Below are 54873 nucleotides of genomic sequence, written 5' to 3'. Positions count from 1 at the left end.
TGTTGATCCAGACCTTTCCACCACGCTTGATGTGACGGGTCATCGCGATACGAGCGGACTCGATCTGACGGTTCGTCACGTAAGCGGGGGTGAGAGCCTGGATGCCGAACTCGCCGAAGGAGACCTTCGTGCCGCCGGTGGCCTGGCCATCACGCTTGGGGTGGTGCTGCTTGCGGTACTTGACCTTGCGGGGAATAAGCATCAGGCAGACGCTCCTTCTGCGACGGGAGCCTCGTTGCGCGGGCCGCGGCGACGGTCGCCACGGTCATCACGACGGGACTTCGGTGCGTTCGCCTGCTCGCGAGCAAGCTCCTTGTTGGTCAGGTCGCCCTTGTAGATCCAGACCTTCACGCCGATGCGGCCGAAGGTGGTCTTGGCCTCGTAGAAGCCGTAGTCGATGTTCGCGCGCAGCGTGTGCAGCGGCACACGACCCTCGCGGTAGAACTCCGACCGGCTCATCTCGGCGCCGCCGAGGCGGCCGGAGACCTGGATGCGGATGCCCTTGGCGCCGGCGCGCTGAGCGCCCTGCAGACCCTTGCGCATCGCGCGACGGAACGCCACACGAGCAGACAGCTGCTCGGCGATGCCCTGGGCGACGAGCTGAGCGTCGGCCTCGGGGTTCTTGACCTCGAGGATGTTCAGCTGGATCTGCTTGCCGGTGAGCTTCTCGAGGTCGCCGCGGATGCGCTCGGCCTCGGCGCCACGACGACCGATGACGATACCCGGGCGCGCGGTGTGGATGTCCACACGCACGCGGTCACGGGTGCGCTCGATCTCGATGTTGCTGACGCCGGCGCGGTCCAGCTGCGTCTGCAGCAGGCGACGGATCTTGATGTCCTCGGCGACGTAGTCCGCGTAGCGCTGACCCGGCTTCGTCGAGTCGGAGAACCAGCGCGAGACGTGGTCGGTGGTGATGCCGAGGCGGAAGCCGTACGGGTTTACCTTCTGTCCCATTACTTGCTCGCCTTCTTGTTGCTGTCACCCTCGGCCGCGGCAGCGACCTCCGGCGTCGAGAGCACGACCGTGATGTGGCTCGTGCGCTTCTTGATCTGGAAAGCGCGACCCTGAGCGCGGGGCTGGAAACGCTTGAGCGTCGTGCCCTCGTCGACGTACGCGTTCTTCACGTACAGGTCCTGCTCGTCGAGGTACTCGCCGTCGCGATCCGCCTTCACCTGCGCGTTGGCCATGGCCGACGCGACAAGCTTGTAGATCGGCTCACTGGCGCTCTGCTGTGCGAACTTCAGGATCGCGAGAGCTTCCTGGGCCTGCTTGCCCTTGATGAGCGCGACGACACGACGAGCCTTCTGAGGGGTCACGCGGATGTGTCGCACGCGTGCGATGGACTCCACCATTTCTCTCTCCTCTATCGCCCCCGCGTCAGCGGCGGCGGCCCTTCTTGTCGTCCTTCTCGTGGCCGCGGAAGGTGCGGGTGGGCGCGAACTCGCCCAGCTTGTGACCGACCATGGTCTCGGTCACGAACACGGGGATGTGCTTGCGACCGTCGTGGACGGCGATGGTGTGACCCAGCATGGCCGGGATGATCATCGAGCGTCGCGACCAGGTCTTGATGACGTTCTTCGTGCCGGCTTCGTTCTGACCGACCACCTTGCGAAGCAGGTGCTCGTCGACGAAGGGGCCCTTCTTGAGACTGCGAGGCATCTTCTCTTACTCCTACTTGCGCTTCTTGCCGGCGTTGCGACGACGCACGATGTACTTGTCGCTTTCCTTGTTCGCGTGACGGGTGCGGCCTTCGGCCTGACCCCACGGCGTGACCGGGTGACGACCACCGGAGGTCTTGCCCTCACCACCACCGTGCGGGTGGTCGACCGGGTTCATGGCGACACCGCGCACGGTCGGGCGGACGCCCTTCCAGCGCTTGCGGCCGGCCTTGCCCCAGTTGATGTTGGACTGCTCGGCGTTGCCGACCTCGCCGATCGTGGCGCGGCAGCGGGCGTCGACGTTGCGGATCTCGCCCGACGGCAGACGGAGCTGCGCGTAGGGACCGTCCTTGGCGACCAGACGCACCGAGGTGCCCGCCGAGCGAGCCAGCTTCGCGCCTCCGCCGGGGCGGAGCTCGATCGCGTGGATCACGGTACCGGTGGGGATGTTCTTCAGCGGCAGGTTGTTGCCCGGCTTGATGTCGGCCGACGCGCCCGACTCGACGATGTCGCCCTGGCTCAGCTTGTTCGGCGCGAGGATGTAGCGCTTCTCGCCGTCGAAGTAGTGCAGCAGCGCGATGCGTGCGGTGCGGTTGGGGTCGTACTCGATGTGAGCGACCTTGGCGTTGACGCCGTCCTTGTCATTGCGACGGAAGTCGATGACGCGGTACTGGCGCTTGTGGCCACCACCGATGTGACGGGTCGTGATGCGGCCCTGGTTGTTGCGGCCACCGGTCTTCGACAGGGGGCGCAGCAGCGACTTCTCCGGCGTCGATCGGGTGATCTCGGCGAAGTCGGCCACCGACGAACCGCGACGACCCGGGGTCGTGGGCTTGTACTTGCGAATAGCCATGATTGTCCTTTATCCCCCGGATCAGCCGATTGCCGTGAAGATGTCGATGGTGCCCGACTTCAGGGTCACGATGGCGCGCTTGGTGTCCTTGCGCTTGCCGGTGCCGAAGCGGGTGCGGCGGGCCTTGCCGACGCGGTTGATCGTGTTGACCGCCGCGACCTTGACGCCGAAGATCTTCTCGATGGCGAGCTTGATCTCGGTCTTCGAGGCGCGCGGGTCCACGAGGAACGTGTACTTGCCCTCGTCGATGAGCGAGTAGCTCTTCTCGGACACGACCGGCTTCAGGATGATGTCGCGCGGGTCCTTGTTGAGAGCGGTCGCCAGGACGGATGCCTGCTCGGTCATGCCGAGACCTCCTCGGTTGCGCCGGTCTTCGAGGCGATGAACGCCTCGAGCGCGGCCTTGGTGAAGACGATGTCGTCGGAGACGAGCACGTCGTAGGCGTTCAGCTGGTCGAAGGTGAGCCAGTGCACGTTCGACAGGTTGCGAACGCTCTTGACGGTCACTTCGTCGTCACGCTGGGTGACGACCAGGATGTTCTTCGACGGGGCGACCTGGGCGAGCAGGCTCGCGGCGGTCTTCGTCGAAGGCGTGGAGTCGATGCCGAAGGTCTCGACGGCGTGCAGACGCTCACCGCGGAAGCGGTCGCTCAGCGCGCCCAGCAGGGCGGCGGCGATCATCTTCTTGGGGGTGCGCTGCGCGTAGTCGCGCGGCTTCGGGCCGTGGACGATGCCACCACCGGTCATGTGCGGCGCACGGATGGAACCCTGACGGGCGTTACCCGTGCCCTTCTGCTTGAAGGGCTTGCGACCGGCACCGGAGACCTCACCGCGACGCTTGGTCGAGTGGGTGCCCTGACGCGCAGCGGCGAGCTGGGCGACGACGACCTGGTGGATGAGCGGGATGTTCGTCTTGACGTCGAAGAGTTCGGCGGGCAGCTCGATGGAGCCGGCCTTCTTGCCGTCGGCCTTCAGGACGTCGAGCGCGAGAGTCGAGTCAGCCATGATCAGGCACCCTTCACTGCGTTGCGGACGTAGACGACGCGGCCACGCGCACCGGGGACGGCGCCCTTGACGAGCATGAGTCCCTTCTCGGCGTCGATGGCGTGCACCGTGAGGTTCAGGACGGTCACGCGCTCGCCACCCATACGGCCGGCCATGCGCATGCCCTTGAAGACGCGGCTCGGGGTCGACGATGCGCCGATGGAGCCGGGCTTGCGGTGGTTGCGGTGTGCACCGTGGGAAGCCGAGACGCCCTTGAAGTTGTGGCGCTTCATGACACCCGCGGTGCCCTTGCCCTTGCTCGTGCCGACGACGTCGACCAGCTGGCCCGCCTCGAACAGGCCGTCCACCGTGAGCTCCTGACCGAGTGAGTAGTCAGCAGCGTCCGCCGTGCGGATCTCGGTGACGTGACGGCGCGGCGTGACGCCGGCGGCCTCGAAGTGAGCCGTGAGGGGCTTGTTCACCTTGCGGGGGTCGATCTGACCCGCGGCGATCTGGACGGCGTTGTAGCCGTCCTTCTCGGGCGTGCGGATCTGCGTGACCACGTTGGGGGCGAGTTCGATGACGGTGACGGGAACGAGCTTGCCGTTCTCGTTCCACACCTGGGTCATGCCGAGCTTGGTGCCCAGCAGTCCCTTGGAAACCTTTGCGTTGATGTCAGCCATGTCGATCCTCAGAGCTTGATCTCGATGTTGACGTCAGCCGGCAGGTCGAGACGCATCAGCGAGTCGACGGCCTTGGGCGTCGGGTCGACGATGTCGATCAGACGCTTGTGGGTGCGCATCTCGAAGTGCTCGCGGCTGTCCTTGTACTTGTGGGGCGACCGGATGACGCACACGACGTTCTTCTCGGTCGGAAGCGGCACGGGGCCGACGACAGTCGCGCCCGCACGGGTCACGGTGTCGACGATCTTGCGCGCCGACGTGTCGATGACCTCGTGGTCGTACGACTTCAGGCGAATGCGGATCTTCTGTCCCGCCATTGTCTGCTCACTCTCTATAAGGCGTCTTACCGTCCTGGGCCGGGTGACCCAGGGGCATTGGACGCACGTCGGCGCTGTTCACGCCTCGGCACTCGACCGGCTCCGGAGAGCAGGTCTGCGCACCACTGTTCTTCTGTCAGCCCGCGCGCCTCTCAGCGCACGGCAGAACCTCTCAGCAGAGGTGTCGGGGATGTTCTCCTACCCGCGGCCTAGAACCCTGCTGCCTCACGAAGAGACGCCGTCTATGCACTGCCCTGGTAGTGATCCGGTCGGCACGCACAGCGCACCCCCGGAATGTGGAACCTATCTATTGTGCCATGGGGGATTTCGGTTGTGCAAACCCGGGCGTGTCGCGCTTCGCGACGGGCCTCTCCGACCGAGTTGAATGGCGCGGCATCCGCCGGGAGATCGCGGGGCGAGGCATCCCCATGCCTCGCCCCGCGTGGGGATGCGTTCAGTGCGAGGGGGCACACCGAACGCGAGGATCCGGGCGTGAAGGGACACCCCGATCCTCGTCGGAGGCATGGCGGATCGGCCGCAGCAGCGGTGTCGCAGGCCGGCGCGCGAAGGGCGCCGTCGACGCATCGATCCCCACAGTCAGTTCCCCAGTCAGGTGCGCGGCGAACCGCGCGATTCGGGAGGGCGAACCCCTTCGCACTCCCCGCCGCAAGATCCCCAGGCGGCAGAAGCGATCGTATCGGAAAAGGGGCCCCTCCGTGAAGAGGAACCCCTTTTCCGTGTCACGCGTGTCTACTCGTTGCCGACCGCCTTGTCCGCGCTGTCGCGGATCTCGTCGATCTTGTCCGCCGCGCCCGGAGCGATCTTCTTGGCGAAGTCCGCGACGCCGTCGAGGACCTTGTCGCTGACGTCCTCGGCCTGCTCGCTCTTGACGGCCTCGGCGATCTTGTCCTTGTTCTGCTCGTAGAGGTCCTTGCCCTTGTTCACGGCGTCGTTGATCGACTCTTCGATACCCATTGCATCCCCTTCTCGGTCGCCGACGAGGAAGCGCGTCGGCCTTCTCATTCTGTCCGTCGACGGCGGTCAGCGGAAGCCTCCGCCATGACTGTGCTGGAAAACGACGACGGGGCCGGACCCGAAGGTCCGACCCCGTCGTGGCTGAGGTTTCGACTCGCGCTCTGCTTCGCAGCGCTCGCTCAACCTGACTCGATGCCGCGTCAACGCGGGCTACGCTCGCATTGACCCGGCCCGAATCACTTGATGATCTTCGTGACCGTACCGGCGCCCACGGTGCGTCCACCCTCACGGATGGCGAAGCCGAGGCCCTCCTCCATGGCGATCGGCTGGATCAGCTCGACCGTCATGTCGGTGGTGTCGCCGGGCATGACCATCTCGGTGCCCTCGGGCAGCGAGATGACGCCGGTGACGTCGGTGGTGCGGAAGTAGAACTGCGGACGGTAGTTCGTGTAGAAGGGGTTGTGGCGGCCACCCTCGTCCTTGGACAGGATGTACGCGGTGCCCTCGAAGTCGGTGTGCGGCGTGACCGATCCCGGCTTCACGATGACCTGACCGCGCTCGACCTCTTCGCGCTTGGTGCCACGGAGAAGAAGACCGCAGTTCTCGCCGGCCCATGCCTCGTCGAGCTGCTTGTGGAACATCTCGATACCGGTGACGGTCGTCTTCTGCGTCGGGCGCAGACCCACGATCTCGACCTCGGAGTTGATGGCCAGCGTGCCGCGCTCGGCGCGACCCGTGACGACGGTGCCACGACCGGTGATCGTGAAGACGTCCTCGACGGGCATCAGGAACGGCTTGTCCTTGTCGCGCACCGGGTCCGGGATGGACTCGTCGACGGCCTCCATGAGCTCGAGGATCGCGTTGACCCACTTCTCGTCGCCCTCGAGAGCCTTCAGGCCCGAGACGCGGACGACCGGAGCGTTGTCACCGTCGAAGTCCTGGCTGGAGAGCAGCTCGCGGACCTCGAGCTCGACGAGCTCCAGGATCTCCTCGTCGTCGACCATGTCGCTCTTGTTCAGCGCGACCAGCAGGTACGGAACGCCGACCTGCTTGGCGAGCAGGACGTGCTCGCGCGTCTGAGCCATCGGGCCGTCGGTGGCGGCGACCACGAGGATCGCGCCGTCCATCTGAGCGGCACCGGTGATCATGTTCTTGATGTAGTCGGCGTGACCCGGGGCGTCGACGTGCGCGTAGTGGCGCTTCGGCGTCTCGTACTCGACGTGCGAGATGTTGATCGTGATACCGCGCTGGCGCTCCTCGGGAGCGGAGTCGATCGACGCGAAGTCGCGCTGAACGTTGGTCGCCGACGGGTACTTGTCGGCAAGAACCTTCGAGATCGCTGCGGTGAGCGTGGTCTTGCCGTGGTCGACGTGACCGATCGTTCCGATGTTCACGTGCGGCTTGGTCCGCTCGAACTTGGCCTTGGCCACTGGGTCCTCCTCAGGACGTTCGTGTAGAGATTCCCGGGCACTGGATTGTGACCGGTTCTCTACGGTGTTTGATTCTCAGTTTAGTAGAGAGAGCTTTATGAAGTTGTGCGTTGTCCGGTCGGCTCCGAGCGGGGCCCGGAGCCGACCGGGCAAGGGCTTACTCGCCCTTGGTCTTCTGGACGATCTCGTCCGCCACGGCCCGCGGGACCTCGGCGTAGGAGTCGAACTCCATCGAGTACACGGCACGACCGGACGTCTTCGAACGCAGGTCGCCGATGTAGCCGAACATCTCGGACAGCGGGACCTGGGCACGGACGACCTTCACGCCCGCGGCATCCTCCATCGACTGGATCTGGCCACGACGCGAGTTCAGGTCGCCGATGACGTCGCCCATGTACTCCTCGGGCGTGCGGACCTCGACGGCCATCAGCGGCTCGAGCAGCACCGGGTTGGCGCGGCGCACGGCCTCCTTGAATCCCATGGAGCCGGCGATCTTGAACGCCATCTCCGAGGAGTCGACGTCGTGCGAGGCGCCGTCGAGCAGGATGGCCTTCACGCCCACCATCGGGTAGCCCGCCAGAGCACCGGCCGCCATGGCGTCCTGGAAGCCCTGGTTGGTCGGCTCGATGTACTCGCGCGGGATGCGGCCACCGGTGACCTTGTTCTCGAACTCGTACGTCTTCTCGGCGTCGAGCTCGAGGGGCTCGATGGTGAACTGGATCTTGGCGAACTGGCCCGATCCACCCGTCTGCTTCTTGTGGGTGTAGTCGTGCTTCTCGACGGCCTTCTTGATCGTCTCGCGGTAGGCCACCTGGGGCTTTCCGACGTTCGCCTCGACGCGGAACTCGCGCTTCATGCGATCCACGAGGATGTCGAGGTGCAGCTCGCCCATGCCCTTGATGGTCGTCTGACCGGTCTCGGGGTTGAGCTCCGTGCGGAAGGTCGGGTCCTCCTCGGCGAGCTTCTGGATCGCGAGACCCAGCTTCTCCTGGTCGGCCTTCGTCTTCGGCTCGATCGCGACCTCGATGACGGGCTCGGGGAACGTCATCGACTCGAGGACGACCGGCTGAGCCATGTCGGCCAGGGTGTCACCGGTGGTGGTGTCCTTCAGGCCGATGACGGCGTAGATGTTGCCGGCGGTCAGCTTGTCGACCGGGTTCTCCTTGTTGGCGTGCATCTGGAAGATCTTTCCGATGCGCTCCTTCTTGCCCTTGGTCGAGTTGATGACCTGGGCGCCGGACTCGAGCTCGCCCGAGTACACGCGCACGTAGGTCAGACGACCGAAGAACGGGTGGACGGCGACCTTGAACGCCAGCGCCGCGAAGGGGTCCTTCGCGTCGGGGTGACGCTCGATGATCTTCTCCTCGTCCTTGGGGTCGTGCGCCTCGATGGCGGGCACGTCCAGCGGCGAGGGGAGGTAGTCGACGACCGCGTCCAGCATGGGCTGCACACCGCGGTTCTTGAACGCCGAGCCGCAGAGGACCGGGTAGATCTCGCTCGCGATGACCAGCTTGCGGATCGCGCCCTTGATCTCGGCGACGGTGAGCTCCTCGCCGCCGAAGAACTTCTCCAGAAGCTCCTCGTCGGTCTCGGCGACCGTCTCCAGCAGCTGCTGGCGGTACTCCTCGGCCTTGTCCTTGAGGTCGGCGGGGATCTCCTGCACCTCGTAGGAGGCGCCCATCGTCACGTCGCCCTTGGCGTCGCCCGGCCAGACCAGCGCGCGCATCTCGATGAGGTCGACGACGCCGACGAAGTCGTTCTCGGCACCGATCGGCAACTGCAGCACGAGGGGCTTGGCGCCGAGGCGGTTGATGATGGTGTCGACGGTGAAGTAGAAGTCGGCGCCCAGCTTGTCCATCTTGTTGACGAAGCAGATGCGCGGGACGTTGTACTTGTCGGCCTGACGCCACACGGTCTCGGACTGGGGCTCGACGCCCTCCTTGCCGTCGAACACGGCGACCGCACCGTCGAGGACGCGGAGCGAGCGCTCCACCTCGACCGTGAAGTCCACGTGACCGGGGGTGTCGATGATGTTGATCTGGTTCTTGTTCCAGAAGCAGGTCACGGCGGCAGACGTGATCGTGATGCCGCGCTCCTTCTCCTGCTCCATCCAGTCGGTGGTCGAGGCGCCGTCGTGCGTCTCGCCCAGCTTGTGGTTGACGCCCGTGTAGAACAGGATGCGCTCGGTGGTGGTGGTCTTGCCGGCATCGATGTGCGCCATGATGCCGATGTTGCGGACCTTGCTCAGGTCGGTGAGCACGTCTTGTGCCACAGGAGTGTCCTTATCTTTCTTGCAGGGATGCTGCGAGGAGAGGGAGGGTGCCCGCCCCCGGCGCGAGTCCGGGGACGGGCGAAGCTGTTACCAGCGGTAGTGAGCGAACGCGCGGTTCGACTCGGCCATCTTGTGCGTGTCCTCACGGCGCTTGACCGCGGCACCGAGACCGTTCGAGGCGTCCAGGATCTCGTTCTGCAGACGCTCGGTCATCGTCTTCTCACGACGACCCTTGGCGTAGCTGACGAGCCAGCGCAGCGCGAGCGTGTTCGCGCGGTGCGGCTTGACCTCGACCGGAACCTGGTAGGTCGAACCGCCGACGCGGCGGCTGCGGACCTCGAGGGTGGGGCGCACGTTGTCGAGCGCCTTCTTGAGCGTCGCGACGGCGTCCTGGCCGCTCTTGGCCTCGACACCGGCGAGGGCGCCGTAGACGATCGACTCGGCGAGCGACTTCTTGCCGTCGACGAGGATCTTGTTCACGAGCGACGTGACGATCGGAGCGCCGTAGACCGGGTCGTTGACGACGGGGCGCTTGGGGGCGGGACCCTTACGAGGCATCTAACTCAACCCTTCTTCGCGCCGTAGCGGGAACGAGCCTGCTTACGGTTCTTGACGGCCTGGGTGTCCAGGGCGCCACGGACGATCTTGTAGCGCACACCGGGGAGGTCCTTCACACGACCGCCGCGGACGAGCACCAGGGAGTGCTCCTGCAGGTTGTGGCCCTCGCCGGGAATGTAGGCGGTGACCTCGGTGCCGTTGCGCAGCTTCACACGGGCGACCTTGCGCATCGCCGAGTTCGGCTTCTTCGGGGTGGTGGTGTAGACGCGGGTGCAGACCCCGGCCTGCTGCGGGTTCGACTTCAGGGCGGGCGCCTTGGTCTTCGAGACCTTGGGCGAACGACCCTTGCGAACCAACTGCTGAATGGTTGGCACGTTCTCTCCTTGTTGTGCTGCACGGTGACAGCGCGATGGATTTCACATCATGACCCACCGGCACGTCGGATCCGACGAGCCTTTGGTGTGGTGGGTATGCCGTGGGGGCGGACCGGTATCGGACCGGCGCCCTGCATGCGGGCACGCCGAGACGTGCACACACCTGATCAAGTGTAATGCCGCGTCACATACCCGGTCAAATGAGTCCGCGCCCAGCATCGCGGTACTCTGAGAACGTGGAGCGCTCGCTGGAGACGCAGGTCGACCAGGCCGTCGAGGCCTGGCTGCGCTGGGTGCCGCGCTGGGAGCCGGCCACCCACCGCGGGCGGGTCGCGCCCTGCCGTCGTTGCCTGGGCTCCCCCGTGCTCTCCGCCGTCGGCATCGGCGGCAACGTCCCCCACGGCGTCCAGCACGGGCTGTCCACCCGCATCAAGACGATCGTCGACCACGCGGTCGCCGACTACACGGCGCAGAACCTTCCGATGCTGCAGCGCGAACTGGACCAGCAGGCAGCGCGCAATCGCGCGCGCAGCTACCGCCCGGGAGAGGATCTCGCTCCCGAGTTCGAGGGCATGCCGCTGGACCCGGATCCGATCCCCGGAGCGCCGTTCCTCTTCACGATCGCGGGTCTGGCCGATCAGGAGGCCGCCGAGCTCCCCCCGCTTCCGCCGCTGACGGACGAGGCCAAGGCCGCGCTCCGCCAGGAGGTCACGCTCGCCGACGAATACGCGAATCTCGTCGGACGCGAGATCTGCGGAATCCTGCTGCGGCACCGTCTGGCCGTGCAGGCAGCGATCTCGCAGTACGTGGAGCCGCAGATCGAGGCGATGCTCGAGGAGCTGACCCGGTCGCTCGACGCCCCCTTCGACCCCGACGCCCTCTAGCCTGCGGGATCTCCGGTCTACTCGTCGTGCTCCCACGGCCAGGTCGGATGCTGAGCGCGCGTCCGTCGCAGGGCCACGCCGCCCCAGGCCGCGACGGATGCGGCAGCGAGGATGACGAGGCTCGGCCCCGTGGTGACCAGGCCACCCGCCACGGCGAGCGCAACGACGACATCGCCCGCGGCGAGCAGGACCCCCGCCGAGACGACCATCAGGTGCACGAGGACCGTCGCCAGCGCCGTCACCCACACCGAGCGGTAGACGGGACGGGAGATCCGCACGGCCAGCCACTCGACACCCGCGAACGCCGCGACGGCCGCGGCCATCCCGATCGCACCGGGCGCCGGGCCGAGATCGGGAACCGCGATGACGTCAGTATCCGTCGCGAAGCTCAGCGCACCGAGGCCGACGATCGCGAGCGCGAAGAAGCTGATCGTCGACAGCACCAGCGCCAGGACAGCCGAAACCCCCGCGGGCTCGGGCCCGCGGGGGTTCGGCGTGGAGGCGTCCGTGGTCACCTCGGCAGTGTCGGACCGGCCTCGAGCGTGCGCTCGTACTCGCGCTGCGCCTCGGCGTTCAGCTCGGTCTTGCGTGCGCCGCTGCGGGCGACCCATGCGCCGAACCAGATCGTGAGCTCACGGCCCAGCACGAAGGCGGCGATCGCGAGCGGGGAGAAGAGCTGCTCGTTGACCAGCTCGGCGCCCTGAGAAGCGGTGATCATCCAGAACGGCGCCTCGAAGAGCTGGCCGAGGATGAACCCGAAGTACGAGGCCACTCCGACGAGCAGTCCGAACACCACCCACAGGCCCCAGCGGCCGCGGTTGATGATCGCGCCCAGCAGCCAGAACGACAGGAAGAACACGACGACCGGCGTCCAGAAGCCCCAGGTCGTCAACGGTGCGAGTGCCGCCTCGCCGATGTTCGCTCCGGTGACGTCCCCCTGGATCGCACCGAGCGCGAGCACGACGCCCAGGAACAGCGCCGCGAACACGGCGGTCGCCAGCAGGCCGATGGCTCCGGCGGTGCCGCGGTTGCCCCGGTCGCGGGGCGGCTCCGGCGCCTGGACGAAGATCGGCTGCAGCGCGGCGGGCGCCGCGGCGGCGGCCACGACGGGCTCGGACGGCAGAACGTGGGTCTCGGCATCCGACGGCTGGTCGTAGACGGAGGTGACCGAATACGGCTCCTCGGCCACGATGTTCGCGCGCTCGTTCAGCGCGTCGGTCGTGGTGGCGGCGACGGCCACCTCGGTGACCTCGTCGTCGGATGCGGCCGGCACCGGGGTGTCGACCGACGGGGACTCGCCGCCCGCGATGCCGTCACGCGCGGCGGGGATGCCGTCCGGCAGTGCGCCGAACGTGCCGGGGTGCTCGCGCTCGGCCGCTTCGAACGCGGCCAGATCGGGGTCGACGGGTGCATCCGCCGTCTCGGCGGGGACATCGGCACCGGCGGCGGCGGCCTCTTCGAGACCGGCCTTGGCGCTGTCGACGACGTCGTTCACGTCGGCCGGCTTCTCGGGCTGGGGAACCTCGGGGTCACTCATGGGGGCGCCTCTCGTCGGATATGTGCACTGCGAGGGTATCGCCGCGCGAGCAGGCGCCCGCGGAGGCGTGCCGACGTGTCCGCGTGTCGGTCGCGTCACGGAGTGAGCTGGCGGAGGCCGTTGCCCACCACCTCGAGCACAGCCGGTCCGGCCGGCACCGCGAGCCACAGCAGTGCGCCGACGACACCGGCGCACAGCATGCCGACGATCCAGCTGATCACCGGATTGCGCCCTCCCACGCGAGCCATGTCCTCACCGTACGACGGCGGGAGCGGACCGACCGGAAGCAACGCCGCGCCGCCGCGCTTCGCGCGGGTTCTGCGCCACTTCTCGACGAATGCGCCGGTTGTTTCGTGACGCATTCGTCGAAAGGTGTGGCAGACGCGTAGGTAGGGCGGGGCCGGCTGAGCGAGGACAGGACGGCTGGGCGGATCGACGCGCGTCAGCGCTCGGTGCGGCCGCGCAGGCGCCAGAGCAGCCACAGTCCCGACGCCGGGACGAGCAGGATGCCGATGAGCAGCGCACCGGACCAGACGACGTCGTACCAGGCCGGCACGAGCGGGTTGACCGTCTCGGTGATCCCGCTGCCGGATTCCTCGACGGTGGCCGCCACGCTGAACGAGCTCCACACGAGGATCGAGAACGCCGCGGTCACGAACGGGATCAGGACCGCGACGACCTTCTCCCACACCCGCCACAGCGTGCTGAAGCACACCAGCACGACCCCGACGATCCACCCCGCGAAGGGCAGCACGATGCCGCCGAAGCTCAGCGTGAGGGCGGCGGCGATGGCGAAACCGCGGGTGCCTGTCGCCGGCGGTCTGCCTCCCGCCGGGGCGGCGACCGGCGGAGCGACCATCACGACCGGCGGGACCGGGACCTCGTCCTGCGCTTCGCGGGCGATGTCCGCCGGGTCGCCGAGCGCGGCGATCCGGGCGGCGATGGCCTCGGCATCCCGTCCTTCGAGCTCCTCGGCGATTCCCGCCCTGATCTCGCTCGCGACGCCGTGCGGCAGATCGCGCATCGCAACGTCCAAGCGCGTCAGGTACTCGGTGCGCAGCCGGTCGGCATCCGTCTCGATCATGAGGGCTCCTCTCCCACGATGCCCGTGACGACACGGGCGAAGGGCGTCCATTGCACGCGGAACTGCGCGAGCTGGGCGGTTCCGGCATCCGTCAGCCGGTAGTACTTGCGGACGGGACCGGTCTCGGAGGGCTGATCGAAGGTCGTCACCCAGCCGTTGTCCCGCAGCCGTCCGAGCAGCGGGTACAGGGTGCCGATGCTCGCGATCAGTCCCGCGCCCGTCAGTGCGTCGGACAGCTCCCACCCGTACATCGGCTGCCGCGAGAGCAGGCCGAGCACGCAGTACTCGACCACCCCCTTGCGCATCTGCGCCCCGACATCCGCTGCCATGCATGACAAGATAGCATGCGTCGCACGATACCGGTCCCGCCCGTCAGCTCCAGCCGAGGCGTCGGGCTACCGCGTCCGCCGCTGCTGCGGGGAACTCCGCCCAGCCCGGTTCGAGCTCGCGCAGCAGCGCGAACAGGGCGCGCGCCGCGCGTTCCGGCTCCTGCGCCACGGCCTCGGCGATCCGCGAGGCCCAGTCCGGATAGTCCTGTTCGAACCGGCGCACCGGGTCGATCGTGTCGCGGGAGGCCGACGTTGCGCCGGCGCAGCGTCCGCGCACGGCCCGGACCAGATGCACCACGGCCCACTGCCGGATGAACGCCCCGCCATTGAGCACTTCCCCGCGTCGGACGCGCCCGGTGCCGATCAGCAGCTTCACCAGGACGAGTCGAACGTCGTTCGCGGGATCGAGCCGATCGCTGCCGGCGGCGCGCTCACGCGCCTCGGCGATCAGCGTCGCCGTGGTGCCTGCGGCGTCATCGACGAGCACAGTCGCCTCGCGGGCCTGCGCCCCGGCGAGCTCCGCGGCTTCCGCGAACGCGAACTCGAACACGTGCCCGTCGTCGTAGAGGGCCACGAACCCGATCTCGCCCTCGCGAGCCGTCAGCACGATCCGATCCCTCTCGGGGAGCCAGCTCAGATCCGACCGCAACATGGTCCCACGGCCCGGCTCGACGACGGCGAAGAAGTCATGATCGGACCATTCGTCGCGCCGAAAGCGCGCGTCGTCCGAGGCCGAACCGAGCAGCACGAGGCCGAGCATTCCCGGGGTTGCGGCAACACCCTCGGCCAGGCCGCGACTGAGGGCGTCGTACCGCCGCGGATCGGTCATCCTCGGGGAGCCGTCACGCCGGGCAGGCTCCACGCCGCGAACGCGGGCCCGCTCGCGGCGAGCGCGGTCGCTCCGTCGGATGCCGGGACCAGCGTCGCGTCGCCCACGAGCGCGTCCGCGCGATCGGCGCCGCTCAGCGCGCCGGGTGCGAGCGCGACATCCGCCCCGCCTCGCGTGGCCAGCACGAGCACGCACTCCTCGACACTCTCCCGGACGAACACGACGGTCTCGTCGTCGACGTGCAGCCAGCGCAACCCGCCGGTGCCGAGCACGGCGTGCTGCCGGCGCAGGCCGATCAGCGTCCGGTACAGCGCGAGATTCTCCGCCGTCTCGGGTTCCGTCTCGCTCCCCCACGGCATCGGCGTCCGGCTCGCCTCGCCGTCGGCGCCGGTCAGCCCGAACTCGTCGCCCGCGAACACGACCGGCAGTCCGGGCAGCGTCATCGACAGGCCGAGGGCGACCGGCACCGTTCCGGGCGCCGCGTTCGTCGCGAAGCGCCCGGTGTCGTGCGTGTCCAGGGGCTGCATGTTGCCCAGCCGCACCCGCCACGGGATGCCGGCGGTGAAGCGCGTGACCGCGTCGACGAAGTCCGCTGCGGTGTAGCGCGGGATGCCGCCGATGGGCTGTCCGAAGAACCACGGCTCGGTGCGCTCCTCCCCCTCCGCCGTCAGGTACGGCGCACCGGTGGGGGTACTCAGCCACCCCCACAGCGGGCGGGTGAACGAGGGATAGGTCATTGCGCCGTGCCATCCGTCGCCCTGCAGGTCGCTCGCCGCATCGTTCGTCGACTCCCCGAGCAGGATCGTGTCGGGATTGATCCGCAGCATCGTCTCGCGCAGCAGCTGCCGGACCTCAGCGTTCAGGTCGACGTCTCCCAGTCGTCCGGTCATGTTGGCGACGTCGATGCGCCAGCCGTCCGCGTTGTACGGCGGCTTCAGCCACTTCGCGACGATCGAGTCCTCTCCGGAGACGAACGCCTCGCGCAGCTCGGGCGATGCCCAGTTGAACTTCGGCAGCGTGCGCGTGCCCAGCCACGACTCGTACTCGGTGTTCCCGGCATCCGTGAAGTAGTAGTAGCTCTCCGTCTCGGCGCCGGGATGACCGTACGCCTGCTGGAACCACTCGTGCCGGTCGCCGGAATGGTTGCTCGTGAGATCGCCGATGACCCGGATGCCGCGGGAGTGCGCCTCCTCGATGAGGCGGATGTAGGCCTCATCGCCGCCCAGCAGGGGATCGATCCGGTCGAAGCTCGCGGCGTCGTAGCGATGGTTGGAGGCCGCCGGGAACACCGGCGTCAGGTAGAGGATGTTGACGCCCAGCGACACGAGGTGGTCGAGGTGCTCGATGATCCCGGGGATGTCGCCGCCGTAGAACTGCTGCGAGCGACCGGGCATGACCGGGTCCACCGGATCGTCCCAGGCTGCAGGGATCGCCCATTCCGGCGTCGGGTGCTCGTCGGCCTGCGCCGAGCGGGCGAAGCGGTCGGGGAACACCTGGTACATCACGGACTCGTGCAGCCACGCCGGCGGGGCCTCGTTCGCGACGAGTGCGAAGTCCTCGGCATCCAGTGTCTCCCCGCGGTGCAGGCCGCTCTGGTTGAGCCACTCCACCGTGCCGTCGGCGTGCACGAGGACGAATCGATAGCCGTGCCGCGGATTGCGCACGGTGACCGGCGCCTCCCACCATTCCCAGCCGTCGGCCTCGCCGACGCGCGTCGCGTCGGTCCATTCCGGCTCGTGATCGGGGTTGGAGCGGGTGCGCACGGCATCCAGGGGCCCGTACCCGGCGGGCACGCGCAGCCGGACCGTGACGACGTCGCCGAGAGCGGGCGCCTGGTCCGACACGTACAGGCCGGAACCGTCGTGATGCGGAAGGAGGGTGGTCATGTGCTGTCCTTTCGGGAGACGCCGGCGATGCACCATCGCCGGATCGATCGACGTGGTTGCACGGCCGGATGCCATGACAGAGCCCCTGAATTGTGCGTGTTCGGTTATCGGATCACTTGACGCTGCCGGCGGTGAGACCGCCGACGATGTACTTCTGCAACGCGAGGAACAGTGCGACCGGCAGGATCGCGGCGAGCACGGCCCCTGCCGCGAAGATACTCCAGTTCTTGGAGAACTCGTCGGAGATGAACTTGTACAGTCCCACCGCGAGGGTCTGCTTGTCGGGGTCGATGAGGATGACGCTGGCGAGGACGAACTCGCTCGAGGTGCCGATGAAGCTCAGCAGCCCCACGACCGCCAGGATCGGCGCCACCAGACGGAGGATGATCGTGAAGAAGATCCGGGCGTGGCCGGCGCCGTCGATCTTCGCCGCCTCGTCGATGGATGCCGGAACGGTGTTGAAGAAGCCGTACATGAGATAGGTGTTGGCTCCCAGCGCGCCACCGAGATACACCATGATCAGGCCGATCTGGGAGTTCAGTCCGATCGCGGGGAAGATGTCGCCGATCGTCACCATGAGCAGGAAGATCGCGACCATGGCGAGCATCTGCGGGAACATCTGCACGACCAGCAGAGCCGTCAGGCTGAACCGGCGGCCGGTGAACCGCATGCGCGAGAAGGAGTACGCGGCGAGCGCCCCCAGGAGCACGGTGCACACGGCGGTGATCAGGCCGATCACGAGCGTGTTGACGAACCAGGCCCCGTAGGGATGGGTGCTGCTGGTGAACAGCGAGACGTAGCTGTCGATGTTGAAGTTGCTGAACAGCGCATTGGCCGTCAGCAGCGTCCCGCCCGGGTTGAGCGATGCGGAGAAGATGTACAGCAGGGGGAACAGGGCGAAGACGCCGACGACGATGCCGACGAGGTGGCGCCAGCCCGTCTCGCGGAAGTACTTCTTGAACGGGCGCCGGGGCTCGCGGCCCTCGCCGCGGACGCCGGCTTCGGTGACGATCGCGCTCGTGGACGGTGCGACGGTGCTCGTGCTCATGTCAGTTCAGCTCCTCGAGTGCCTTGGTGCGGCGGAACGCGATCACGGAGATCGTCGCGACCAGGATGAAGATGATGATCGAGAAGGCGCTGGCCAGGCCGTAATCCGACTTCGAGCCCACGAACGCCACCTTGTAGACCATGGTGATGAGGATGTCGGTCGCGCCGACGTTGACGCCGGCCTCCACGTCTCGCGGCCCGCCGCCGGTGAGCATGTAGATCAGGCTGAAGTTGTTGAAGTTGAAGGCGAACGACGAGATCAGCAACGGCGCGACCGCGACGAACAGCAGGGGGAGCTTGATCGAGCGGAACACCTGCCAGGCGCTGGCGCCGTCGACGCGGGCGGCCTCCTGCACGTCCTCCGGGATCGCCTGCAGAGCCCCTGTGCAGATGAGGAACATGTAGGGGAATCCGAGCCACAGGTTCACGAGCAGGATGCTGAACTTCGCCAGCCACTCATTCGTCAGCCACGGGACCTGGGCCCCGCCCAGCAGCACCTGGTTGATGAAGCCGAACTCCTGGTTCATCATGCCCGCCCACACCAGCGCGGAGAGGAAGCCGGGGAACGCGTAGGGCAGGATCATGATCACGCGGTAGTACCGCTTGGACTTCATCCGCGGATCGTTGAAGACGATGGCCACGAACAGCCCCAGCGCGAAGCACGTGAACACCGACAGGAACGCGAACACGAACGTCCAGATCAGCACCGAGAAGAACGGTGCACGGATGGACTCCTCGGTGAACGCGCGGACGAAGTTGTCGAAGCCGACGTTGATCTGCCAGCCCGGCATGAGCTCGGTGCCGTCCTCGGCCGTGAAGGCCCCGGTGCCGATGTCGGAGTAGACCACGCCCGTGCGCGTGTCGGTCATCGTGTCGGCGTCCTCGTCGTACACGAGCTTGGAGAGGTACACGTAGGCGGTCGAGCCGTCCGGAGTGCGCAGGGCGCCGTCGTTCGGGTCGTCGCTGAGCGGCACCGCCATGTCGGCGATGGCCTCCTGGTTCTGCACGATCTGCGCGAAGCCCAGCGTGTTGTATCCGGCCAGCCCGACGGCCTTGCCGCCGTCCATCTCCGCGCCGTCGACCTCTTCGAGCGGCCGCTCCTCGCCGCCGATCGAGACGTCGCCGTCGGGGCTGGTGACGAGGAACGAGAACTGCCCGAGCTGCTCGACGACCGTGAGGTCGTACGCGGGCGAGTCCGGGACCCGTTCCTGCGCGGAGAGCATGAGCGAGTTGACCGCGCTCTGCTTGTCGCTGTTGTGTCCGGTGCCGTAGTTCGTGAACGCGATGTAGCCGGTGTAGACGGCCGCGAACACCTGGAACACGAACAGGAAGACGAGCCCGGGGATGAGGTACTTCGCCGGCAGGTTGCCCCGGCTGAAGTAGATCCAGTTCGCCCCGCCGGTGACGACGAGGACGATGATCGCGGGGATCCACTGATCACTCTGGACGAGGACGAAGATCGCGTAGAGCGCGAGGGCGTCGATGATGCCCAGCGCCACCACCTTGAACAGCAGCAGCTTCCAGCCTCCGCCGGCGTGCTCGGCCAGTCGCGCGGCCTGGCGCTGGCGCTTCGTCGGCGCGGATGCCGCGGTGTCGCGGTCTTCAGTGGTGGGCGTCGTCATCGGCTTTCCTCGTTCGAATCCCCTGGAGCAGGACAGGATCGGCGCGGCACCTCAGCGGATGCCGCACCGATCCGTCGTCGTCACTTCTGGATGGCGGCCTGGATGTCGGACGTCATCTTGTTCCAGAGCTCGGTCGGGTCGCCGGAGCCGTTGATGATCGCGGCCTCGGTGACGCCCCAGAACTCCCACACGGCGCCCATCTCGGGGAGGCTCGGCATCGGGACGGCGTTCGCGCCGACCTCGCCGAAACCGGCGGTGATCGGGTCGCTCTCGACGGCGGCCTCGAACGCGCTGGTCAGTGCGGGCGTGCGACCGCCGACCTCGTACAGCGCGGTCTGGACCTCTTCGCTTCCGATGTAGTTCGTGAGGAACTCGTTGGCGGCGAGGCGGTTCTCGCTCTGGGAGCTGAGGAAGAAGCCCTGGACACCCGCGAAGGGCTGCGCGTCCTGGCCGCCGGCCGCGGGGATCGGGTCCACCGCGATGTTGAGTCCGGCCTCCTCCGCCGCCGGGACGTTCCACGGACCGGTGAGGAAGAACGGCGACTTGCCAGCGACGAAGTTCTCCTTCGCGAGGTCACCGGTGATGTTGGTGTTGAGGATGCCGGCTGCGCCCTGAGCAGCGAGCCAGTTCGCGAACTCGACGCCGCCTTCGTTGCCGATCTGCAGGTCCTCGGGGTTGTAGCTGCCGTCGTCGTTCGTGCCGAAGACCGGAGCGCCGAACGAGGTCTGGAACGGGTACAGGTGGTACGGGTCGGATGCTTCGGGGTCGAGACCGACGAGGAAGGCGTACTCGGTGCCGGCCGCCTTGCCCTTGGCGATCATGTCGTCATACGACGTGGGAGCCTCGGGCGCGAGGTCGGTGTTGCGCAGCAGTCCGATGTTCTCGATCGCGTACGGGACGCCATAGGTCTGGCCCTCGTAGCTCCACGCGTCGACGGCGACCTTCTCGAAGTCGCCGGCCTTGTCGCCGAGCTCGACCGGGGCGACGACGCCGTTGGTGGCGAGCGCGCCGAGCCAGTCGTGCGCGCCCACCGCGATGTCCGGTCCCTCGCCGGTCGGAACCTGCTGCACGAACTGGTCGCGGATCTCGCCGAACTCCTTCTGCACGAGCGTGACCTCGACGCCGGTGTCCTCGGTGAAGGAGGCCGCGGCATCCTCCAGGACCTCCGCACGGTCGGCGTCCACCCAGACGGTGATCTCGCCGGAGAACTCGGCGTCGCCGGAGCCGGTGTCGCTGCCGCCGCCGGTGGAGCAGCCAGCCAGCGTCAGGGTGGAAATCATGGCGATGGCGCCCGCGGCGACGATGCCCCTCTTGTTCACCTTCATTGGTGTGTGCCTCTCTGAGTGCTGATGGCCTGCAGGACTGCAAGCGCTTACAGTATGCAACGAGTTCACCCGCTTCCGCAACGAGCTGTACAGCCGATACCAACCTGTGACCGTCGACGGAAGGAACCGACTCCCATGGAAGCGCTTCCAAGAGTTCCCGGCAAGAGCAGGCTCGCTACACTGCCTGTATGGCTGACAGCTCCTTTGACATCGTCTCCAAGGTCGACCACCAGGAGGCCGAGAACGCTCTGAACCAGGCACGCAAGGAGGTCGAGCAGCGCTACGACTTCAAGGGCACCGACGCCTCGATCGCGTGGAGCGGCGAGCAGATCCTCATCAAGGCCAACTCCGAGGAGCGCGCGAAGGCGGTGCTGGACGTGTTCCAGTCCAAGCTCATCAAGCGCGGAATCTCGCTGAAGAGCCTCGACTCCGGCGAGCCCTTCGCGAGCGGCAAGGAGTACCGCATCGTGTCCTCGCTCAAGGACGGCATCTCCTCCGAGAACGCGAAGAAGATCAGCAAGATCATCCGCGACGAGGGCCCCAAGGGCGTGAAGAGCCAGATCCAGGGCGACGAGCTGCGCGTGCAGTCCAAGAGCCGCGACGACCTGCAGGCCGTGATCGCGCTTCTCAAGGGCAGTGACCTCGACGTCGATCTGCAGTTCGTCAACTACCGCTGAGAAGGGACACCCCTCGACCCGGATCGCATACTGATATACGGGTGGCGATCCTCAAGACTGGAGAGCGGTGTCTCTTCACGGGGGACGGAGGAGTCCGTCCGGTGGGGACCGGAGGACGCGCGGCGACGGCCGCGTGACACCGCCTGTGGCCGGCCGACGCGCGTGCTTCCGCCGGCCACAGCACACATGGGTTTGGCATCGGAGCGCCGTTCGTGATGTAGTTGCCCTCCCAGCCGCATCGTGGCGGCCGGGACAGCAGGAGCACTGGGGGCAGGTCGATGACTGGGGACTCGCGACGGATCGGACGGACGAAGCATCTGCTGGCGGAGGAGGTCTTCCGCCATCTCGGCACCGCGATCGTGAACGGCGAACTGGCACCGAAGCAGCGCATCCGCGATGCGGAGATCGCTCTGCAGCTGCACGTGTCGCGCATGCCGATCCGGGAGGCGCTGCAGCGTCTCGAGCGCATCGGTCTCGTGCGCATGTACCCGAGCCGCTACACCGAGGTCACCGAGGTGACGGAGCGCGTCATCGACGAATCCCGCGAGTTCGCCGGGTATCAGGCCGGCTTCGTCGCCCGCCTCGCCGCTGAACGCATGAACGCGGACGAACGGGCGGATTCCGCGGCACTCGTGGACGCGATGACGGCGGCGGTGGACGACCCGGTCCGCTACTCGGCCGCGCGCAACGCGGCTTTCCTGCACCTCTCCGAGCACTGCGGCAACGGACTCCAGCACGGCCTGCTCCGCGAGACCAGCATGGCTCTCGCACGGAACCTGCGCCGCACCACGCCGACGGACCTCGACCGGACCGCACTGGTCACCCTGCACGCCCGCCTGCGCGACGCCCTCCTCGCCGAGGATCCGGAGGCCGCCGAGCAGGTCAGCCGCGCCCTCTTCGGAGTCTGATGGTCGCCGCCCACCCCGTGACCCAGGCGTCCAGTCGGCGGTAGGCGTCCTCGCGCGCGTCGTGGCGCGACAGGAACACGTCATGCAACGCACCGTCGATGCGCTCGACCGTCACGGACGTACCGAGCTTGAGCGCGGCCCGGGCGATGTCGTCGACGACGAGGACGCTGTCCGCGGAGGTCAGCTCCTCCGACCAGCGCGTCGGGACCGCGGTCCGCGCCGACAGCAGCACGCACACCGGCGCGTCGATCGCGAGCCCCGCGGCCACTCGCGCGTGGCCGACGAGGATGGCGTGCAGCCAGCCCGCGTGAACCGTCATGGTCTGCTCCGGCCGCCATGCCAGGTTGACCTCCATCGGATCATCCGGATCGGCCGCCTCCGCCTGCGCACGCGTGTAGAACCCGAGGTCGACCTGCGGCGCAGCATCCTTCGGCCACCAGCGCGCGCCGAGCTCGACCACCGGGGCGATCGCCTGACGGATCGGGCCGAGCTGGAACTCCAGCCACGGCGAGTTCAGGATCACCGCCGACGCCCGGCCCGGATTGCGGGACGCCCACAGGCTCAGGATGAGTCCCCCTGTGGAGTGCCCGAACAGCACGAGTCGCCGACCGGATGCTGCGCCCTCCGCCATCGCCTCCAGCGCAGCCTCGATGTCCTCGTCGTAGGTCGCGAGGTCCGCGATGTAACCCGGCGTCTGCCCCTCCCGGAGGCTGCGCCCGTACTTGCGCAGGTCCAGGGCGAAGAAGCGAGCCCCCCGTGTCGTCCAGAACCGTGCCAGCCGCTTCTGGAAGAAGTAGTCCGACCAGCCGTGCACGTAGAGAACGTCCACGTCGGCGAGTTCCGCGACGGACGGGGGCTCGGGCAGACCGCGCACCCGCTGCAGAAACCTCTGCCACCTCCCGACCTCTGCCGGTGGTGTCGGCACGGCACGCACCAGGGTGGCGACGACCTCGCCCTCGGCGTCCTCGCCGAGCGGCAGGGTCCGCTGCTCGAACCCGTCACCCAGGACATCAGGGCCCCAGCCGGTCATGACCCCAGCGCTGCCATGTTGGCCGCGACGACCGGAGCGACGGAGAGCAGATCCTCCGCAGTTCGATCGGGTGCGGAGATACGCACCCAGTCATCTCCGACGACGATGTCGACGAACGGGAGGTTCTCGTAGTAGTCGTCCTCACCGGCGTAGGCGGAATCCGCCCCGTCGACGTCGACGGCGGTTCGGCCCACGGGCAGCTCTGCCGCCCACCGGCCGGCCGGCAGCGTCGTGAGCGTCAGGTAGAACTCGCCCTCGTAGGAGCCCGGCGCCTCGAGGTAGACGCAGGCGTTCCCACCGTCCCGCGTCCAGTACACCGAGGCCGGGATGCCCCAGCCGCCGAACTCCGATTCCAGCTGCGCCGGCACATCCCACAGCTCGGCGAGAGCGTCCGGCGAGAGCAGGTGCTCGCACTCTGCCCCGGCGATCGCACTGGGAACGATTTCCACGTCCTTCACCGTGGCGGCGGCCTGACCGGCGAGCGCGGTCATGGTCTCGTACGTGCGATCGAGGTCGGCCGCCGTCAGTGCGGAGTCGACGATCGCGGCCTCGACGAGGATGTCGCCGTCCCGGGCGACGATCGTGCACCGGCCGTCTCCGCACCGAGAGGACTCGTCCCAGGCGTCGTATCCGTTCGCCGCCAACTCCTCGAGGATCGGGCCCGCTCCGGAGACCGCCGTCACCTGCCACCGCGTCTCGCCGTCGTCGTACCCGCACACGACACCGCCCGCGCGCTGGAACATGTACTGGGCCGGCCCCGGATACCAGTTCGGGGACTCCTGCACCGCCAAGTGCTCGGTGACGGGAGCCGACGGGATGCCGAACAGGTCGGTCATCGCGTACACCACATCATCGCACGGGAGCTGGAAAGCGGCCTCCGGGGCGTACGCCGGTTCCGTGCTCGGTGTGGGCGACGGTGCCTGCGTGACCGTCTCGTCGGTCGTCTGAGTCGGCTCCGGGACGGGCAGGGCGGAGCATCCCGTGACCGCCAGGAGACCGAGAGCGAAGGATGCGAACCACCGACGGCGACTGACCATGACGTCAGACTAGGCCAAAGGAGGTCGACGACCGGTGCGCCGGCGCCGACCGCGCGTCGAGGCGCTCAGTCCCGGGAGATCTGCACCATCTCGTCGCGGTCGACGACCTTGATGCGGGCGCGTCCTTCGGGCGCGCCGAGGGCGATCTCGTGCTGGTCGAGGCGGTGCCAGCCGTCGAGGTCGGTCCACGCCACCCCGCGCTCGGCGAGCAGAGCCGGGATCGCCTCCTCCGACGGGTCCTCGGGCTGCCACCACGAGCCCTGGTCGTTGACGAGGTGCTGCACGGTCTCCATCGCGTCGGACTTCGTGTGGCCGATGAGCCCGACCGGTCCGCGCTTGATCCATCCCGTCGCGTACACGCCGGGGACGCGCTCGTTCGAGTCCTTCGCGAGCACCTGCCCTTCGTGGTTCGGGATCACGCCGTGCTTCTTGTCGAAGGGCACCCCCGGAAGCGGCGAACCGAAGTAGCCGATCGCGCGGTAGAGCTGGCCGATCGCGATCTCGCGCATCTCGCCGGTGCCCTGAACGCCGCCGGAACCGTCCGGCTGCGTGCGCTCGTACACGATCGCCGCGACGCGGCCCTCGGCATCCTTCCGGATCTCCACCGGACGGGCCCAGAAGTGCAGATGCAGGCGACGGGATGCCTCGCCGCCGGCGTTGTTCGCCCCCGGCCGGGTGCGCCACTGCTGCAGCACGCGGTCGATGACCTTGACCTGCTTGTTGCTGGCGACGGCCGCCTTGGACGCCTCGTCGTAGTCGAAGTCCTCGTCGTACACGACCATGTCGACGTCGCGCAGCTCGCCGAGCTCGCGCAGCTCGAGCGGGGTGAACTTCACCTGGGCGGGGCCGCGGCGTCCGAACACGTGCACGTCGGTGATCTTCGACGCCTCGAGTCCGGCGTGCACGTTCGCGGGGATCTCCGTCGGCAGCAGGTCCTCGGCGTGCTTGGCGAGGATGCGCGCCACATCGAGCGCGACGTTGCCGTTTCCGAGCACCGCGACGGATTCGGCATCCAGCGTCCACTCGCGCGGCACGTCGGGATGCCCGTCGAACCAGCTCACGAAGTCGGCCGCCCCGAAAGATCCGACGGCGTCGACGCCGGGGATGTCCAGGGCCGTGTCGCGGATCGCTCCGGTGGCGAAGATCACCGCGTTGTAGTGCTTCTTCAGATCGGCCATCGTGATGTCCTCGCCGAAGCGGACGTTGCCGAAGATGCGGATGTCGCCGCGGTCGAGCACGTCGCGGAGCGCACCGATGACGCCCTTGATCCGCGGATGGTCCGGGGCGACACCGTAGCGGACCAGGCCGTAGGGCGCGGGAAGCTGCTCGAACAGGTCGATCGAGACGTCGAAGGAACGCTCGGTCTTGAGCAGGATGTCGGCGGCGTAGATGCCCGCGGGGCCCGCCCCGACGATGGCCAGCCTGAGCTTGGTCATGGTTACCTTTCGGATGCTGCTGCGACCGGCCAGCGTCAGCTGCTGCGGTCGGCGAGGGTCTCGGCGAAACGGGTCAGCGCCTCGCGCACGGTGCCCGCCGGCAGCGGCTCGAGCACGGCGATGGCGTCGCGCGTCCAAGTGCGGGCGAGTTCGAGGGTCTGCTGCGTGACGGCGTGGTCGCGCAGCTCGGCGAGCGGCTCGTCGAGGATGCCGGGATCAGCGCCCTCGGCGATCCGGGCGACGCCGTCGTCGATGCGGGCGGCGAGCGCCTGCGCCTCGGCATCCTGACGCGCCTTCAGCAGGAGGTAGGGCATCGTCGGCACCCCGGCGCGGAGGTCCGTCCCCGGGACCTTGCCGGTGTCTTCGGGCTTGGCGGACAGGTCGATGACGTCGTCGATGAGCTGGAAGGCGACGCCGACCTTCTCGCCGTACACGCGCAGGGGTTCGTGGTAGGTCTCCGGCGCGTTCGAGAAGATCGCGCCGGCCTGGGTCGCGGCGGCGATCAGAGAACCGGTCTTGTCGGCGAGCACCTGGATGTAGAACTCGATCGGGTCGTCGCCCGGCTGCGCTCCCACGGTCTCGTGCAGCTGTCCGAGGACCAGGCGCTCGAAGGTGTCGGCCTGCAGTCGGATGGCTCGGTCCCCGTACTTCGCCATGAGCTGGCTGGCGCGCGAGAAGAGGATGTCCCCCGTGAGGATGGCGACGCTGTTGCCCCAGACCGCGTGCGCGGCCGGCACTCCCCGACGGCGATCCGCGCCGTCCATGACATCGTCGTGGTACAGCGACCCGAGATGGGTCATCTCGAGCGCCTTGGCGATGTCGATGACGGCGGGGATGTTGCCCTCGCCCAGCTGCGCGGTCAACAGGGTCAGGACGGGGCGCACGCGCTTGCCGCCGGCTTCGAGGAGGTAGCGGCTGGCGGCGTCCGCCACCGAGTCCGCGACGCGCAGGTCGACCGCGAGTCCTTCCTCGACGAGTTCGAGGCCGTCCTCGATCCGCCGCGCGATGCGCCGGGCCGCAGGACCGATGAAGACGCGGTCGCTGAAGCCGAGTCGGCTCGCCAGGCGCGAACCCGGCGCTGTGGGGCTCGAAGTCACGTCTGCCAGCCTACCCGTCCCGGCCGCAGGGCCGATCACGCCGGTTTGGTCGCCCGGTGCAACGCGACGATCCCGAGACTCAGGTCACGATGGGCGACCTCGGTCCATCCCGCCTCGCGGATCCAGGCGGCGAGCGTCTTCTGGTCCGGCCAGTCGCGGATCGACTCGTTGAGGTAGTCGTACGCCTCGCTGTTGGTGCCGGCGAGGCGTGCGACGCGGGGCAGGATCTGCGCGTTGTAGAACCGGTACAGCGCGCGGAACACGGGGTTCGGCGGTGTGGAGAACTCGTTGATCAGCAGCCGACCGCCCGGCTTCGTGACGCGCAGGAGCTCGCGCAGCGCTTTCTTGGGGTCCTGGACGTTGCGCAGCCCGTAGGACATCGTGACCGCATCGAACTCGTCGTCCTCGAACGGCAGGTCGGTCGCGTCGGCCTCGACGAAGGACAGGTTCGGGAGGTGACCGTGGCGCCGGCGCCCCTCGGCCAGCATGCCCGGCGAGAAGTCGGCGGCGACGACCTCTGCGCCGCTGCGGGCGAGGGATGCCGAGGACGAGGCGGTCCCGGCGGCGAGGTCGAGGATGCGCTCCCCCGGCCGGGGCGCGACGGCGCGCGTGGCGGCGGCACGCCACAGCGCGTCGTTGCCGAACGTCATCACGACGTTGGTGCGGTCGTAGCCCGCGGCGACCTGGTCGAACATGCCGCTGACGCGCGACGGGTCCTTGCCGAGGTCGGCGCGGTTGGGCTCAGTCACGCTCCCAGTCTAGGCACGCCGTTCGTTTCCGCCCTCCGTTCGTTGAGCGAGGACGGCGGAGCCGGACGAGTCGAAACGGGCTGCGTGCCGAGGCTCATTCGCGAAACTGCGTTTCGACTCGCTTCGCTCGCTCAACGAGCGAGGGATGTGACCTTCCGTTCGTTGAGCGAGGACGGCGGAGCCGGACGAGTCGAAACGGGCTGCGTGCCGAGGCTCATTCGCGAGACTGCGTTTCGACTCGCTGCGCTCGCTCAACGAGCGAGGGATGTGACCTCCCGTTCGTTGAGCGAGGACGGCGGGCCGACGCCCCCGCCGCTCGTTGAGCGAGGACGGCGAAGCCGACCGAGTCGAAACGGGCTGAGTGCCGAGACTCATTCGCGAGACTGCGTTTCGACTCGCTGCGCTCGCTCAACGAGCGAGGGGACGGAAGCCCAACGAGCGAGGACACGGCCGCTCAACGAGCGGAGGGACGCCAGCTCAACGAGCGAGGGGACGGTCGAGACCGAGGGCCGCGAGGCGGTCGAGCCAGGCATCTCCGGTCGCGTCGTCGAAGGGAGCGACCTGCCCGCGCACCCGCTCCTCGAGGTCGAGGGTCAGCGCCTCGAGGCGCTCCATCACGTCGGCCGGGTATCCGTACCGGGCGCTGTGCTCCGCCCACTCATCGCGATCGTCGACGTAGGTCCCCTGCGCGTTCGTGCGACGGATGACGTCGAGATCCATGTCGATTCCTGTTGCGAGCAGAGGGTCGTCCGACCAGCGCACATCCCACGCGATGTCGATGTAGACGCGCAGGTCGCGCGGATGATCCCGATTGACCGTGAGGGCGAAGTCGGCGGAAGGCGGCACGAGCGTGACGTTGGGAGTCTCGGCGTCGAAGGCCGCGCCGGGGCGGAAGCTGTGGTAGCCCGCCGGTTGCCCCACCCAGTCACCCCACTGGTCGGTTCCGAGGTAGACGCATTCGTGCCGCCAGTGCGGGGAGCCGTCCCACTTGCGCCACTGGAAGATCATCTCGGTGCCGGGGGCGGGGCGGTCGCTCATCCGTCCAGCGTATGGGCGTTCACGCAACCTCGTTCGTTGAGCGAGCGAAGCGAGTCGAAACGCGGCGCACCTCTCCTCGTTCGTTGAGCGAGCGAGGCGAGTCGAAACGCAGGCTCACCAACGGGCCTCAGCCTCGAGCCCGTTTCGACTCGGTCGGCTCCGCCGTCCTCGCTCAACGAACGGAAGGGAAACCGGCTCCGCCGTCCTCGCTCAACGAACGAAGGGCGGGACGGGCCGCCGTATCCTGGGAGGGTGAGCGAACGCCTCGTCGTGCAGACCCGTGAGATCGAACCGATCGAGGATCTGCTGGCCTATGCCGACCCCGCCGCACCGCTGGCGTGGCTCCGTCGAGGCGACGGACTGGTCGCTGCGGGATCGGGTGTCGCGGCCACCATCCGGGTCGCCGCAGGCGAAGGGCCCTCGCGGGCCGCGATCGCCGCGAAGTCCTGGCGCTCGTTGTGCGCCGAGGCCGAGATCGACGATCCGATCAGCCTTCCCGGTACGGGACTCGTGGCGTTCGGAGCGCTGACCTTCGACGAGGAGTCGGCGGCGGACAGCATCCTGACCGTGCCGTCGATCATCCTCGGCAGGCATCGCGGGCGCAGCTGGATCACCCGGATCGGCACCGCTCAGGACAGCGCGCCGATGCCGGAGGCCGTCGAGTACGGACCGCATTGGGCCGGCACGGTCGGCCCGGGCGCGCAGACCCCCGAGGGATATCAGGCCGCGGTCTCCGCCGCGCTGGAGCGCATCTCCGCCGGCGAGGTCAGCAAGGTCGTGCTCGCCCGCGACCTCGCCGGAACGATCCCGGCCGGATCGGATCTGCGCCGCCTCGTTCGTGCCCTCTCGACCGGCTACCCGGACACCTGGACCTTCGCCGTCGACGGTCTGATCGGCGCGAGCCCGGAGACCCTCGTCACGGCGCACCGAGGCAGCGTCACGGCGCGCGTCCTGGCCGGCACGATCGGCCGGGGTGCGGATCCGGATGCCGACACCATCGCCTCGGCATCCCTGGCGTCGAGCACCAAGGACCTCGACGAGCACCAGTACGCCGTGCAGAGCCTGCTGGTCGCGCTCCGCCCGCACGTGCGGGCGATGGCCGCGAGCGAGCAGCCGTTCCTGCTGAAGCTGCCGAACCTCTTCCACCTCGCCACGGACGTCGAAGGCGAGCTCTCGGACGGCGAGTCGGCGCTCGATCTCGTCGGCGCCCTGCATCCGACGGCCGCCGTCGCCGGGACGCCGACCGATGCTGCGATCACCGCGATCCGGGAGCTCGAACCGTTCGATCGCGGCCGCTACGCCGGGCCGGTCGGCTGGGTGGATGCCGCAGGAGACGGCGAGTGGGCCATCGCGCTGCGCTGCGCGCAGTTCCGCGCGGAGACCGGCTCGGATGCTCCGATCGCGGTCACCGCGTACGCCGGCGCGGGCATCGTCGCCGGCAGCGATCCGGAGACCGAGCTGCTGGAGACGCGCGTGAAGTTCCGGCCTCTCGTGGATGCGCTGGCGTAGCGTCCGGCGGCGTCAGCTCGCCGCCAGGCGGCGCTTCTCCGCCTCCACGTCGAAGTCCGCCTCCGGCCACCGCGGATCGATGTCCTGCAGCACGCCGAGCAGCAGCTCCTGCACCGCGAGCCGCGCGTACCACTTGTGATTCGCGGGGACCACGTACCACGGCGCGGCGTCCGTCGAGGTCCGCTCCAGCGCGGTCTGGTACGCCGCCATGTACCTCGGCCACAGCATCCGTTCGTCGACGTCGCCGGGGTTGTACTTCCAGTGCTTGTCCGGTCGCTCGAGCCGCTCCATGAGCCGCTCCTTCTGCTCTTCGGGCGAGATGTGCAGCATCACCTTCACGATGCGCGTCCCCGATGCGACCACCCGCTGCTCGAAGTCGTTGATCGCACCGTAGCGGCGCTCGATCTCGTCCGGTTCCGCGAAGGAGCGCACCTTCCCGATCAGCACGTCCTCGTAGTGAGACCGGTCGAAGACGCCGATGTAGCCAGGGGCGGGCAGTCGCCGCTCGATCCGCCAGAGGAAGTCGTGGGCGAGCTCCTCCTCGGTCGGCGACTTGAAGGCTGCGAGCTCGACGCCCTGCGGGTCCACGCCGCCCACGACGTGCCGCACGATGCCGCCCTTGCCGGCGGAGTCCATGGCCTGCAGCACCAGGAGCACGGCATCCTGCCGGTCGCCTGCGCGGCTGCCCGCCCACAGTCGTTCCTGCAACTCGTCCAGCTCGTGCACGCGGGCCGCCAGGTCTTTCACGCCGTGCTGCTTACCTCCGCGGTATCCCGGGGTGCCGTCCGGATCGACGTCGGACAGGCGGAAGCCGTCAGCCACCCGCAGGATCTCGGAGGGGTCCGCATGCCATCCGTGCGCGCTCATTCGCCCATCATCCCCGATCGCGGTCCCGCGCGGGTGCTGCCACACCTTTCCGCATCCGCCACAGGAACGAACAGGCGCATCCGTCGAGAAGTGTCGCAGAACCCGAGGAGGGCGAGGACGCGAGTCAGCGCGGCAGCGGGACCTCGATGAGCTGCCGGCCGCCGGGCGGAGCGGTGAGCGCCTGGTCGAGAGCGGCACGGGTCGTCACACGCAGGTACTCCCAGCCGTAGGCGAGCGCGAGCTGTTCCAGCCGCACGGTGTGCGGCGTGTAGAACGCGCGGTCGAGGTCCTCTCCCGGCGCCTCGGAGGCGACCTCCAACGAGTCGAAGATGGTTCCTCCGCCGTCGTTGCCGACGATCACCTGCAGGCGGGGCTCCGGCTCACCCGGCGGGAGCAGCAGCGCGCCGACGTCGTGCAGCAGCGTCAGATCGCCCAGCAGCACGCGCGTGACGCCGGGGGCACCGGCCGCCTGGCTCGCGATCGCGATGCCCGTGGCCGTGGCGATCGTCCCGTCGATGCCGGCCAGCCCGCGGTTCGCGTGCACGGTCACTTTCTTGCCCGGAAGCACCGCATCGGCCACGCGGACGAGCCGCGAGGACCCGAAGACGAGGCGGTCGTGCGGCCAGGTCGCTCTCCACACGGCGTCCGCGAGCAGTTCCCGATCCAGCGGTCGGCGCACGCTCGCCAGCTCCGCCCGGACGGCGTCGCGTCGAGCGCCGGAGTCCGCCGAGAGCAGACCCGCCGCGTCCGGGGCCGGCTCGCTGAGGTCGACGGATGCCGCGGCCGACGCCGCGCGCCACGCGTCGAGCCAGGACCGGTCGGTGTCCGGGCCGGCGACGACGACGGATGCCGCGGCCGCCGTCCGGCCGTTGAGGTCCAGTGCTTCGCCACCGCCCCGGACCGCGATGGTCTCGACGTCGGCACGCCGCAACAGCGCCGTCACCTCGCGACTGAGGGTCGGATGCCCGAACACGATCGCGCGCTGGATCCGCCCGCCGAGGGCCGGGTCGCGCAGGAGCTCGCGGTACCCGTGGACGAGGTTGCGGCCGTATCGCGCGCCGCTGACGATCTCGGCGATCAGCGGCCACGAGCCGGCGTGCGCGACCTCCTCGGCATCCGGGCCCGCGTCCGCTCCGGCGATGACGACGGTGCGCGGACCCTGCTCGATGCGCATGGGCGGCTCGACCTCGACGGCGGCTGCGCCCGGGCCGGGCCGCGCCGTGACGGACGCCGGCAGCGCGGCAGAGAGCGGTTCGCGCGCCGGGAGGTTCAGATGCACGGGTCCGGCGACGCCGTGCAGGGCGGAGGCCGGCACGGTCGCGGAGGCGCGCGGTGCGTCCGTCGAGGCTCCCAGAGCGACGGCCACGGCTTGTGCGCCGAGGTCGGTCCAGTCGAATCCGGCGTCGTCCCCCGGAACGGGCGCGTCGACGCTCCATCGCGCGAACGGGTCGAACAGCCCGGGCTGGACCGTCGCCTGGTTGGCTCCCACCCCGCGCAGCTCGGGCGGGCGGTCGGCTGTGAGCAGCAGCAGCGGGACGCCGGCGTGGAACGCCTCCATCGCGGCGGGCAGCAGGTTCGCTGCAGCGGTCCCCGAGGTGCACACCACGGCGACGGGCAGACGCTGCTCGCGGGCGATGCCGAGGGCCGTGAATCCCGCCACCCGCTCGTCGATCCGCACGTGCACGCGCACGGCGTCCTGGCGGGCGAAATGGGTCGCGGCGAGCGCGAGCGCCTGAGAGCGCGACCCGGGCGAGATCACGACGTCGCGCAGACCGTTCGCGATGAACGAGGCGAACAGGGATGCCGCGGCATCCGTCGCCGGCGAGGCCGTCACGGCCGCGGTTCCGCCGGACCGTCGGTCTCGTCGTCCAGGCGGGCGAGCTCCTCCTCCAGACGGCGGATGCGATCGTCCTGCTCGGTCTTGCTGATGCTGCGCAGGAACTCCGGATCGTCGTCCGGGGCGACCGTGCGCGATCCCCCGCCACCGCCTGCCCGGAAGCGTCCGATGGTGAACCAGAGGATGCCCCCGATCACCGGGATCAGCACGACGATGGCGATCCACACACCCTTGGACACGCCGCGGTGCCGCGTCGCCGGCTGCACCGCGCAGTCGACGATGCTGAACACCCAGAAGACGAGGGCCAGCAGGCCTCCGATGAACAACAGTCGAACCACATCACCAGTCTAGGCGGGTCGGGTGCCGGCCGGGCCCGGGAGTCGCCCCGCGGCTTCCCGGTCCGCCGACGAAGTCCGGGTCGATGCGGGTGCTCATCGGAACACTCCCCACCGACCCGGACACGCTCACGCGGCGGGCGTCACGCGCGCCGGCGGCGCCAGATGAGCGTCGCGGCGCCCGCGAGGAGCAGCGCGAGCGCGGTCGCGGCCAGACCCAGCGGAAGCGGACCGCCCGTGAGCGGCAGCTCGTTCACCCCAGGGGTGCCGGGCTGGGCAGGATCGGTCCCACCCTGACCGGGCTCCTGCGGGGTCCCTGGGTCCACCGGAGTCTCCGGGTCGACCGGGACGTCGCGCACGATCACGCCGGCATCCCAGGTCGGATCGATCCCCTGGGTCGCGCGGACATCGGCCCACGGGTACTCCTGGGTCAACCGCGTGTTGTCCTCGCCGAGCACGATCGTGGCGGTGAGGCCCGTCGTGGGATCGGCATCGGAGTCCACCGCGTCGTCCCCACCGGCATCCGCCGTGGTGAAGGCGTAGACCTCCTGCTGACGCTCGGTCAGCGTGAACTTCACGCGGTACTCGCCCGCCCGGAGCTCGTCGAACAGGTAGCGTCCGCGGTCATCCGTCGTGGTGGTCGCGATGACCTTCCCGTCCTGGATCAGCTCGACCGTGACCCCGGGGAGGACCTGCTCGGCGTCGTCCTGCACGCCGTCCCGGTCGGCGTCGATCCACACGACGTCGCCGATGGCGTACGTCTTGTCGGGCTCGACGGTCTCCCCGGGGGTGTTGAACAGCACGACGTCGGCCGATCCGCCGTTCTCGTCGACGACGATCCGGCTCGGCTCGGAGGCCTTCTGGTAGCCGGCCGGTGCGACGTCCTCACGCAGCCAGTACGTGCCGGTCTCCTCGACGACGGGCGTCGCGCCCTCAGCGGTGACGATCTTCCCGTCCACGACGCGCAGATCCTTCAGCACGACCGTGCTGCGGTCCGCGGCGAGGACGGAGAAGCGGGCACCCGGATCGGTGATCAGCTTCGCCGCATTCGTGCTGTCGCGCTTGAGCAGGCTGAGCGGATAGTCGTTCGTCGGCGTGATGGTGGCGCCGACGGAACCGATCACGTTCGTGATGCCGACGTTCGCCTCATGCTCGACGACGCGCACCTTGAAGTGCAGCGCCACCGCCTGCCCCGAGACGAGGCGTCCTCGGGCAAGCGTCACCGTGTCCGACTCCACGTCGTAGGACGCGACGATGTTCGATCCCGGGATCGCGTACGTCGCTCCGCTCGTCGTGCTCCCCTCGGCCACCTGATCCTCGGGCACGAATCCCACGAACTCGACGCCGGCCGGCAGCACGTCCACGACGTCCTCGACCATGTTCGAGAACGTGCCGTGCGGCATCAGCTCGACGCGGTAGATGAACTCGTCCTCCACCAGGGCGCCCTCGGCGTCGGTCTCGACGCGGAGGTTCGACGTGAAGGAGTCGTTCGCGGCGTCGTAGACGCTCTTGCGCACCTCCATCTCGTTGCCGAAGGTCGTCGCCGTCGTGCTCGAGCTCGACGTGTAGACGATCTCCTGGTCGGCACCCTCGTACCGTGCGGAGTTGTCCACGTCGATCGTCTGCTTGCCCTGCAGGACATGCGTGGGCAGCGTCACCGTGATGTTCCAGGTGTCGGTGTACGGCGCCGGCGCGTCCGCGCCCCACGAGGCCTGCTTCGGGAACGCCGCGTTCGGCGTGATCACCAGGTCGCCGGTCTCATCCAGCGCGACATCGAACGTGTCTCCGTCGAGCGGGTAGTTCCACGCGTAGGTGCCGGTGATCGATTCCTTGATCTGCGGAAGCGTCTCCTCCGTCACGTCGAACACGTCGTGATCGATCTCGTCCACGATGCGCGAGGACGCCGCGTCTCCCACGCCCCGCCCTACGGTGAACGTGTACGGGATGAGCGCCGCCGTGCCCGAGGTGACGGTGATCGTGCCGCCGCGGGTGGTCTTGGCGAACCGGGACGGATCGTCCACCCCTCCCGACGTGTCCTTCGGCACGATGATCGTGGTCGAGGCCCCCTTGGCCTCGTACCGTCCGTCGGCGTAGACGAAGTAGGCGTTGTTGTCGACGCGGTATCGCGTGTCGTACGGCGTCTGCGAGGCGGCCCAGGACGGGAGTGCCTCGATGGTGGCCTTCGCCGTGAGCGTGTACTTCTTCGAGACGTCCTTGCCGATGTTCACGTAGAGGTTGCGGCCCGAGATCGCGTACGTACCGACGTAGGCGTCGGCGGCGATCGCCTGCTCGACATCGCCGGTCAGATCGGATGCCGGAGCCAGCGCGACCTGCTCGCCGTTCTGGTCGGTCAGGTGCAGGAATCCGTCGTCCTCGATGTTCCAGGACGCCTGATCCGCCAGCGTGTCACGGATCACGACGTTGCGCGTCAGGGCGAAGGGCCCGTCGGCGAAGTCCGCGAACACGGTGAGATCCGCGCCGAGCGTGTAGGTCACCGGGATGCCGTCGGCCAGTTCGCCTCCCGCCTCGAGCCGCTCGTCCAGAGCGACCTCGGTGCGGTCCACGGTCTTGCTGAAGGCGGTGCCGGTTCCCGGACGCTCCTGCCCCTTCACGGTGCCGCCGATCCGCGTCTCGGTCGCGCTCGTGCGGCCGTTGATCTCGGCGGAGTTGGTCAGCACAACGGAATAGCTGCCGCCGTCGAGCGGGTCCACGGCGTCGTACGCGGCCTGCAGTTCGTCGCGCAGCTCGGCGAGCGCCGCGGCATCCGCGATCTTCGCCCCGTAAGTGAACGTGTAGACGGAGCGTGCCTCGGCCTCGAACTCGTGGGCGAATGATCCGCCCGAGATGTCAGGCAGTTCGGCGAGTTCCGTGCGCGTCGGGTTCAGACCGTTCTCGTCGCGGACGACCTTCGATCCGGACAACGAACCGGCGACGAACGCGAGGTGATCGCCGAGCGTGTCGGCGATCGTCACGCTGCGCGCCTGAGCACTGGAGACCGTGATCGTGTAGGGAATCTCGATGTCCAGGACACTCTCGTCGAAGACGACGGTCCCGTCGACGATCGTGTGCGGGATCGACACGCCGGACACGGTCTTGCGCGCCCCGTCGTTCACGTTCTGGGGACTGTCGCCCTGCTCGGTGACGATGACCTTCTGCGTCGTCCGCTCGCCGTCGACCTCCCAGACGAGGTCGCGGACCTCGGACTGCTCGACCACGTCGACCGTGAAGCTCAGGTCCAGCACGCCCTGATTGACGTCCGCGGGAAACGGATCACTGAAGGTCACCACGAGCCGCCCGGCGTCGTTGACGGCCAGCGATTCGACGGCGGTGTTCCCCGCCGGGACGACCAGCGCCGGGTCGGGGATCGTGATGCCCTCGGGCAGTGCGATCTCGACCACGGCTCCGTCGTCCATGCTCCCGTAGCCCAACTGCAGGCGGTAGGTTCCGCCTTCGGTCAGCACCGGCATGCCGTTGTGGTTGGTCCCGGATTCCACCGGGAACAGCGTGACCTTGCCGCCCGCCGCGAACGCCGGAGTGCCGAGGCCTCCGACGGCGAGCAGAGCGACCAGGATCCCGGCCAGCCAGTGGACGAATGTGCGCGCGCGCGAGCGCGGCGCGATGTGTTCGGACATTTCTCCCCTTAGTCCCCGTGTGTACGCCGAAAAGGCGCGTGAAGATCACGCGCCTGTGCGTCGGCACCGCTGGGGCGGCACCATGGACGACGGGCCCTTCGGGTAGGCCCGTCACCCATGAGAGTTCATCCCGTTGCATCCATTACGCGGAAACCGCAAGAATCTTCCGGCACGTGCGACACAGGCGCCTCCCATCCGCTCCGCACGGCCTGTCAACCCCCTCCCGAGGTCGCTTCGTCGATTCGAGACTTGAGCCGACGGAAGGAAGCATGCGCATGACGGCAGAACTGCTCCAACGGGAGACCGGAGAACTCCAACGGGAGACCGGAGAATGAGGGCGCTCACGTGGCAGGGGACGCGCCGCGTCAGCGTTGAGGACGTCCCGGATCCGACGATCCAGGAGCCGACAGATGCGATCATCCGCGTCACGTCCACCGCGATCTGCGGCTCGGATCTGCATCTGTACGAGCTTCTCGGGCCGTACCTGGATCCCGGCGACATCCTGGGCCACGAAGCGATGGGCGTGGTCGTCGAGACCGGCGACGCCGTGACCGAGCTGTCGGTCGGCGACCGGATCGTCGTACCGTTCAACATCGCGTGCGGGCACTGCTTCCTCTGCCGGCGCGGGCTGCAGTCGCAGTGCGAGACGACCCAGGTGAAGGAGTACGGCAGCGGAGCGGCCCTGTTCGGATACACGAAGCTGTACGGGCAGGTTCCGGGCGGGCAGGCCGAACTCCTCCGCGTGCCGCTGGCGGACTACAACCACATCCGCGTCCGCAAAGGACTCCCCGACGAGCGCTACCTGTTCCTCAGCGACATCCTGCCCACCGCCTGGCAGGCGGTGGACTACGCGCAGGTCCCGGAGGACGGAACCCTCGCTGTGCTCGGGTTGGGACCGGTCGGACAGCTCGCGGCCCGGATCGGGGCCTTTCACGGTCACCGCGTCATCGCGGTGGACCCGGTGCCCGAGCGACGTGCCATGGCGGAGCGACACGGCGTGCTGGCCTACGATCTCACCGACACGATCGTCCAGGATCTGGTCGCGGCCGCCGGTGGGCGTGGTTTCGACTCGGTGATCGACGCGGTGGGCATGGAAGCGCACGGGCACCGGGCTGTGGCCGTGGCGCAGCGTGCGACCGGGCTGCTCCCCGATGCGCTGGCGCGCGGAGTGATGGGCAAGGCCGGGATCGATCGTCTCGGCGCCCTGTACAGCGCGATCGACCTCGTCCGCCGCGGCGGCACGGTGTCGGTCAGCGGCGTCTATGCGGGCGACGCGGATCTGCTCCCGATGAAGACGCTGTTCGACCGGCAGATCACCGTGCGGATGGGGCAGTGCAACGTGAAGCGCTGGGTCGACGAGCTGCTGCCGCTCGTCGAGGACCCCGACGACCCGCTCGGCGTGATGGATCTCGTCACCCACCGTGCTCCGCTGGAGGATGCGCCCGAGCTGTACGGGACGTTCCAGCGCAAGGAGGACGGATGCATCAAGGTGGTGCTGCGACCGTCCGCATCGGAGTGATGCCTGCCCGGCCGACCGGGAGTGGACGCGGCGGCGGGAGTCGAACCCGCAACGCTCTCAGGTATGAGCCGGAGCCCGGGACCGCCCGGACCGCCGCGATGTCGTGCGACGGGGTCGACGTTACCTGGCCGTGACCATCGTGGCCAGGGTCGCGACCTGGGATAAACCTATGAGTCGACGGATGACGCTTCGTGACGCGGGTCCGGCGGCTCGGCGCCCAGGGCGCGCAGCGCGCGCTCGAGCGATTCGCGCAGCTCGGACCGCTCCGGCTCGGGGAAGTCCGTGACGTACTCGACGCCGGCCGGGATGTAGAGCATTCCGTACAGCGCCTCGCGCCAGTCGCCGCCGCCGATCGGCCAGCGCGTGCGTGCGGCATCCTCCGCGGTCGCGCCCTGCGCCCACACGCCGAAGTGCTCCTGCATCTCCTCCAGCGGCAGGTCCATGACGACGTCGGCCTCGACCTTCTGCGGGGACCAGGACGTCGCGAGCAGGATGCGCTCGGCCACCTCCTCTTCGCTGATCGCGCGCGGCGAGAAGAGCACGCGGGTGTGCTCCACCTCGTCGATGCGATCCACGCGGAAGGTCCGCCAGTCGTCCCGGTCGAGGTCCCAGCACAGCAGATACCACTTGCGGTCGGCGGGCGAGAGCACGTGCGGCTCGACCCGGCGGGTGCTGCGGACCCCGGCGGCGTCCGTGTACCGCAGCCGCACGCGCTCCCCGTCGCGCGCGGCGAGCGCGAGCTCGCCGAGCACGACCGGCGACACGGCGGGACCCTGCCCGAGGCGCGAGGGATGGACGGCCGAGGCGAGCGCGTTCACTCGGCGACGCAGAACCGCCGGCAGCACCTGCTCCAGCTTTGCGAGGGCCGTGAGCGACACCTCAGGGCCGCCGACCAGCTGCTGCGTCGCCGCGACGCGCAGCCCGATCGCCATCGTGACCGCCTCGTCATCGGTGAGCAGCAGCGGCGGGACGGCGCTGCCCGCCTCGAGACGATAGCCCCCGGCGGACCCAGGAGCCGATTCGACCCGATAGCCGAGCTCGCGCAGACGGTCGACGTCGCGCCGCACGGTGCGTTCGGTGACGGCGAGGCGTCTGGCGAGTTCTGCTCCCGACCAGTGCCGATGCGTCTGCAGCAGGGTGAGCAGCGCGAGTGCTCGCGAGGTGGTGTCGGTCATGTCCTCAAGATTGTCTCATCATGCGGACAGGATCTGTCCGCATTGATTTCTACGCTCGGTGCATGGCACACGAACACATCATCGAGACCGAGGGCCTGACCAAGGTCTTCACCGTCAAGAAGGCACAGGTCGCCGCCGTCACCGACCTCACCTTCGCAGCGAACCGGGGCGAGCTCGTCGCGTTCCTCGGTCCGAACGGAGCGGGCAAGTCCACCAGCCTCCGCATGCTCACCACGCTCATTCCCCCCACGTCAGGCACGGCACGCGTGGTCGGCCGCGACATCCGCGCGGATGCCGCGGGCGTGCGCGCCCGGATCGGCTACGTCGGTCAGCTCACCAGCGGCAGCTTCGCGCAGCGGGTGCGCGACGAGCTGCTCAGCCAGGGCGCCTTCTACGGGATGTCCAAGAAGGCCAGCGTCCGCCGCGCGGACGAGCTCATCGAGTCGCTCGACCTGGCGGGATTCGCCACCAGGACGGTGCAGCAGCTCAGCGGCGGTCAGAAGCGCCGCCTCGACATCGCGCTCGGCCTGATGCACGCGCCGCCGCTGCTCTTCCTCGACGAGCCGTCCACGGGCCTGGATCCGCAGAGCAGGGCGAACCTGTGGGAGCACATCCTGCAGCTGCGCCGGGAGCACGGCACCACCGTCTTCCTCACGACCCACTACCTGGAGGAAGCCGACCGCTACGCCGAGCGCGTCATGGTGATGGACCGCGGCCGCATCATCGCGGACGACCACGCCGCCGCACTGAAGGCGACCCTCGCGGGAGACGTGCTGACCTTCGGCTTCGCGGATGCCGCGGAGGCGGCCTCGGCGCTGCCGATCGTCGCGCGACTCACGGACCGCGACGTGACGCGCGACGACGCCTCGCTCTCCCTGGCCGTCCCTGAGGGCGACCGCCTGCTGCCGGCGGTGATCCGCGACCTGGACGCCGCGGGGATCTCCGTCCGCAGCGCCACCGGAGTCCCGCCGACGCTGGACGACGTCTTCCTCGCCCTCACCGGTCGCACGCTGCGCGAGGCGGGAGAGGGCGAGGAGGCCCCGTCGGCGGACGACGAGGCCGGCGCCCCGGCATCCAACCACGCGGACAGCGCGGCCGACACCTCATCCCAGACAGGAGCACTCCGATGACCACCGACACCCTCGTGCGCGCCAACCTGGTGCGCGACACCCGCAATGTCCTCGTGCGCGAGCTCAAGCCGACCCTGCGCGATCCGTTCACGCTGATCTTCAGCCTGCTCCAGCCGCTCGTGTTCCTCGGCCTGTTCGCGCCGTTGCTCGTCGGCGGCTCCGGTCAGCCGGCCGGCGAGACGCTGCAGTGGTTCGTGCCGGGCGTCCTCGTCATGATCGTGCTGTTCGGCACGGGAGCGACCGGCTCCAACCTGCAGTACGAGATGATGACCGGCTCCCACGAGCGCACCCTGGTCGCTCCGCTCGCGCGCTCCTCGCTGCTCATCGGACGCGCCCTCAAGGAGATCGCGCCGATCGTGGTCCAGGCCCTGATCATCGTGCTCATCGCGTGGCCGTTCGGCTTCACGATCGATCCACTGGGGCTGCTCGTGGGCCTCGCGCTGCTGGCCGTCTTCGGTGTCGGGCTCGGTTCGCTGTCCTACGCACTCGCTCTCGGGACGAAGGACCGCGAGTGGCTGTTCTGGGGCGTGCAGCAGTCGCTGATCTTCCCGCTGCTCATCCTGTCCGGCATGCTGCTGCCGCTGGACGACGGACCGGCATGGATGCGCGTGGTCGCGTCGGTCAACCCCGTCAACTGGGTCGTCCAGGCCGAGCGCGCCCTGTTCGCCGGGGACTTCGCCGACGCGGCGATGGTGTGGGGCTGGGTGTCTGCGGCCGCTGTCGCGGTCGTCGGACTCGCGGTCGGCATCCGCGCCATCCGGCGCAGCAGCTGACGACGTCCCTGTGCGGCATCCGGGCACGGATGCCGCACAGGCGCGCCGCCTAGAATGTCCGGGTGAAGAAGCTGCCGCCCCTCCTCGTGTACTCCGTGCTGCGGCTGCTGGCGTTCCTGGTCCCCCTGGCCGTCATGTGGCTGTTCTTCCCGATCCTGCGCGAGTACTGGTGGCTGACCGCGATCTTCGCCGCGCTCATCGGCACGAGCATCTCGTTCCTCTTCCTGCGTCGCCCGCTGACCGAGGCGTCCAGCGACATCCACGAGCGCCGGACGGCGCGGGCCGAGGGCCGGACGCAGAACACGGCCGCCGAGGACGCCGCCGCAGAGGATGCCGCGACCGCCGAGGACTGAGATCCTCGGCGCACCGGATCAGCCGACGAACGCCCAGTATAGCGCTCCCGCGTACAGCACGGACGTGAGCGACGTGAGCCCCAGCGCGATGACGAGTTCGCCCGCCCGCCGATAGCTCCAGACGATCGCGAGCGCCGGAAGGCCGGCCAGGAGCGCGAGCAGCGCGAGCCACCCGATCGGGTAGAGCAGCGCGATGACGCTCGAGATCACGAACGGCACGAGCAGGAACAGCGTGTACAGCACCTGCGTGGCCCGCCTGCCGATGAGCACCGTGAGCGTGCGCTTTCCGGCGACGCTGTCCTGGTCGATGTCGCGCAGGTTGTTCGCGAGCAGCACGGCGCATGCGAACAGGCCGGCCGCGACGGCTCCCAGCCACGCCTCGTGCGGCAGGGCGAACGCCTGGACCCAGGTCGTTCCGAGGGTGGCGACGAGTCCGAAGAACACGAAGACGAAGACCTCGCCGAGCCCGAAGTATCCGTACGGGCGCTTGCCGCCGGTGTAGAACCAGGCGGCGACGATGCACACCGCGCCGACTGCCAGCATCCACCACTGCTGCGTGCGGATCACGATCGACAGGCCCGCGACGGCGGCGAGCGCGAAGAACACCAGGGCGACGGTCAGCACGCGCCGCGCAGGAACGCGGCCCGAAGCGGTCAGGCGGGCGGGTCCCACGCGGTGCGCATCGGTGCCGCGGATGCCGTCGGAGTAGTCGTTCGCGTAGTTCACGCCGATCTGCAGCAGGACGGCCACGGCCAGGCACGCGAGCGCGATCACCCAGTGCAGGTTCGGGTCCACCAGCTGGGCGGCACCGGTGCCGATGACCACGGGGGCGACGGCGAGCGGCAGGGTCCTCAGGCGCGCCGCCCCGACCCAGTCCCGGACCGTGACCGGTCCCGCCTCGACGACGGGACGCTTGGCCGGGTTGCCGCTGGTACGGGTCGGCCGGCGCTTGGTGTTCTTCTTGCGGTTCGAGGATGCTGCCACGGACGGAATCCTAGTGGCAGCATCCTTGTCTCACCTGGCGTCAGCGGCGCGTGAACGTGATGTGGGTCACACCGCTCTCGGCGACCTCGCTCGTGATGTCATAGCCGTCCTCGAACCCGCGCAGACCGTCCCAGAGCCGGATCCCCTGGCCGAGCACGATGGGGACGACCGCGACGTGCAGCCGGTCGACGAGCCCCGCGGAGAGGAACTGCCGGACCACGTCGACGCCGCCGCCGACGCGCACGTCCGCGCCTGCGGCCGCCTCGGTCGCGCGGCGGAGGACCTTCTCGGGTGACGCATCGACGAAGTGGAACACCGTGCCGTTGTCGAAGGCGATCGACGGACGCGGCACATGGGTGAGAACGAAGACCGGGCACGAGAACGGCGGCTCGTCGCCCCACCAGCCCCGCCACTCGGGGTCGTCGCCGTGAAGGTGCAGACCGAACATCCCCGCGCCCATGATCTCGGCGCCGATCCCCTGGAAGTACGCGCTGGCGTACTTCTCCTCCACACCGGTCGTGCCCGCCCCCGACGTGTCGCCGAAGACGCGCTCCTGCATCGTCCGGGTGCCCGTGTACGCGGCGACGAGCCGCATCCAGTCCCGGCCGATCGGGTCCTCCGGCGTCTGATCCGCTGTCGCCGCGAATCCCTCGAGGGAGATGTTGAGGTCGACGCGCACGGTCATGCGTTCTCCTTTCCGGACTGCGGGTTGGTGGCCTTCCCGTCCAGCCACAGCGTGTCGGACGGGTCGGCGTGCGCGCCGTCGGTGCCGACGTGCTTCGCGCTGATCTGCGGGCCCTTCGTGATGACGTGCACGAGGGCCATGCCGTAGCCGCGTGAAAGGTCGTAGTCGGCCTTGAGCCATTCGAGGATGGGTGCGGCCTTTGTGTCCGCGCCGAATCCCTTCTCCGCGGCGAGGTCGATGAACTGCCTCGGGGTGAGCCCCGTCTTGGTCTCGATGTTGTCGAGGTAGGCCTGGAAGGACATGCGTCTCCTGCTTTCGTCAGTCCTCGTCGAGGAACGTCTGGATCATGATGGCGGACGCGTGGATGCACAGGATGCGCAGCACGCCGGTGCCGGCGTTCACGAATCCGTGCGGCACGCGCGCGGCGACCGTCGCCGTGTCGCCGGCGACGGCGTCGAAGGTCTCCTGGCCGCGCGTGATGCGCGCGACGCCCTCGAGAACGACCCAGGTCTCGGAGTAGGGATGCCAGTGCAGTCCCGGCCCTTCGCCCGGCTGATTCTCGACGTAGAAGTAGGACACGTCGGCGCCGTGCTCGGCACCGACGAACTTGCGGCTTCGACCGGAGCCGAGGCGGATGTCCTCCGCGGCGACGACTCCGTCGGGGAATGGTGTGCGGTTCATGACATCAGTCTCGACAGGGCCATGGCGACGTCCTAGAGTTTCGATGTGGATCGAAATACGGCTCCGGTGGAGGGCGTCGAGCATCCCCATCACCGGGTCGAGTTCCACCTCACGCCGGGCGACATCCAGGCAGTGCGGTTCGGCATCTCCCCCGGGCACGAGCTCGCGCACGCCGTACGCGTACTGCTGCGCCCGGCCCAGCATCCGCTCCAGTGGGGCTGGCTGCGCACGGTGCGGGATCGCCTCCCCCGCGAGAGCTTCGGCCTGCTGGCGGCCGTCATCGGCGATGACGGGTACATGCCGGACTTCCTCACGGCCGCGCCGCGTTGGGACATGACCGCCGAGGAGGAGCTCGACGCCCTGCGTTCGGCGGAGCTCGATCCCATGCGCGTCGACTTCGGCAAGATGGTGCTGCGATCGAGCGGTGCCCGGCAGCGGGCCCTGCAGGACATGCGGGAGCATCCCGTCCGCGCACGTCGTCTGATCGCGCAGGCCTGGTCGGACGTGTGGGACGCGGCAATGGCCCCGGTGTGGCCGCAGTTGGAGCGGTTGCTGCGCGCCGACATCGCCGCCCGGTCGCGCACGATCGCGACATCGGGCATCCACGCGATGGCCGGCGACCTGCACCCGAACGTGAGCTGGGGCGACGGAGCAGTGCGCGTCCGTCTGCGCCGTCACAGCGAGCAGGTGGACTGCCGCGGCAGTGGTCTGGTCCTCGTACCGAGCGTCATGTCGTCGTGGGGGTGCATGGTGCTCACCGAGCCCCCGGCGCAGCCGACGCTGTTCTATCCGGCTCGGGGCGTCACGGCGGGCTGGGCGCGCGACGCCACGGAGATCGCTGCAGCCCTCGGCGCTCTTCTGGGTCCCGCGCGCGCCGGCATCCTCCTGTCTGCAGGGTCCGCGCGCACCACATCGCAGGTGGCAGCGGACGCCGGGATCGCGGCGTCGACGGCATCTCATCACCTGACGGTGCTGCGCGAGGCGGGGCTGGTCGGGAGCGAGCGCAGCGGGAACCGAGTGCTGCATCTGCGCACCCCGCTCGGCGAGGCGATGGTGGGCGCGGTGCTCTGAGCGCCGCGGCAGGTCACTCGGCCGGGACGACGGGACGATTCTCGTAGAACGTCTGCAGGACGACCGTGGTGCGCGTGCTGACGTTGGCCGCGAGGCGCACGTCGCGCACCAGCTCCTCCAGCGCCCGCGGGGAGGGGACGCGGACGAAGAGCATGTAGCTCGCATCTCCGGCGATCGAGTGGCAGGCCTCGATGGCCGAGAGGTGCTCGAGAAGCTCGGGGGCGTTGTCGGGCTGCGCGGGGTCCAGGGGCGTGATCTCGATGAAGGCCGAGAGAGGCTTCCCGACCCGCTCGGCATCGACCAGCGCACGGTAACCCGTGATGACGCCGCGCGCTTCGAGGCGCTTGAGCCGGGACTGCACGGCGGAGGTCCCCAGCCCCACGGCATCGGACAGCTGCGCGAGGGTGGCTCGCGCATCCCGGGAGATCTCGGCGAGGATCGCGCGGTCGACAGCATCATCCATGCATGGAAGAATATCGGTTGCATCCGGTATCCACCGGAGAATTTCCGCCAATCGTCCGGATCGGAGGTCCCGATGTCCACTCTTCCTGCTGTCAAGGCCATCATCGGCGAGCCCGAGGTCGTCGAGGACGCTCGGACCGCAGAGTCGAGCGCTGCCTGGCGGATGCTGAAGGACGCCGCGATCGCGATCCGGGAGCTGCAGGTCAAGGACGGGTCGATCCCGGACGCCGCCGACCACGACGCCGCCCGGGCGCACGTCGCCGCGATCATCGCGGGCATTCGCGCCCTCTCCCCCGCGTTCCCTCACGACGCCGAATACCTGGCGGCTTCGGTTGAGGACTTCCGGCGCTGGGCGGACACCGGCTTCGGCGTCCCGGACTTCCTGGACTCGCTCGTCGCGTTCCAGCCTCAGCAGCACCGCGTCGACGGCATCCGGCATCTCGTCGTCTTCCCGATGTACACGCAGAACGGATCGAGCGACCGGCTCGTCGAGGCGCTCATCGTGCAGGCGATCTGGCCCGACTTCGTCGCCGAGCTCGAAGCCGGCGACTACGGCAACAAGCTGTTCGTGTCCCTGCGGCTGATCGACTTCACACCCGGATACGACACGAACTCGGCGGTGCTGTTCCCCGAGACCGTCGCGATGCGCGAGATCCCGCCGTTCACGTGGGGGGCGATCTTCCAGGATCGCGAGGCGGCGCGCTATCGGCGCGTGGTCCGCGCCGCCGCCGAGATCACCAAGCTCGACCTGCCCGCGGAGGCCGCGCGGATGCTGGACGACCAGGATCTGACCGAGAAGACGTTCGTGATGTGGGACATCATCCACGACCGCACCCACATGCGCGGAGACCTGCCCTTCGATCCGTTCATGATCAAGCAGCGGATGCCGTTCTTCCTCTACTCGCTGGAGGAGCTGCGGTGCGACCTGACGGCGTTCCGCGAGTCGGTGGCGATCCAGCGACGGCTCGCGTCCCGCGCCGCGGACGGGGAGGACCTGTCGGATGCCGAGCGGGAGATGCTCGAGCACGCGGGCCTCGTGCAGTACGCGGTGATCTTCGACCGGATCTTCCGGTTCGCGATCACCGGCACGCGGGTGCGCAACTACGACGGACTCGGCGGGCAACTGCTGTTCGCGTGGCTGCACCAGCGCGGCGTGCTGCACTGGACCGACACGGCTCTCGCGTTCGACTGGGACGGCGTTCCGGATGCCGTGATCGCCCTCGGCTCCGCGATCGACGAGCTGTACTGGCGCTCGATCGACCGGCCGAAGACCGCGCACTGGCTCGCCGCGTACGAGCTCGTCAGTTCGGTGGTGACGCCGAACCCGGCATCCGCGTGGGCGCGCGGCCTCCCGGACGAGGTGCTCGCTGGCGCTCCCAAGGGGTACACGGATGCCGTGCTCCCCGACGAGTTCCCGCTGTCGATGTTCTTCGAGGCCCTGGAGAAGAAGATGCGCGATGTGATCGCCTCGACTTCCGGGATCCGCGGGACGGACGACTGACCGGGCGATCGCGCCCTCGGAAGGAGCCGGAATGAGCCAAGCGGGGGCCGCAGGGCGCGTGGTGCTGGTCGCGGGGGCGACCAGTGCTGCGGGGAGGGCGGTGACTCGTGCGCTGGCGGGGGCCGGCGCGCGCGTCATCGCGACCGGGCGTTCATCGGAGCGGCTCGCGGAGCTGCGAGATGCCGGCGCCCGGGTCGAGGTGGCGGACGCGACGTCGTTCGCCGCCATGTCTTCTCTCGCCGCCCGGACAGGCCGGGTGGACGGGGTCATCTCGCTGGTCGGCGGCTGGCGCGGAGGCGGCGGCCTCGCGGGGCAGGGCGACGAGGACTTCGACGCTCTGCTGCCCGCGCTGCAGTCGGTTCGCGCGACGAGCCGGGCGTTCGACGCAGCGCTTCGAGCGTCGGACGCCGGCCGGTTCGCGATCGTGTCGTCGACCGCCGTCGCCCGCCCTCTGGCCGGCGGGGCGAACTACGCAGCCATCAAGGCCGCGAGCGAAGCCTGGACCAGGGCCGTGGCGCATGGTTACGCGAAGTCCGCGCGGGACGCCGGGGAGACGCTTCGCGCGGCAGCCGTCGTCTTCCGGGCGAAGAGCCTGGATCCGGATGCCCTGGCTGCCGCCGTGCTCGCCCTCTGGGATACCGACGCCTCCGCGCTGAACGACCGGATCATCGATCTCTGAGCGGTTCCGCGACACCTTTCGACGAATGCGCCAGCAAGGACGTGGCGCGGATGCCGAGAGGTGTCGCAGAACCTGTTTCGGCGTTCAGGACCGGTGTTCGGGGATCTCGGGCGGCATGCCACGCACGGGCGGCGGAGCGTCCGGAGAGTGCGCAGAGCCGGATGCCGCGGCATCCTGATGCTCGTCGGCCCCGGCGTGCGCCTCGGCATCCGGGCCGACCTCCTGCTCCGGAGCCGTGGCGTACAGCTCACTGAGCTTGCGGTACGAACGCGTGAGGAAGGCGACGCCCGCGGCCACGACCAGGACGATCCCCGCGAACAGGCAGATGAGGGCGATGCCGCGGGCCTCTCCCTCGCCCAGGAGCCAGCCCCACTGGCGCTGACCGGCCGGGCTGTCCATGTACGGGATGACGAGGAACTCGGCGATCGGGGCGATGAGGAACGCCGTGATCGGAGCGGCTGCCGCCTCCATCGCCGCGGCGACGCCGAACACGCGCCCCTGCCGCTCGAACGGCACGACCTTCTGGATCACGGTCTGCTCCGCCGCCTCGGCCGGCGGCACCAGCATCATGTAGACCCACATGCCGACGACGTACAGCGGCCACCATTCCCGCAGCATGAACACGGAGCCGAGCAGCCCCATCGCGATCACGACGAGCAGCAGGGTCCGCACAGGCCGCTTGCCGAGCCCGAACTTGGCGACCAGTGCACCGCCGATGAGGAAGCCCGTCGAGGAGAACGCCAGCGCGAAGCCCCACTCCTGCGCGTTGAACAGCGTGAGCCCGTAGGGGTCCATCAGCGCCATGTACACGCCGCCGATGAGATTGTTGAACGTGGAGAAGACGATCAGCGCGAACAGTCCCGGTGCCAGCCGGATGGCCGTGACGCTGCCGCGGAAGTCCAGGGCGCTCGGCGCGTCGGGATCCGGGTGCGGCTCGCTCTCGGGGATGCGCACGAAGAGCAGATGCAGGAACGTCAGCCCCATCGCCACGATCGCGATGAGGAGCGTCCAGCCCATGCCGAGGAATCCGATGGACAGGCCGGAGAACACGCTGGTGACGAGGAACGCGATGCCCTGCACCGTGCCGACCAGGCCGTTCGCGTTGGCGCGCTTGTCCTCTTCGATCAGCAGCGTCACGGTCGTCGAGAGGGCGATGTTGCGCAGCTGCTCGATGACGCCGCCGAACAGGATGATCCCGGAGAACAGCCAGAACCAGGGCGCTCCGAGGTTCAGCAGCTGCGCTTCGGGCTGCCACAGGTAGAGGATGCCCGCGATAGCGAACGCCACGGCCGAGATGACGCTGGAGAGCACCATCACGGCGTGCTTGCGGTGCCGGTCGACGATCGTCCCGAAGGCCATGGCGAAGATCGCGACGAAGAGCATGTAGGCCCCGCCGATGATGCCCGTGGCGAGGACGGACTGCGTCTCGATGTACACCCAGAAGGTGAGCGCGAACCAGAGGAAGCTCGTGGTCACGTTGGCGATCAGGGTGTTGACGAGGACATTCGCGAAGGCGCGTCGAGCAATCGTCCGGTCCATGGGGTCGAGCGTAATGGGCCGCACCGACATCCGACATAGGCTTGCCTGGTGAGCACCCTTCATGACCCCGCGATCCGCGGATTCGCGTCGGACAACTACTCCGGCATCCACCCCGAGGTCCTGGCGGCGATCGCCGCGGCGAACGACGGGCACCAGGTCGCCTATGGCGAGGACGTGTACACCGAGCGGCTGCAGGAGGTGTTCCGCTCCCACTTCGGAGCGGATGCCGAGGCGTTCCCGGTCTTCAACGGCACGGGGGCCAACGTCACCGGCCTGCAGTCGATGCTCCCCCGCTGGGGCGCGGTGATCGCGGCATCCACCGCCCACATCAATGTCGACGAGGGAGGTGCGCCCGAGCGCATCGGAGGATTCAAGCTGCTCACCGTGCCCACCGAGGACGGCAAGCTGACCCCCGAGCTCGTGGACCGAGAGGCCTGGGGCTGGGGCGACGAGCACCGTGCGCAGCCGCTCGTGGTCTCGATCACGCAGTCGACCGAACTGGGGACCCTGTACACGGCGGAGGAGATCCGCGCGCTCGCGGACCACGCACACGAGCGCGGCATGAAGCTGCATCTCGACGGCGCCCGCCTCTCGAACGCGGCTGCGGCGCTCGGCCTCCCCTTCGCGGCCTTCACGCGCGACGCCGGCGTCGACGTGCTGAGCTTCGGCGGGACCAAGAACGGCGCCATGCTCGGGGAGGCGGTCGTCGTGCTGAACCCCGAGGCCTCGGACGGCCTGATCTACTCGCGCAAGTTCAACATGCAGCTGTCGTCCAAGATGCGCTTCGTCTCGGCGCAGCTCATCGCGCTGCTCGAGGGCGATCTGTGGCTGCGCAACGCCGCGCACTCCAACGCGATGGCGCAGCGCCTGCGCTCGGGCATCGAGGCGGGGCTCGCGGACGGCTCGATCCGCGGAGTCGAGTTCATGCAGCCGACGCAGGCGAACGGCGTGTTCGCGATCCTCCCCGAGGGCGTCGCCGATCGCCTGCGGGAGTCGTTCCGCTTCTACGACTGGGACGCCGCGCGACGCGAAGTGCGGTGGATGTGCAGCTTCGACACCGCGGAGAGCGACGTCGACGCGTTCATCCGGGAGATCGCACGATTGACGACGGCATGACCGACTGGGACGGGGCGTTCAACCTGCGCGACCTGGGCGGGCTCGCCCTGGTCGACGGCGGTACGACGCCGTTCGGGCGCGTGTACCGCTCCGGTCGCCCCGAGACGATGACGGATGCCGGATGGCAGGCGCTGCGCGATGCCGGCGTCCGCACCGTCATCGACCTGCGCAACGCCCCGGAGCGGCAGCGCCGCGATTCGGACCCCGCGGTGTCGGTGGGGCATGCCGACGGGGTCGTGATCGTGCACGCGCCGACCGAGGATCCGGACGATCCGGAGTTCCTGAGCGTGTGCGGCCCGTGGCTGGATCATCCGCGCTCGTACGGCGACAACATCCGGATGTACCCGGAGCGGTTCGCCGCGGTCTTCTCGGCGCTGGCCGCATCGCCCGGGCCGGTGCTGTTCCACTGCGCGGGCGGACGCGACCGCACGGGCATGGTCGCCGCGATGCTCCTCGCGCTGACAGGGGTCGAGCACGACGCCATCCTCGCGGACTACGCCGGTGGCTTCCGCGAGGCGAGCAGACGGCACGCGCGCGACCTGCCCGCGGCGCCGGTTCCCGGACAGGGCGGGTACGTCGAGCCGGCGTTCAGCGATGAGGAGATCGAGGAGCGCATCACAGACCGTGTCGCCGTCCTGCGAGAATGGCTGTCGGACCTGGACGTGCGTTCCTACCTCTCGGATGCCGGTGTGAGCGATTCGGACATCGACGCGCTGGCCCGCCGGCTCCGCGACTGAGCCGGGCCTGCACGCGCGGCCGGGGAGGCCCGCCCGTCCGCGCTCTCGCAAAGCCCGCCCGCCGCGACAGACCTCTCCTTGTTCACGAGACCTCTCACTATCGGCGTGAACAAGACGGGGCCTCGTCACTCAGACGGGGTCTGTCTCGAAGGTGGGTCAGCGACCGCGTTTCGCACCCGGGACGTCGAGGTCGGCCCAGACCAGCCGATGATCGCTCGACGGGAACGGGTAGACACCGGTGAGCGCTGACAACGGGTCCGCCTGCGCGGGCCAGAAGACGGCGGAGTCCACGATGCGGATCTGCCGGCTCGGCAGCACGTAGTCCACGCGGAGATTCCCCGGTGGTTCGGAGAAGTCCGCCGTGTCCTGCGCCGGCTCGCCGGTGTGCTCGTCGTTGATGCCGCCCTGCAACACGGCCGCCTCGGCACCGCCGTCGGCGGCCGGCACCGAGCGGGAGTTCACCGCACGGTGCTCGAGCAGCTGATCGATCGCTCCCGCCGTGGAGTCCCCGTCGTTCGGGTCGGCGTTCTGGTCTCCGGCGATCACGAACAGGTCGCCGCCGCGGAGGCCGCCGCGGCGACCCTCATCATCCACGATGTACGACCCGGTCCTCCCGCCGGAGATGTAGTCGGCCCAGAAGCGGATCTCGTCGTGGTTGCGGGTACCGTTGCGGTCCTCCGCGCCGTCGAAGGTCGGCGGCGTCGGATGCGACACGAGGAAGTGCACGGTCTTGTTCTTCGACACCCGGATCGGAACATCCCAGTGCGACTTGCTCGAGAGCGGGAATGCCGCGAGCTCTTCCTCCGAATAGAAGTCGGCCGGCTCGGGCGTGGACGGGTCGTCCGGCAGCAGTGCGCCGGGCATGTCCGCCCAGATGAAGTTCTGGAAGGTGCGGATCGCCTGTTCGTCGATCGGGAACTTCGAGTACACCGCCATGCCGTACTGGCCCGGGAACAGCCCGAAGCCCCAGGCGTCGTCCCCGCCCGAGACACGGCCGTCGCCGTTGAGATCGAATCCGCTCGGCACCCCGGTGTTCACCGGTGCGGTGTACCGGTACGGGTACTCGACCGGCTGGGCATCCCCGTGCGGCACCGAGAGGTAGTTGTCCTGGAAGAGTTCCAGCGCCTCCCCCTCGGCGTCGTAGTCGAACTCATTGATGAGCAGCACGTCCGGGTTCGCGCGCTGGATGATCTCGGCGACGGCATCCGCCTGCGCGTTGCCCGGCGCGGCGAGGTCGGAGACCAGCTGGCCCTCCGCTGCGCGGTTGAGGGACGCGTTGAACGTCGCGAATCGGACGTCGACGGGCGATGCACCTCTGCCCGCAACGGCGGACGCTTGCACGGCATCCGCTTCCGAGGCCGAGGGCTGAGCGGCGAGGGCCGGGGCTGCGGCGCCGCTGGAGAGGACGATCGCGGCACCGATGCCCGCCGCGCTGAGAAGACGTCGTGTTCTGCGCATGCCAGCAGGGTAGTCCCGGGCGGTGACGGCGGGGTGAACAGCACGCGCGTTGGCGCGCTGTTCACCCGTCAGACGCTCACGGGCCTCAGGCGCCGAGCAGTTGCTCAGGAAGCCGGTAGTACCGGACCGCGTTCGCGAGAAAGGCCGCCCGCTGTTCGGCCGGTGACCACGACGCGGCGATCTCGGCGAATCCCCCGAAGATGTCCCGATACGTCCCCGTGAGCGAGTCGACCGGGAAGTTGCTGGCGAACATGATCCGATCGGTGCCGAAGACCTCTGCCACCGTCTCGACGATGATCCGGTTGTTCGCCACGGTCCAGGGGACGCCGGGCAGTCCGATGCCCGAGATCTTGATCGCGACGTTCTCGTGCGCCGCCATTGTCCGCAGCGCTGCTGTCCAGCCCGCGATGCCTGCCGGAGAGCGATCGGCGGGAAGACCCGCATGGTTGATGATGATCTGCGTGTCCGGGAAACGGGAGGCGAGCGCAGAAGCCTCATCGAAATGCCACCACGCCACCTGCAGTTCGAAATCGAGGGCGTACTTGTCCAACAGCGCGAACCCCGACTGCCAGCCCTCGTCGGACAACAGGCTGGGGTTCGACGCCGCTTCAGCCGGCGACGCCGCCTGCCCCGGCTTGTTGCGAACGCCGCGGACCAGCGGGATGTGCGCGAGTCGCTCGAGAACCGCCTCGACCGCGGGATCCCGCAGGACGGCGTGCGCGACCGAGGCGGTCGGCAGCCCGAAGCGCTCGGCGATGCCCTGGGTGTACTCCATCTCGCCGACGGGATCGTCGAGATCCCATTCCGTCTCCATCGTGACGGTCCCCACGATGTCGAAACCCTCGGCGTCGGCGATCAGATCCGGTGGGAGATAACTCCGCTTGATCGCCTCGTAGTCGCCGTAGCGGAATGGGATCCGAGCATCCGGGAGCAGCCAGGGCTGCCTGCCGAGCTCCGGCTCCCAGAAGTGGTGATGAGCGTCCACGACGGGCCCACGGTAGGGCGTCATGCGGTGACCTCCGCCCGCCGCGCCCGTGCCAAGGGCTTGTTGAAGTTGATCGCCATCGACCCGACGAGGTACACGCCTCCGGCGATGGCCAGGAAGAGGAAGGATCCCGCGTACGATCCCCCGGTCGCCGCGATCGCATAGCCCATGACGACAGGCGCGATCCCACCACCCGCGCTGGAGGCGACGTTCATGACTCCACCGACGGTTCCGACCTGCTCCTTCGGAGCGAGCCACGACGGGAATGCCCAGTAGATGCCACCGAACTGGTTGAAGAACACGGCGACGCTGAGCGCTGCCAGGGCGACGTAGCCGTTCTGGATCGCCGGAAGCGTCAGAATCGACGCGATCATGCCGATGCCGGAGACGGCGAGGATCGTCTTCATCACGCGGTTGTAGTTCGTCGTACGCGCTCGGAACTTGTCAGTCGCCCAGCCGGCGACCAACTGGCCGAGCACACCGGATCCGTACACGAGGAACGTGCCCCAGCCGAGGGACGCGAGGTCGAAGCCCATGGCGCTGGAAAGGTACGACGGCGTCCACGAGATGATGCCCCACCACACGGTCGCCCATCCGAGCCGTCCGAGCCACAGGCCCCAGAAGCTGCCGGATCTTGCGTAGTCGCTCACGCGCGGCAGTGCTCCGGACGTACCGCTGTCGGCGACGTCGGCGTCGCTGCGGATGTGTGCGAGTTCCGCTTCGTTCACCTTCTTGTGTTCTTCGGGGGTGTCACGGAGGTACACGTAATAGAGCACGGCGACGATGACCGTCAGTGCCCCTGTGATGATGAACGCCCAGCGCCACCCGCCCGTGAGACCGATGAGCGCCGTGACGATGATGCCGCCGACGGCGGACCCGAACGGACCGGCGGCGTCGATGAACGTCGCGCCGCGCGCACGCTCCTTCGACGGCAGCCACCGCGAGTTGAGCTTCGACGCCGCGGGGAACACGGGCGCCTCGGCGGCACCGAGGCCGAGGCGAGTCCCGGTGAGGAAGATCCCGTTCATCGCGAGCCCGCCCAGCAACTGCGCACCACCCCAGATCGCACCGGCCCATCCGACGATCTTGCGAGGACCGAAGCGGTCGAGCATCCAGCCGCCGGGGATCTGGAAGAGCAGGTAGGTCCAGAAGAACGACCCCAGCAACCACCCCTGGAGTTCAGGGGTCAGCTCGAACTCCTCGCTGATGAACGGCATCGAGATCGAC

At 68.8% G+C, this 54873-nt stretch carries 57 protein-coding genes and 1 tRNA gene (2 of these 58 cut by a window edge); 13 read left to right on the top strand and 45 right to left on the bottom strand.

All coding sequences use genetic code 11. The annotated features are described in order from the left end of the window. The 14 genes from rplP to rpsL form a co-directional block, all read right to left on the bottom strand. Positions 1-202, bottom strand: the beginning of a protein-coding gene (gene rplP / locus KYX17_RS23260; RefSeq protein ID WP_067354305.1) for a 50S ribosomal protein L16. Its footprint begins 218 nt before the window's first position; 202 of the gene's 420 nt are visible here — the first part of the coding sequence; the start codon lies at positions 200-202; its stop codon lies beyond the left edge, outside the window. Further along, a complete protein-coding gene (gene rpsC, locus KYX17_RS23255) occupies positions 202-954 on the bottom strand; it encodes a 30S ribosomal protein S3 (RefSeq protein WP_067354301.1) in 753 nt (250 codons plus the stop codon). The genes rplP and rpsC overlap by 1 nt, the downstream gene beginning before the upstream one ends. Next, a complete protein-coding gene (gene rplV, locus KYX17_RS23250; RefSeq protein WP_243229789.1) occupies positions 954-1352 on the bottom strand; it encodes a 50S ribosomal protein L22 in 399 nt (132 codons plus the stop codon). Before rplV ends, rpsC begins: the two co-directional genes overlap by 1 nt. 25 nt (positions 1353-1377) lie before the next feature. Beyond that, a complete protein-coding gene (gene rpsS, locus KYX17_RS23245; protein ID WP_223170705.1) occupies positions 1378-1659 on the bottom strand; it encodes a 30S ribosomal protein S19 in 282 nt (93 codons plus the stop codon). A gap of 12 nt (positions 1660-1671) precedes the next feature. Further along, entirely contained in the window at positions 1672-2511 is an 840-nt protein-coding gene (gene rplB / locus KYX17_RS23240; RefSeq protein ID WP_121060525.1) for a 50S ribosomal protein L2, read from the bottom strand. Positions 2512-2532: 21 nt separating this feature from the next. Further along, positions 2533-2856: a 50S ribosomal protein L23 gene (gene rplW / locus KYX17_RS23235; RefSeq protein ID WP_243229788.1), complete on the bottom strand. Its 324-nt coding sequence runs from the start codon at positions 2854-2856 to the stop codon at positions 2533-2535. Next, positions 2853-3515, bottom strand: a complete 663-nt coding sequence (rplD, locus tag KYX17_RS23230; protein ID WP_243229787.1) for a 50S ribosomal protein L4 — start codon at positions 3513-3515, stop codon at positions 2853-2855. Before rplD ends, rplW begins: the two co-directional genes overlap by 4 nt. Positions 3516-3517: 2 nt before the next feature. Beyond that, the gene (rplC, locus tag KYX17_RS23225; RefSeq protein ID WP_243229786.1) at positions 3518-4177 is read right to left on the bottom strand and encodes a 50S ribosomal protein L3; all 660 of its coding nucleotides are present in this window, start codon (positions 4175-4177) and stop codon (positions 3518-3520) included. An 8-nt stretch (positions 4178-4185) separates the two neighbouring features. After that, complete coding sequence (gene rpsJ / locus KYX17_RS23220) at positions 4186-4494, bottom strand: 30S ribosomal protein S10 (protein WP_017201594.1); 309 nt, start codon at positions 4492-4494, stop codon at positions 4186-4188. 750 nt (positions 4495-5244) lie between these two features. Then, positions 5245-5469 carry a hypothetical protein gene (locus KYX17_RS23215; protein ID WP_243229785.1) on the bottom strand — a complete coding sequence of 75 codons (225 nt, stop codon included), beginning with the start codon at positions 5467-5469 and terminating at the stop codon, positions 5245-5247. Between the two features lie 236 nt (positions 5470-5705). Continuing rightward, positions 5706-6899: an elongation factor Tu gene (gene tuf, locus KYX17_RS23210; protein WP_243229784.1), complete on the bottom strand. Its 1194-nt coding sequence runs from the start codon at positions 6897-6899 to the stop codon at positions 5706-5708. Positions 6900-7056: 157 nt separating this feature from the next. Continuing rightward, on the bottom strand, positions 7057-9171 hold the full coding sequence (gene fusA, locus KYX17_RS23205) for an elongation factor G (protein ID WP_243229783.1): 2115 nt from the start codon (positions 9169-9171) through the stop codon (positions 7057-7059). Positions 9172-9258: 87 nt separating this feature from the next. Further along, the gene (gene rpsG, locus KYX17_RS23200; RefSeq protein WP_243229782.1) at positions 9259-9729 is read right to left on the bottom strand and encodes a 30S ribosomal protein S7; all 471 of its coding nucleotides are present in this window, start codon (positions 9727-9729) and stop codon (positions 9259-9261) included. A 5-nt stretch (positions 9730-9734) separates the two neighbouring features. Then, entirely contained in the window at positions 9735-10103 is a 369-nt protein-coding gene (gene rpsL / locus KYX17_RS23195) for a 30S ribosomal protein S12 (RefSeq protein WP_013584051.1), read from the bottom strand. A 236-nt stretch (positions 10104-10339) separates the two neighbouring features. On the opposite strand from rpsL, the gene KYX17_RS23190 reads away from it, so the two are divergent. Then, positions 10340-10987 carry a spermidine/putrescine ABC transporter substrate-binding protein gene (locus tag KYX17_RS23190; RefSeq protein ID WP_243229780.1) on the top strand — a complete coding sequence of 216 codons (648 nt, stop codon included), beginning with the start codon at positions 10340-10342 and terminating at the stop codon, positions 10985-10987. Positions 10988-11004: 17 nt separating this feature from the next. Here KYX17_RS23190 and KYX17_RS23185 read toward each other — a convergent pair whose 3' ends face one another. From KYX17_RS23185 to KYX17_RS23140, 10 genes are all read right to left on the bottom strand, one after another. Beyond that, on the bottom strand, positions 11005-11502 hold the full coding sequence (locus KYX17_RS23185) for a hypothetical protein (protein WP_243229779.1): 498 nt from the start codon (positions 11500-11502) through the stop codon (positions 11005-11007). Continuing rightward, positions 11499-12524 carry an ABC transporter gene (locus KYX17_RS23180; RefSeq protein WP_243229778.1) on the bottom strand — a complete coding sequence of 342 codons (1026 nt, stop codon included), beginning with the start codon at positions 12522-12524 and terminating at the stop codon, positions 11499-11501. The genes KYX17_RS23185 and KYX17_RS23180 overlap by 4 nt, the downstream gene beginning before the upstream one ends. Positions 12525-12619: 95 nt before the next feature. Next, positions 12620-12772 carry a hypothetical protein gene (locus tag KYX17_RS23175; RefSeq protein ID WP_243229777.1) on the bottom strand — a complete coding sequence of 51 codons (153 nt, stop codon included), beginning with the start codon at positions 12770-12772 and terminating at the stop codon, positions 12620-12622. A 194-nt stretch (positions 12773-12966) separates the two neighbouring features. After that, on the bottom strand, positions 12967-13608 hold the full coding sequence (locus tag KYX17_RS23170; protein WP_243229776.1) for a hypothetical protein: 642 nt from the start codon (positions 13606-13608) through the stop codon (positions 12967-12969). Further along, entirely contained in the window at positions 13605-13937 is a 333-nt protein-coding gene (locus KYX17_RS23165; protein WP_243229775.1) for a PadR family transcriptional regulator, read from the bottom strand. The genes KYX17_RS23170 and KYX17_RS23165 overlap by 4 nt, the downstream gene beginning before the upstream one ends. Positions 13938-13980: 43 nt before the next feature. Beyond that, entirely contained in the window at positions 13981-14766 is a 786-nt protein-coding gene (locus tag KYX17_RS23160; protein WP_243229774.1) for a hypothetical protein, read from the bottom strand. Next, positions 14763-16652 (bottom strand): glycoside hydrolase family 13 protein, encoded by a 1890-nt coding sequence (locus KYX17_RS23155; protein WP_243229773.1) that lies wholly within the window; start codon positions 16650-16652, stop codon positions 14763-14765. Before KYX17_RS23155 ends, KYX17_RS23160 begins: the two co-directional genes overlap by 4 nt. A gap of 112 nt (positions 16653-16764) precedes the next feature. After that, the gene (locus tag KYX17_RS23150; RefSeq protein ID WP_243229772.1) at positions 16765-17700 is read right to left on the bottom strand and encodes a sugar ABC transporter permease; all 936 of its coding nucleotides are present in this window, start codon (positions 17698-17700) and stop codon (positions 16765-16767) included. A 1-nt stretch (position 17701) separates the two neighbouring features. Then, a complete protein-coding gene (locus tag KYX17_RS23145) occupies positions 17702-19321 on the bottom strand; it encodes an ABC transporter permease subunit (protein ID WP_243229771.1) in 1620 nt (539 codons plus the stop codon). Between the two features lie 80 nt (positions 19322-19401). Next, on the bottom strand, positions 19402-20646 hold the full coding sequence (locus KYX17_RS23140; RefSeq protein WP_243229770.1) for a maltose ABC transporter substrate-binding protein: 1245 nt from the start codon (positions 20644-20646) through the stop codon (positions 19402-19404). A gap of 188 nt (positions 20647-20834) precedes the next feature. Here KYX17_RS23140 and KYX17_RS23135 point away from each other — a divergent pair, with 188 nt between their 5' ends. Next, positions 20835-21323 (top strand): YajQ family cyclic di-GMP-binding protein, encoded by a 489-nt coding sequence (locus KYX17_RS23135; RefSeq protein ID WP_243229769.1) that lies wholly within the window; start codon positions 20835-20837, stop codon positions 21321-21323. 278 nt (positions 21324-21601) lie between these two features. Further along, complete coding sequence (locus tag KYX17_RS23130; RefSeq protein WP_243229768.1) at positions 21602-22231, top strand: GntR family transcriptional regulator; 630 nt, start codon at positions 21602-21604, stop codon at positions 22229-22231. Here the strand turns inward: KYX17_RS23130 and KYX17_RS23125 are convergent. The 6 genes from KYX17_RS23125 to KYX17_RS23100 form a co-directional block, all read right to left on the bottom strand. Beyond that, positions 22206-23261, bottom strand: a complete 1056-nt coding sequence (locus tag KYX17_RS23125; RefSeq protein ID WP_243229767.1) for an alpha/beta hydrolase — start codon at positions 23259-23261, stop codon at positions 22206-22208. The genes KYX17_RS23130 and KYX17_RS23125 overlap by 26 nt on opposite strands. Next, positions 23258-24298 carry a hypothetical protein gene (locus KYX17_RS23120; protein ID WP_243229766.1) on the bottom strand — a complete coding sequence of 347 codons (1041 nt, stop codon included), beginning with the start codon at positions 24296-24298 and terminating at the stop codon, positions 23258-23260. The genes KYX17_RS23125 and KYX17_RS23120 overlap by 4 nt, the downstream gene beginning before the upstream one ends. Positions 24299-24363: 65 nt before the next feature. Continuing rightward, positions 24364-25734, bottom strand: coding sequence for an FAD-dependent oxidoreductase (locus KYX17_RS23115; protein WP_243229765.1), 1371 nt, complete (start codon positions 25732-25734; stop codon positions 24364-24366). A 35-nt stretch (positions 25735-25769) separates the two neighbouring features. After that, positions 25770-26831 (bottom strand): polyprenyl synthetase family protein, encoded by a 1062-nt coding sequence (locus tag KYX17_RS23110; RefSeq protein WP_243229764.1) that lies wholly within the window; start codon positions 26829-26831, stop codon positions 25770-25772. A 35-nt stretch (positions 26832-26866) separates the two neighbouring features. After that, positions 26867-27526, bottom strand: a complete 660-nt coding sequence (gene ubiE / locus KYX17_RS23105) for a bifunctional demethylmenaquinone methyltransferase/2-methoxy-6-polyprenyl-1,4-benzoquinol methylase UbiE (protein ID WP_243229926.1) — start codon at positions 27524-27526, stop codon at positions 26867-26869. A gap of 531 nt (positions 27527-28057) precedes the next feature. Further along, entirely contained in the window at positions 28058-28618 is a 561-nt protein-coding gene (locus tag KYX17_RS23100) for a DUF402 domain-containing protein (protein ID WP_243229763.1), read from the bottom strand. Between the two features lie 252 nt (positions 28619-28870). Here KYX17_RS23100 and KYX17_RS23095 point away from each other — a divergent pair, with 252 nt between their 5' ends. Next, a complete protein-coding gene (locus KYX17_RS23095; protein WP_243229762.1) occupies positions 28871-30127 on the top strand; it encodes an isochorismate synthase MenF in 1257 nt (418 codons plus the stop codon). 12 nt (positions 30128-30139) lie between these two features. On the opposite strand, the gene KYX17_RS23090 is transcribed toward KYX17_RS23095, so the two are convergent. The 4 genes from KYX17_RS23090 to KYX17_RS23075 all read right to left on the bottom strand — a co-directional run bounded on the left by KYX17_RS23090 (position 30140) and on the right by KYX17_RS23075 (position 36798). Continuing rightward, a complete protein-coding gene (locus KYX17_RS23090; protein ID WP_243229761.1) occupies positions 30140-30994 on the bottom strand; it encodes a polyphosphate kinase 2 family protein in 855 nt (284 codons plus the stop codon). 124 nt (positions 30995-31118) lie between these two features. Next, the gene (menD, locus tag KYX17_RS23085) at positions 31119-32828 is read right to left on the bottom strand and encodes a 2-succinyl-5-enolpyruvyl-6-hydroxy-3-cyclohexene-1-carboxylic-acid synthase (protein ID WP_243229760.1); all 1710 of its coding nucleotides are present in this window, start codon (positions 32826-32828) and stop codon (positions 31119-31121) included. Beyond that, a complete protein-coding gene (locus tag KYX17_RS23080) occupies positions 32825-33169 on the bottom strand; it encodes a PLD nuclease N-terminal domain-containing protein (protein WP_243229759.1) in 345 nt (114 codons plus the stop codon). The genes menD and KYX17_RS23080 overlap by 4 nt, the downstream gene beginning before the upstream one ends. A 140-nt stretch (positions 33170-33309) precedes the next feature. Continuing rightward, entirely contained in the window at positions 33310-36798 is a 3489-nt protein-coding gene (locus KYX17_RS23075; protein ID WP_243229758.1) for an SdrD B-like domain-containing protein, read from the bottom strand. A 331-nt stretch (positions 36799-37129) separates the two neighbouring features. On the opposite strand from KYX17_RS23075, the gene KYX17_RS23070 reads away from it, so the two are divergent. Then, positions 37130-38317: a zinc-dependent alcohol dehydrogenase gene (locus KYX17_RS23070; RefSeq protein ID WP_243229757.1), complete on the top strand. Its 1188-nt coding sequence runs from the start codon at positions 37130-37132 to the stop codon at positions 38315-38317. Between the two features lie 22 nt (positions 38318-38339). Here KYX17_RS23070 and KYX17_RS23065 read toward each other — a convergent pair. Next, a tRNA-Met gene (locus tag KYX17_RS23065) sits at positions 38340-38415 on the bottom strand. A gap of 69 nt (positions 38416-38484) precedes the next feature. Next, positions 38485-39492, bottom strand: coding sequence for a YafY family protein (locus KYX17_RS23060; protein ID WP_243229756.1), 1008 nt, complete (start codon positions 39490-39492; stop codon positions 38485-38487). A gap of 62 nt (positions 39493-39554) precedes the next feature. Here KYX17_RS23060 and KYX17_RS23055 point away from each other — a divergent pair, with 62 nt between their 5' ends. The 3 genes from KYX17_RS23055 to KYX17_RS23045 all read left to right on the top strand — a co-directional run bounded on the left by KYX17_RS23055 (position 39555) and on the right by KYX17_RS23045 (position 41748). Beyond that, complete coding sequence (locus tag KYX17_RS23055) at positions 39555-40622, top strand: ATP-binding cassette domain-containing protein (RefSeq protein ID WP_243229755.1); 1068 nt, start codon at positions 39555-39557, stop codon at positions 40620-40622. Next, on the top strand, positions 40619-41395 hold the full coding sequence (locus KYX17_RS23050; RefSeq protein WP_243229754.1) for an ABC transporter permease: 777 nt from the start codon (positions 40619-40621) through the stop codon (positions 41393-41395). Before KYX17_RS23055 ends, KYX17_RS23050 begins: the two co-directional genes overlap by 4 nt. Before the next feature lie 62 nt (positions 41396-41457). Next, a complete protein-coding gene (locus KYX17_RS23045; RefSeq protein ID WP_243229753.1) occupies positions 41458-41748 on the top strand; it encodes a DUF4229 domain-containing protein in 291 nt (96 codons plus the stop codon). A gap of 18 nt (positions 41749-41766) precedes the next feature. Here the strand turns inward: KYX17_RS23045 and KYX17_RS23040 are convergent, their stop codons facing one another. From KYX17_RS23040 to KYX17_RS23025, 4 genes are read right to left on the bottom strand one after another with little or no spacing between them, the layout of a single operon-like run. Next, on the bottom strand, positions 41767-42732 hold the full coding sequence (locus KYX17_RS23040) for a 1,4-dihydroxy-2-naphthoate polyprenyltransferase (protein ID WP_243229752.1): 966 nt from the start codon (positions 42730-42732) through the stop codon (positions 41767-41769). A gap of 40 nt (positions 42733-42772) precedes the next feature. Next, on the bottom strand, positions 42773-43417 hold the full coding sequence (locus tag KYX17_RS23035) for a dihydrofolate reductase family protein (RefSeq protein ID WP_243229751.1): 645 nt from the start codon (positions 43415-43417) through the stop codon (positions 42773-42775). Beyond that, on the bottom strand, positions 43414-43719 hold the full coding sequence (locus KYX17_RS23030) for a DUF4287 domain-containing protein (protein ID WP_243229750.1): 306 nt from the start codon (positions 43717-43719) through the stop codon (positions 43414-43416). The genes KYX17_RS23035 and KYX17_RS23030 overlap by 4 nt, the downstream gene beginning before the upstream one ends. Before the next feature lie 16 nt (positions 43720-43735). Next, positions 43736-44098, bottom strand: coding sequence for a cupin domain-containing protein (locus KYX17_RS23025; RefSeq protein ID WP_243229749.1), 363 nt, complete (start codon positions 44096-44098; stop codon positions 43736-43738). A 45-nt stretch (positions 44099-44143) separates the two neighbouring features. Here KYX17_RS23025 and KYX17_RS32360 point away from each other — a divergent pair, with 45 nt between their 5' ends. After that, positions 44144-45169 carry a DUF5937 family protein gene (locus KYX17_RS32360; RefSeq protein ID WP_243229748.1) on the top strand — a complete coding sequence of 342 codons (1026 nt, stop codon included), beginning with the start codon at positions 44144-44146 and terminating at the stop codon, positions 45167-45169. Between the two features lie 13 nt (positions 45170-45182). On the opposite strand, the gene KYX17_RS23015 is transcribed toward KYX17_RS32360, so the two are convergent. Further along, positions 45183-45632, bottom strand: coding sequence for an Lrp/AsnC family transcriptional regulator (locus tag KYX17_RS23015; protein ID WP_249223961.1), 450 nt, complete (start codon positions 45630-45632; stop codon positions 45183-45185). A gap of 72 nt (positions 45633-45704) precedes the next feature. Between KYX17_RS23015 and KYX17_RS23010 the strand changes: the two genes are divergently transcribed. Both KYX17_RS23010 and KYX17_RS23005 read left to right on the top strand, forming a co-directional pair. Beyond that, positions 45705-47132: a DUF6421 family protein gene (locus KYX17_RS23010; RefSeq protein ID WP_243229747.1), complete on the top strand. Its 1428-nt coding sequence runs from the start codon at positions 45705-45707 to the stop codon at positions 47130-47132. A gap of 31 nt (positions 47133-47163) precedes the next feature. Then, a complete protein-coding gene (locus KYX17_RS23005; protein WP_243229746.1) occupies positions 47164-47811 on the top strand; it encodes an SDR family NAD(P)-dependent oxidoreductase in 648 nt (215 codons plus the stop codon). Between the two features lie 84 nt (positions 47812-47895). On the opposite strand, the gene KYX17_RS23000 is transcribed toward KYX17_RS23005, so the two are convergent. Further along, complete coding sequence (locus tag KYX17_RS23000; protein ID WP_243229745.1) at positions 47896-49350, bottom strand: MFS transporter; 1455 nt, start codon at positions 49348-49350, stop codon at positions 47896-47898. A gap of 48 nt (positions 49351-49398) precedes the next feature. On the opposite strand from KYX17_RS23000, the gene KYX17_RS22995 reads away from it, so the two are divergent. Further along, a complete protein-coding gene (locus KYX17_RS22995; protein ID WP_243229744.1) occupies positions 49399-50466 on the top strand; it encodes a low specificity L-threonine aldolase in 1068 nt (355 codons plus the stop codon). Next, complete coding sequence (locus KYX17_RS22990) at positions 50463-51203, top strand: tyrosine-protein phosphatase (RefSeq protein ID WP_243229743.1); 741 nt, start codon at positions 50463-50465, stop codon at positions 51201-51203. Before KYX17_RS22995 ends, KYX17_RS22990 begins: the two co-directional genes overlap by 4 nt. A 156-nt stretch (positions 51204-51359) precedes the next feature. Here KYX17_RS22990 and KYX17_RS22985 read toward each other — a convergent pair whose 3' ends face one another. From KYX17_RS22985 to KYX17_RS22975, 3 genes are all read right to left on the bottom strand, one after another. Continuing rightward, a complete protein-coding gene (locus tag KYX17_RS22985; protein WP_243229742.1) occupies positions 51360-52661 on the bottom strand; it encodes an endonuclease/exonuclease/phosphatase family protein in 1302 nt (433 codons plus the stop codon). 85 nt (positions 52662-52746) lie between these two features. Further along, positions 52747-53670 (bottom strand): amidohydrolase, encoded by a 924-nt coding sequence (locus KYX17_RS22980; RefSeq protein ID WP_243229741.1) that lies wholly within the window; start codon positions 53668-53670, stop codon positions 52747-52749. Further along, on the bottom strand, positions 53667-54873 hold the 3' portion of the coding sequence (locus KYX17_RS22975) for an MFS transporter (RefSeq protein WP_243229740.1). The gene runs 101 nt beyond the window's last position; the window shows 1207 of its 1308 coding nt (coding positions 102-1308); the start codon falls outside the window, past its right edge; its stop codon occupies positions 53667-53669. The genes KYX17_RS22980 and KYX17_RS22975 overlap by 4 nt, the downstream gene beginning before the upstream one ends.

The sequence above is a fragment of the Microbacterium sp. CIAB417 genome, from assembly GCF_022788845.1.
The sequence above is the reverse complement of the archived record's forward strand: the minus strand, read 5'-3'. Positions and strand labels throughout refer to the sequence as shown.

Excerpts from the sequence above, each read along its gene's own strand:
- rpsC (WP_067354301.1), bottom strand. The coding sequence starts at position 954 with ATGGGACAGAAGGTAAACCCGTACGGCTTCCGCCTCGGCATCACCACC.
- rplV (WP_243229789.1), bottom strand. The coding sequence starts at position 1,352 with ATGGTGGAGTCCATCGCACGCGTGCGACACATCCGCGTGACCCCTCAG.
- rpsS (WP_223170705.1), bottom strand. The coding sequence starts at position 1,659 with ATGCCTCGCAGTCTCAAGAAGGGCCCCTTCGTCGACGAGCACCTGCTT.
- rplB (WP_121060525.1), bottom strand. The coding sequence starts at position 2,511 with ATGGCTATTCGCAAGTACAAGCCCACGACCCCGGGTCGTCGCGGTTCG.
- rplW (WP_243229788.1), bottom strand. The coding sequence starts at position 2,856 with ATGACCGAGCAGGCATCCGTCCTGGCGACCGCTCTCAACAAGGACCCG.
- rplD (WP_243229787.1), bottom strand. The coding sequence starts at position 3,515 with ATGGCTGACTCGACTCTCGCGCTCGACGTCCTGAAGGCCGACGGCAAG.
- rplC (WP_243229786.1), bottom strand. The coding sequence starts at position 4,177 with ATGGCTGACATCAACGCAAAGGTTTCCAAGGGACTGCTGGGCACCAAG.
- rpsJ (WP_017201594.1), bottom strand. The coding sequence starts at position 4,494 with ATGGCGGGACAGAAGATCCGCATTCGCCTGAAGTCGTACGACCACGAG.
- KYX17_RS23215 (WP_243229785.1), bottom strand. The coding sequence starts at position 5,469 with ATGGGTATCGAAGAGTCGATCAACGACGCCGTGAACAAGGGCAAGGAC.
- rpsG (WP_243229782.1), bottom strand. The coding sequence starts at position 9,729 with ATGCCTCGTAAGGGTCCCGCCCCCAAGCGCCCCGTCGTCAACGACCCG.
- KYX17_RS23180 (WP_243229778.1), bottom strand. The coding sequence starts at position 12,524 with ATGAGTGACCCCGAGGTTCCCCAGCCCGAGAAGCCGGCCGACGTGAAC.
- KYX17_RS23175 (WP_243229777.1), bottom strand. The coding sequence starts at position 12,772 with ATGGCTCGCGTGGGAGGGCGCAATCCGGTGATCAGCTGGATCGTCGGC.
- KYX17_RS23170 (WP_243229776.1), bottom strand. The coding sequence starts at position 13,608 with ATGATCGAGACGGATGCCGACCGGCTGCGCACCGAGTACCTGACGCGC.
- KYX17_RS23165 (WP_243229775.1), bottom strand. The coding sequence starts at position 13,937 with ATGGCAGCGGATGTCGGGGCGCAGATGCGCAAGGGGGTGGTCGAGTAC.
- KYX17_RS23160 (WP_243229774.1), bottom strand. The coding sequence starts at position 14,766 with ATGACCGATCCGCGGCGGTACGACGCCCTCAGTCGCGGCCTGGCCGAG.
- KYX17_RS23155 (WP_243229773.1), bottom strand. The coding sequence starts at position 16,652 with ATGACCACCCTCCTTCCGCATCACGACGGTTCCGGCCTGTACGTGTCG.
- KYX17_RS23150 (WP_243229772.1), bottom strand. The coding sequence starts at position 17,700 with ATGAGCACGAGCACCGTCGCACCGTCCACGAGCGCGATCGTCACCGAA.
- KYX17_RS23145 (WP_243229771.1), bottom strand. The coding sequence starts at position 19,321 with ATGACGACGCCCACCACTGAAGACCGCGACACCGCGGCATCCGCGCCG.
- KYX17_RS23140 (WP_243229770.1), bottom strand. The coding sequence starts at position 20,646 with ATGAAGGTGAACAAGAGGGGCATCGTCGCCGCGGGCGCCATCGCCATG.
- KYX17_RS23135 (WP_243229769.1), top strand. The coding sequence starts at position 20,835 with ATGGCTGACAGCTCCTTTGACATCGTCTCCAAGGTCGACCACCAGGAG.
- KYX17_RS23130 (WP_243229768.1), top strand. The coding sequence starts at position 21,602 with ATGACTGGGGACTCGCGACGGATCGGACGGACGAAGCATCTGCTGGCG.
- KYX17_RS23125 (WP_243229767.1), bottom strand. The coding sequence starts at position 23,261 with ATGACCGGCTGGGGCCCTGATGTCCTGGGTGACGGGTTCGAGCAGCGG.
- KYX17_RS23120 (WP_243229766.1), bottom strand. The coding sequence starts at position 24,298 with ATGGTCAGTCGCCGTCGGTGGTTCGCATCCTTCGCTCTCGGTCTCCTG.
- KYX17_RS23115 (WP_243229765.1), bottom strand. The coding sequence starts at position 25,734 with ATGACCAAGCTCAGGCTGGCCATCGTCGGGGCGGGCCCCGCGGGCATC.
- ubiE (WP_243229926.1), bottom strand. The coding sequence starts at position 27,526 with ATGTTCGACCAGGTCGCCGCGGGCTACGACCGCACCAACGTCGTGATG.
- KYX17_RS23100 (WP_243229763.1), bottom strand. The coding sequence starts at position 28,618 with ATGAGCGACCGCCCCGCCCCCGGCACCGAGATGATCTTCCAGTGGCGC.
- KYX17_RS23090 (WP_243229761.1), bottom strand. The coding sequence starts at position 30,994 with ATGAGCGCGCACGGATGGCATGCGGACCCCTCCGAGATCCTGCGGGTG.
- KYX17_RS23075 (WP_243229758.1), bottom strand. The coding sequence starts at position 36,798 with ATGTCCGAACACATCGCGCCGCGCTCGCGCGCGCGCACATTCGTCCAC.
- KYX17_RS23070 (WP_243229757.1), top strand. The coding sequence starts at position 37,130 with ATGAGGGCGCTCACGTGGCAGGGGACGCGCCGCGTCAGCGTTGAGGAC.
- KYX17_RS23060 (WP_243229756.1), bottom strand. The coding sequence starts at position 39,492 with ATGACCGACACCACCTCGCGAGCACTCGCGCTGCTCACCCTGCTGCAG.
- KYX17_RS23055 (WP_243229755.1), top strand. The coding sequence starts at position 39,555 with ATGGCACACGAACACATCATCGAGACCGAGGGCCTGACCAAGGTCTTC.
- KYX17_RS23050 (WP_243229754.1), top strand. The coding sequence starts at position 40,619 with ATGACCACCGACACCCTCGTGCGCGCCAACCTGGTGCGCGACACCCGC.
- KYX17_RS23035 (WP_243229751.1), bottom strand. The coding sequence starts at position 43,417 with ATGACCGTGCGCGTCGACCTCAACATCTCCCTCGAGGGATTCGCGGCG.
- KYX17_RS23030 (WP_243229750.1), bottom strand. The coding sequence starts at position 43,719 with ATGTCCTTCCAGGCCTACCTCGACAACATCGAGACCAAGACGGGGCTC.
- KYX17_RS23025 (WP_243229749.1), bottom strand. The coding sequence starts at position 44,098 with ATGAACCGCACACCATTCCCCGACGGAGTCGTCGCCGCGGAGGACATC.
- KYX17_RS23015 (WP_249223961.1), bottom strand. The coding sequence starts at position 45,632 with ATGGATGATGCTGTCGACCGCGCGATCCTCGCCGAGATCTCCCGGGAT.
- KYX17_RS23010 (WP_243229747.1), top strand. The coding sequence starts at position 45,705 with ATGTCCACTCTTCCTGCTGTCAAGGCCATCATCGGCGAGCCCGAGGTC.
- KYX17_RS23005 (WP_243229746.1), top strand. The coding sequence starts at position 47,164 with ATGAGCCAAGCGGGGGCCGCAGGGCGCGTGGTGCTGGTCGCGGGGGCG.
- KYX17_RS23000 (WP_243229745.1), bottom strand. The coding sequence starts at position 49,350 with ATGGACCGGACGATTGCTCGACGCGCCTTCGCGAATGTCCTCGTCAAC.
- KYX17_RS22990 (WP_243229743.1), top strand. The coding sequence starts at position 50,463 with ATGACCGACTGGGACGGGGCGTTCAACCTGCGCGACCTGGGCGGGCTC.
- KYX17_RS22985 (WP_243229742.1), bottom strand. The coding sequence starts at position 52,661 with ATGCGCAGAACACGACGTCTTCTCAGCGCGGCGGGCATCGGTGCCGCG.
- KYX17_RS22980 (WP_243229741.1), bottom strand. The coding sequence starts at position 53,670 with ATGACGCCCTACCGTGGGCCCGTCGTGGACGCTCATCACCACTTCTGG.